Genomic DNA, 57,671 nt, shown 5'->3' with positions numbered 1-57,671 from the left:
GGACCCGGGAGAGCTTGGTGATGATGGCCGTGTCCAAACTGACCGGACCACCCGCGCTACCAGCCGCAACGGCGTGCGCGATTTCGTGGAGTGAGCCCCCGGTCATGACACCGAACTGGACTGCCGTTAAATGCAAGAGGGGTTTCAGGCCAATTTCAATCAGGGTGAAGACCGTCCCTAAGATGGCAACGATGGCAACGGCCAATACTTCATTTTCCCGTTGACGTTCGGCCTTTTCCGGGCTGACCTTGATCTGTGGTGAGACGCCCATCACGGCAGCGGCACCACAGATGCTGGTCCCGGTAGCCGTCAAGATGGCGAGATCACGTTCGACCCCTAATTTACGGCTCAGGTTGTAGGTCAGAAGAATCATCCCGGTAACCACGACGGCGGCTAGGGTAATCGTTTTGACCCCAGCTTGGGCCAATTGAATCAGGTTTAACTTGAATCCTAAAAGAATAATCCCTAATCGCAAAAATTTATTACTAATAAAACCAATACCTGCGCGGTTGGCGTTGATTGCCCGCGGCGCCAACTGAAATGCCATGCCGAGTAGTAAGGCGATGACTAAGGCACCCACCAAGTTTAAATAAGGCAGTTGAGCTAGTTCGCTCCCGGCGACCGCACAAATCAAGGTCAGGACGGCTGCGCCCCAGAAACTCCGAGTGACCACCGTTGTCCGAATATCCAAATCAATCTCCTCCTCAAAGTAAAAGGTGTCGTTATGCAGTGCGGCACCAAAAATCAATAGCCTTAGTTTACCTGAAATGGATTATAAGTTAAAATTGGTATATTTAATAACGTCATAAATTTTTCTTATTAAGGAGACCATACAGATGTTAGATGCCCGTTACCACACGTTTTATGTCCTTTCGCAGACCAAGTCCTACACGCAAACGGCGCAACAATTATTCATCACGCAACCCGCCGTTTCACAGCAGATCAAAGGGTTAGAGGCCGAACTGGGCGTGCAATTAGTCCGTTACCAGCGGCCACAACTGGCGATTACTCCGGCCGGTGTGGAGCTGGCGGCGTTTATTCAGCGGATTCAGGTCCAGTCGGATAAGCTGGTGGGGGAGCTCCGCCATCCGCAAGCACCGCAGCAGGTCACGTTTAGCACGACCCTGTCGCTGAGCGAATTTTTAGCGCCCCAATTGATTCAGCGGTTACAGGCGACCTATCGGCAAATCAGGTGCCAGGTGACCAATACCCAGGCGGCGTTGACGGCCATCGACGAAGGCACCAGCGACTTTGCGTTGATCGAGGGCAATTTCGATAAATCGCGCTACGACTATGAAATTGTGCGGCAGGAGCCATTTGTGGCGGTGGTCGCTGCCGACCAACCGTTGGCGCAACAGGAGACGGTGGATTGGGCGGACCTCACGACGTTGCCGCTGATTGTCAGGGAAGAGGGGTCGGGCAGCCGTGAAATTCTGGTGAACCTAGCCCAGGCGGCCAACGTGACGTTAGCGGAGTTTCCACAACTCCTGACGGTCAACAATCCGGCGGCCATTCGCCAACTCTTACTGCGCGGCGTGGGGGTCAGCTTCCTCTACCGGTCGGTGGTCGCCGATGAATTGGCGGCGGGCACGCTGAAGGTCCTCCACTTGCCAGCAGGTCACCTCCGCCACGACTTGGATTTAGTTTATGCCCGGGATAGCTTTTATGCGGATGATTATCGGCAGTGGGCAAAGGAACTGCGTGGAATGTAACCTGACTGACTGGAATTTAATGAACGACAAGTAAGGAAAGGGACAATTGGGCTGATGAACCATCTCTATTTGTCGTCCATTTTTTTATTCATTTTATGTTCTCCACAACGCGGACATTTTAGAACTCCTATAAATTATTGAGCATAGAATTAGACAAATACCATTAAATATTGTTAGAATGGTAACATTGCTGTTAAAAATCTATGAGAAGGGGTGAGCCATCGTGACGAAAAAAACGAAACGGGCCATTTTTATCTTAATCTTTAGTGAATTTTTAGTGTGTTTGGGAATTAGTTTGATCATTCCCGTCATGCCATTCTTGAAAACCGAGCTGCATCTGTCAGCGACCGATATGGGGATTATGAACGCCCTGTTTGCCTTCGCTCAATTCGTGGCGTCACCCCTCATCGGGCGACTGTCCGATAAGATTGGCCGGAAGCCGGTTCTGACCGCTGGGTTGATCCTGTACATGGTCTCCGAAGTCCTCTTCGCGCTGACCAACTACCTGTGGGTCTTCGACATTTCCCGGTTGATCGGTGGGCTGTCCGCCGCCATGGTCGTGCCAACCGCCATGGCCTTGGCCTCCGACATTACCACTAAGCGGCAACGAGCCAGAGTCATCGGCTGGTTGTCCGCCGCATTTAGTGGGGGCTTAATCTTAGGCCCTGGTATCGGGGGTATCTTAGCCGGTATCAGCTACAAGACGCCGTTCTGGGTTGCTGGGGCACTGGGCTTGATCAGTGCCGTGGTCCTCATCGTGCTCTTGCCAAATGATGCCGAAGAGAACCGCATTGTGGAGGGTGAATCGGCCGAAGACGCCAAGCCAGCCGCGCATCCAATGACGCGGGCATTCTGGACGGTGCCGATTATCATTCTGTTTACCATGATTCTGGTCTCCTCATTTGGCCTGCAAGGGTTCGAAAGTATCTACAGTATCTACGTCAACGAGGTCTTCCACTTTAGTCTAAGTAACATTGCCTTGGTGCTGACCTTAAACGGATTGATTTCGCTGTTCCTGCAGGTCGCCATGTTCGACACCTTAGTCAGCAAGTTCGGGGAACGACGCGTCATTCGCATCTGTTTCTTCCTGGCCGCCATCTGTACGATTTGGATTACGCAGGCGCACACCAAGCTAGAAGTCATGATTGCCACGTTGGTTATCTTCTCCGCGTTTGACCTCTTGCGGCCAGCAATTACAACGTTGCTGACGAAGGCTAGTGAGGCCAACCAAGGCCTGATCAACGGGTTGAACATGTCATTGACCAGTGTCGGGAACATCATCGGGCCCATCATGTCCGGGATGCTGTTGGACTGGAATACGCACTACCCTTACATGGTCGTGGCTGTGTTCCTCATCGTGTCCTACCTGATGGCGTTTATGTTGAAACGACCGGATACGATGCAAAAACAATCAGTAGAATAGAAAATTTGAAAATGTGTGTAAAGAAAAGGGCCTGTGGCGGTTGTTGTCACGGGTCCTTTTGTACGTTTACTTTCACTTATAATGTGCAACAACATCGGGACTGGCTTCAAGCTTCCCGAAAACGGTGATTGCCTTAAGCGTGGCGAATAAACTAGCCGTGTTTTTCACGCCGAGAAGGTTGAGCTTGCCCACAACGAGTAGTCGACTGCGTTCGCCGTCCTTCAGTCGTTTAAGAATATCGGCATCCGTGAAGGCGTAGCTCCCAATCAGCGTTTCAAGCGAATTACTGTGGGCCGCTGGTTGCATGGTGTCCTGAATGACGGCTTGATTTTCCTCGAGCTCTCTGCGAATGGCTTCGTGCAGGAAGTCCGTGCGGGAGGTAAACGCGCCTTGTTTGACGAGCAAATCAATGTAGCCGACGTCGACCGGCGAAAGATTAGCGGAGATTTTTGACTGCGACTCATTCATACAATCAGACCCCTTTGAAATGGAATACCCCGAGCATACGACCGGCGTCTGGAAAAGTAAATGGATAATTAGGTCGCCTAGCAAACAAAAAACAGCCAGACACGAAGTCTAGCTGCTCCCCCCAAAAGCCCTCGATGGCCATGTGATGCAGTGATAACCGGGTACGGATTCAAGCTGACCTTCTTCCCCCAAAGAAGACAGGAACCCAGGCACGGCGGCAATCAGATTAGTTGGAAGTGATCGGTCATTCAGTCGATCCCCCAATCGGCTAAACCGTTGCGGGTCAAATAAATCAAGTTAGGTGGCGGGTTACGGCCCCGCCAGCCTAAGGTTGTTGGACACACCGATAACTTCCCCAAGTTGCGGTATGCCAACGAGGACGGTCAATAGTGGATTGATGAGTAACGCGTTAAGGGTTGAATCCTTTCGCACCCATCCGGATGTTACAAGTACATTATATCGGGGATGACGTAATTCAATAATCCCTTAATCTAATGATTGGATTACTAAATTTAACCATGTTGGGGCCAGACGTGGTATGCTATTAACAAATAAGTAAATGAATTGGTCTAGCTGATTTTTTGTAAGTGGTTAGTCGGAAAGTGGGGAGTTACTTGAAAACGCTATCTGACGGGCGTTGGTTATGGGGAAGACGTGCTCAGTGACGGGACTCAGGGACACTATTTTGTTTGGTTGTGACGTAGCCAGATGACTAGGAAAATGGTGGCTGAATCGGCGGCACGGGAGCTTTAAATGTATATGTGGGTGATTTTGGTAAGCGAGTTACTTTTTTTAACTATTTTTCGACCAGATTGTGAGCCGTTATCAAAGGGTAGATTGGAATTGTCCGTTATACTTGGATAATTCGTACTCATAGGATTAACACATTGATGGGTTAAGCAATTGCCGTATAAAGGACGCTATCTGAGCCGGAGAATGGCAGGGATGTAGCTAGCCTTGGAAATAGTAGCGAGCGAGAAGACTGGTGATCTTCCAGGCTGAAGCGTCCCCACAGCAGGCGGAATCCCTGCCAGCCGCAGTGCGGCAAAATTTAATCCATTTATCATAGTAAGAAAATGTATGCGTTAACAACCGTTTAGCGTAGACAAATTTACGAGGGGGAACTGATATGCCACGGCCGTATCATGAACGATTGAATTTTATGACGGAACTACCATTACGTGTGATCTCGCACGGCACGGTGGGACCGAAGATGGTCTTGCCACATTGGCATCAAGCCGTCGAGCTGGCGTACGCCTTTAAGGGCCGCCCGGGTACTGTCCACATTGGGGGCTCGACCTATGAAATGGCCGAGCAGCATCTGTACGTGGTCAACTCGGAAGTGGTCCATAGCTACGAGACCTTTTTGGATGAAGAGAATCAAGTGGTGACGTTACTTCTGCCGGCGGCCTGGGTCCGCAACGTGGTGGCCAGCGAGCAACTGCCTGTCTGGGGGCCATTAGACTTGGACCTGCGCGCTGAGCCTTATCACGAGTTGGGCGAGTTTGTCCGGACCTTGGCGACCAACGCCGTTACCGAACCCACTGAACAGGCGGACTATCTGGCAAGCCTGGGGGCCGAGTATCAGTTGGTCGGCCAACTCCTGAAACATTTGACCGTCAATGGCCGCGTCACTAGCGACCAGTTGCCATTGCCACATTCACTGCGCCAGGCCGTCACGATGATTCAGGAAAACTACAGTCAGCCGGTCTCCATTGCGGATATGGCTGCCGAATTGAACTATTCTAGCGTGTACTTTTCCCGCTACTTCAAGGAATACATGGGGGTCTCGCCCAAGGCTTATTTGGGGCAGATCCGGCTCGAACGGGCGACCCAGCTGTTGATGACGTCGCAGGATTCTATCCAGAAGATTGCGCTGCGGACCGGGTTTCGTACGGAAAAAAACTTCTTTGTGACCTTTAAGCAGCATTTTCAGATGACACCGAAGACGTATCGCGAACGTTATGCGGCCCAACAGACCTGGTCGTAGCGTAAACGTTGCTTGTTCTGTTTTTTTATGGTACACTACCCTAACATGTCAACTAACGAATATAAGTAGAAACCAACGTTGCCGTGACTTGACACGTTGGTTTTTTACGCGAAAAACAGGAGGGTATCGTTCATGTTAACCGTCAATAATGTCAGTATGCAGTTCTCCGACCGGAAGCTCTACGACGAAGTTAATCTCAAGTTCACCCCAGGAAACTGCTACGGGGTCATTGGCGCTAACGGCGCTGGGAAGTCAACGTTCCTTAAGATCATTGAAGGCAAATTAAAGCCAACATCTGGGAACGTCTCCATGGGTCCTAACGAGCGGATGTCCAGCTTGAATCAAGATCACTTTGCCTTTGAAGACAACTTGGTCATGGATACGGTCATCCAGGGACACAAGAAGTTATACGATATCATGACCGAAAAGAACGCCATTTACATGAAGGCCGACTTTAGCGACGCAGATGGGATTCGGGCCGCTGAACTGGAAGGCGAATTTGGTGAAATGGGCGGTTGGGAAGCCGAAGCCGAAGCGAGCCAAATGTTACAAGCCTTAGGCATCGACGAATCACTCCATCAAGTACCCATGAGTGAATTGACCGAACCACAAAAGGTGAAGGTACTGTTGGGCCAAGCCTTGTTTGGTCACCCCGATGTCCTGCTCTTGGACGAACCGACCAACGGGTTGGACGTCCAATCCATTAGCTGGCTGGAAAACTTTTTGGCCGACTACGAAAACACCGTCATCGTGGTTTCCCATGACCGGCATTTCTTGAACCAGGTCTGCACGCACATGTGTGATGTCGACTTTGGTAAGATTACGCTGTTCGTTGGGAACTATGACTTCTGGATGGAATCTAGCGAATTGGCTGCCCAATTGAAGGCTAACGCCAATGCCAAGAAGGCCGACCAGATCAAGCAACTCCAAGAATTCGTGGCGCGATTCAGTGCCAACGCGTCGAAGTCCAAGCAGGCCACGTCGCGGAAGAAGCAACTAGAAAAAATCACGTTGGACGACATCAAGCCATCTTCCCGGAAGTACCCCTTCATCAAGTTCAATCCAGAACGCGAATTGGGGAACGACTTGGTGCGCCTGGAGCACGTCTCCAAGGCCATCGATGGCGTGACGATTTTAGACGACGTCAGCATGACGTTACGGCCAGGCGAAAAGGTTGCCTTTATCAGCCGCAATGACGTGACGACCACGACTTTGATGCGGGTCATTTCCGGTGAACTCGAACCAGATAGTGGGAACGTGGTCTGGGGGCAAACGACCAGCACGACCTACCTGCCAAAGAACGTCAACGACTACTTTGCCGAAAACCAGATGACGGTGATCGACTGGTTACGTCAATTTGCATCCAAGGAAGAAAGCGACAACACCTTCCTGCGAGGCTTCTTAGGGAAGATGCTCTTCTCTGGTGACGACGTGAACCGTGAAGTCGACGTGATGTCCGGGGGCGAAAAGGTCCGCGCGATGCTTTCCAAGATGATGTTGAGTAAGGCCAACGTGCTGTTACTCGATGACCCAACCAATCACTTGGACTTGGAATCTATCACGGCGTTGAACGACAGTCTTGTCGGGTTTAGCGGTAGCATTCTCTTCACCTCACATGACCACGAATTCATTCAAACGATTGCCAACCGGATCATCGAAGTGACGCCTAAGGGCATCGTCGATCGAGCTGACACGACTTATGACGAATTCTTGGGCCACAAAGAGGTTCAAGAACAAGTTGCGGCGCTGTACGACGCTGAATAATCAATTGTACGATTAGTAACGACATTGTTTTTCTTTGCCAATTGAGGTGAGGGAGAGCGATGTCGTTTTTTGGTAGCTGACGGGGTTTGCTATGAATTTCAGCACTGCGGCTCCCATGGATTTCGCCTGCTGTGGGGACGCTTCAGCCTGGGAAAAACACCAGTCTTCTCGCTCGATTTGAAGCCTCGAAGTACACGAGTCTTCAAAGTCGCCCATGGTGTAGGCTAGCAAAGACGCCAGCCTACACCATGGGCGACTGCATTCCTGGCCTCCTCCGGCTTCTGATTGTGTTCGATTATAACAGTCGTTAAAGACCGCGTGCCCCCCTTAAATTTTCTGGCCCGACTGATAACGAGTTTTACGCACATCTTCCTAGTCGCCAAGAGATGCCAGTGTAAGCCGAGAGGTCGCCAGATATGGGCTCAGGCGCGTCGTTCTGCTTAGTTAGTGGGTGGTTTTCTCACTGGCTTAGCAGAAGACCAACCTTGTAGACTCGGATCTTTCGAGGCTTCAAGTTGCGTCCGCACCGTTCCAGCCCATATCTGGCGGTCGGTAAGGCGAAGACAACACTGGGTTGCCACTTGGTATACCGCAATCAAACAAGCCTCCGAATTTTACCCCTGGTTGCCATTTGGACGGGAAAAGATTCAACATCTTAATTGCCAGAATGCCTAAAACGATAAGGGTTGTCTTGCCCTATGAGGCCATGCTATGGTTGGGTTGCAGGTGAAGGATAGGGTTTGATGAAGGAGACTAATCATGAAAAATGCGAATGATTCAGCTAATCAATCGGAGCACCTAGACATTACCATTGACGCGGACCTCAAACGGGATGTGACCGCGGTTTACCAACAGTACGGGATGAGTCTGACCACGGCGATCCATTTATTTCTCCAGCAGTCGGTGACCGACCACGACTTGCCGTTTGACCTCGAACTCAGTAAGGAACAACTACAGGCCGAACTCGCGCGCGAGAAGGCGACCGGCGATACCAAGTCATTGGCAGCGGTCGAGGCGTTGTGGCAGGACTGGAAGGAACTTTAAGTTTAGACAAAATGAAAGGCAATCCGCGAACCGAGGGAAGTTGGTTTGCGGGTTGCCTTTTTTACATAGTTGTGAAGCCTTATCTAGCTAACTTAGAAGCGAAGATAAGGACCCAAATAAATGTGGTGAAGGTGGTCAAAATTAAGGTGAGTCCAAACACGGTGCTACCGAAAGGGGTAGTCAACAGGCAACCGATGCCAACAATGAGTGTGAGTCTAGCGGCCAACAGGTTGACCCTTTTTTGACTTTTCCGGTTCAATTGAATGATTGAGCTGAGTCGAACACCAACAATAGGGTTTTTAGGAACGTAAGCAGTTAGTAAAGCCAGTCCAATAAAAATAAGACCAACATACACTTGATGGGTGATTAGAATTTTGGGTGTGAACAGCTGTGGATAAGCAATCAGGATCATCGTAAGGATGGAAAAGAAGCTAAACAGGTCTTGGGGAAGACGGTCCCTTAACTGAGGGAAAAGGTGGTCAATAATCGTCGAAATTCCTAAAATCATAGCAAATAAGATTGTGAAGATGATAAGGACCGAATCTTTAGTATAACTGAAATTTTCAGTCAGTAATCGGGTTTGTTTCAGCCAAGCAATCACTAATAGGATGCCACTAAGCAGTTGAATGATCCGTAGATTGATGGGTTTAGGTAGTGGGATAATCATAGTCAGCGCTTCTTTTCGTCATTCGAGATTTAGCTCAGTATAGAAGCGAGACAGCTACTTTTCAATCACGACACATTTGAACGGTAAGCCCGATTTACTTACCTGAGCATAATTCAATCAGAACAAACGAATCAGAACAACGCCACCAACCAATAAGAATAGTCCTAAAAACTGTACGGCGACAACCGGTTTACGGTTAGCTCCCAGCAGGCCAAATTGATCGACCAACAGGCCCCCAGCAATTTGACCTAGCAGCGCAAAGACCACGGTTTGACCGGTTCCTAGAATTGGGGCGAGATAGGCGGTTCCCAGAACAAAAATACCACCTAAGGCACCACCGATCCAAATCCACCAGGGTTTGCCGTGGCCGGTAGCGAGACGAATGGCACTGAAGCTTCGATGGACGAGGATGACAATCACGAATAGGCAAAGTGTACCGACTAAAAATGAAATGAAGGCGGCGTGGACCGCGGAATTTAACGCGAGTCCCAGACGACCGTTAATCGTTGTTTGAATCGCACCAAGTGCACCTGTGATGACCCCCAGTAACCGCCAGGGCCAGGGATTACCATGAGTAAGTGTGGGATTGCTAGTGGGTGCCGCGCGGCGTTGAATAATTTCGGGGAGAGCAACGGTCACAGTGATCCCAATCAGGGCAATCAATAGGCCTAGCAGTCGAATGGGCGTCAATGCCTGTTGTGGTGAGTGAAACCAGCCGAAATTGTCAATAATTAGGCCCATGATGACCTGGCCCAGGATCGGCATAATGGCCGTCTGAATTGCGCCGATGTGGGGAAAGAGGAGAATGTTGGTGGTCAAAAAGATGACACCCAGCAGACCACCGATCCAGATCCACCACGGCTGGGTGGCAAGTAGATGCTGAGAAACGCCCAGCGGCTGGCGGCTGAGCAAGAGAATAGCCGCTAAAAAGAGGGTACCCACGGTAAATGAAACAAATGATGCCTGGTACGGGGACCCGATGAAGCCCCGTAGCCGTGAGTTGATAGCGGTTTGAAAGGATATAATAATTCCGATAATGAGGGCAAAGGCGATAGGTGCCACAGATGAGACCTCCTTGGTTGATAGATATTGTGGTGTGTGAATAAGACTATCATAACGATACAAGGGCGACTAAATCAAGTTGATGCGCCAGAGTTCTATTTTGGAGTTTAGGGTGAAGAAAAGGAGTGGCGGTTAGCCACTCCTTTTCTATGTCATTTAGTTATCCGCTAAAATAGCGAGTTCATCGATTCGTTTGAAGAAGGCATCATGGTCAACCGTGGTGACCAGCGTTACGGGGCGACCATCGGGAATTTCAAAAGTTCGGCCGCGACCGGGACCAGTGGTTAAGACGTCACTGGTGACTTCTTTGGTCGTGACGACCTCTGGGGAGTCGCTGGCGACGGTTGCCAGAACGTCCCACAGGAAGTAGGTCGAGTTGGTTTCGAAATGTTGGAGAGCAGGGACTAACGCATAGCCTTGGCCAATGAAGTCAATGGCTGGATGTTGCCGCTGTAAGGCCCAATGTTGACGAATTGCGGGCGTCAATGGCACTTGGCGGGTACTTTCCAAGCCCACCATTTGAATGGCAATGTCGCTGTCCCAGACCGTCTTAACGGCTTGGGGATCCCAGAAGGCATTCCATTCGGTCGTGCCGTCCTGTTCGGGTTCGGCGACGTTGCCGCGACCGTCGAAGGTGCCACCCATCCAATAGAGCTTGTCGATTTTTTTCGTGATGGTTGGGTCGACTTCCAGTGCCCGGGCCAAGTCCGTCAAAGGCCCCGTCATGACCAGTGTCGTCTTGCCCGCAGTTTCTTGAACCTTGTCGATCAGGTCAAGATGGGCGGGCTTGGAAGCGACCGGCGTGTTGACGGTGCCAGCCTCATTTAAAATGGGAAGGGCGTCAAGACTAAAGGCATCTAACCGCCACTCCTTAGGGAACGGATGGACCCCACGGGAATTAGACGCCGCAACGTTCAATTGCACGCCGTGACCGAACCGGTCGATAATCTTACGGCTCGCGGCTAGAGCAGGTTCCAGGTAGGAATCGGCGCCGACCACGCCGACCCCGGTCAGGGTGACATCTGGCATTTGTAGTAATAACAGTAAGGAAACTAAATCGTCGACGCTACCGTCGTGGTTAAAATAGACATTTCGCATGGCTTTAATCTCTCCTCTTATTACGAACATTATAAAATGAATCCGTTCGATAGTTCTTATATTAACGAAGTGACTAACGGAATGCAAGGGGTCAATTGAACGATTTTAGCCGGGGTTAAGAAAACTTTCGTATACTGGTTAACAGATTAATGAGCCATTCATTAATGGAGAGGATGACTAAACGATGAAATCAGTAAAGCAAGGATCTAAAAAGTGGCTAGGTGTTTTAGCCGCAGGCGTTATTCTATTTGCCGGGGGTGGCGGAACGGGCTACATGCTCGGTCAACAGCAAGCCAAGTCGGCCCAGACCACGCAGATGAAAAAGGGACCGGCTGGTATGAGTGGCCGCCCATCTGGTAAGCCAAGTGGAACGCCGGGTCAAAGTAGCAGTAGTAGCAATTAGCGAACATTGAATAGTTTTACCTAAACTCACTCCTGTCAGGCACCATCGGGTTGACCCCCACGTCAGTTAGCCGTAAACTAAGTGACAATTTGAAAAAGGGGAGTCGACGGATGGAGTTTAAAACAAATGATGGTGTGACCATAAGCTATGACGATGAGGGGACGGGCACGCCCATTGTCATTCTGACTGGGATCGGCGGCAGTCGCGTCATCTGGGCGGCCCAGGTATCCTGCCTAGTTGCGGCTGGCTACCGGGTCATCAACATTGACGCCCGTAACCAGGGGGCTTCCGCACACACGATTTACGGTCGGCGAATCACGCGGCACGCCATGGATGTGGCGGAGTTAATGGATCAGCTCGACTTGAGCCAGGTCATTCTATTGGGTAATTCACTGGGCGCCGCCACCTTCTTCGCCTATCTTTCCCTATTTGGCGAGCAACGGGTCAAGGCCGTCATCGACGTTGATCAGAGTCCGAAGATGGTAGCGGAGGACGGCTGGTCATATGGGTTTAAGGACCTGACGTGGGCGACCTTCCCGGACCTGCTGACGGCGCCACTGGGGAAATCCACCGCGGGGCCCATCGACGATGCCGTTTACGCGCAAGTCAAGGCAGCTAACGCGGCGCACCCGTACGATGCGGCGTTGAATGTGCCGTTATTGATCGACCACGCTGCTCAGGATTGGCGTGATGTCTTGCTACATTTGCATGCGCCATTCCTCATCGTGGCCGGTCAAGAATCGCCGTACTTTAACAGTGACTTCGCGGCAGTCAGCGCGGGGATGGCCCACAACGGCACGGCAAAGGTAGTGCCACATGCTGGTCACGTGGTCATGGCGGAACAACCAGCGGCATTTAACCAAATTTTATTGGACTTTTTACAGACGATTTAAGTGGATTTAAAAAGGCATCAGATGAGTTTCCCAAACTAAGGGGAAGTCAGCTGATGCCTTTTCGTATGTGTTTAAACTTCTTTAGCAGCTGTCAAAATGCGTTGGGCGATGCCTTCATCGATGACGAGGTCCGTCAACAATTTTCCTCGCAAGGCGCCGAGTGCGGCGTAAGTCTTAAACTTGCTCTTGATGACGGCAAAGCGGCGGGGCGTTGCCAATACTTCGTCGAGCGAGATGCCGACGACGGTGTCCTTCTCCGGAGTCAGGAAGTTTCCCTGAATGTCGTAGGGCCGGCCAAACAGCATCCCAGCAATCTGGCTAGTGTCGACGCCAGGGAAAATCTGCGCCTTGGCCGCCTTCCAGACGGGAATCGAGTCAATCGAGGCAATTGTTCCGATACCGCAGAATAGCATGTCCATTCGCGAGGCAATTGCCATGGTCCGTTGCAGGGCGGGCTCTTGTGGCAGTAAATCGTGGACCGTTTGGTTGGTCACGTATAGGGGTGCCGGTAGTGTCACGTAGTCGGCCTCAAAGCGTGAGGCGGCGTGTTCAACCATTCGGGTGGAGCCAGCGCGTGAGTTGTATTTCATATTCTCACCGACGAACTGCGTGAAGGTCAGGTCCTCTTGGAGCTCTGATTTGAAATGATCGATGATGGTGTGGACCGTGCTGCCCCAAGCGAGGCCGACCACGTGACTCTCGGTGATCAGCTGTTCGATGCGTTCTGCAGCGTAAACGACGATGTTGCCCGCGTTCGTATCGGAATTGCCGTCGCCACGCAGAATGGCAACGTGCGGGATGTCGAATGCTTTTTTAAATTCCGTTTCTAATTGGAAATTTCGCGCAACGGGTGCATTGATCTGAATGGAAACAATGCCGGCTTTGAGCGCCTCATCGAGGTCCTTGGTGATGAGGTAGCGGCTCAGATTGTATTTTTTCGCAATATCCGAGATGGGCAGGCTACCATAGTAGTAATCCTGGGCAATCAAAACGAGCAGTTCCTCGTGGGTCAAGTTCTTTTCCATACTGCAGTCCTCCGCTGGGTTTAGGTTTTGAATTAAAAGTTTAGTTGTAAAAATTTGTGAGCTGGTCCGCGCTGCGGTGGTCAGGGATTCCGCCTGCTGTGGGGAACGCTTCAGCCTGGAAAACCACCAGTCTTCTCGCTCGCTTTGAAGCCATGAAGATCACATGTCTTCAAAGTCGCCCATCGTGGGAGCTTGCAGCTCCCGCGATTACCACGGCTGGCTACATCCCTGACCGCCTCCGGCTCTGATTAGTGTCTGTTATGACATAAGGTGTAAATCATAGCAATCTTTACCTGCAACTGGCTGATAAAAATTCTGCCAATCATTATCTGTGCTGCCATGGCGCACTAGCGTCAGCCGAGAGGTCGGCAAATATGGGCTCAGGCGCGTCGTTCTGCTTAGTCAGTGGGTGGTTTTCCCGCTGGCTTAGTAGAAGGCCAACCTTTAAGACTCGGTTTTTTCGAGGCTTAAAGTTGTGCCCGCACCGTTCCAGCCCATATCTGCCGGCCGGTAAGGCGAAAGTAACACGAGGTTGCCAATTGGCAATGTCATATCAAAATCAAGTATACCATTTTAGCAATTAACCTGGCGTGTGAGTTCTACCGGCTCAAATGCCCTGGTTGGGGAGGTAAAGGAACTAAAGCGGGTGTTTCGGGCGCCGCGAATCAGGCAGACAAGCATAATTTAGCTGGACAGCTTATGGGCTGGCCGGCTGATTGACGTCAAAGCCGGTGAAAAGGTGGCTAATATAGAAATAATCTGTAAAATAGGCAATTACATTTAAAATGGGTTGATACTATTTTAACATTTAAAACAGTTCTTTTTAAATATATCAAAAAATAAAATAAAAATTTGCAAAATTTAAAATCTGCGAGTAAGATAGGACTTGTTAAAAGTTACACGAACTATTTAGCAAGTTGAATTTAGATATTAGAAACGGAAAGGAATGAACTTAATGGACAAGGATGAAATTGTTGAGCTCCATGAGGAAAATACGGGGGTGCTTGAGATTGGCGCCGAAATGGACGTTAAGAACAAGTCCGATCTGGGGAAGGCCTATACGCCGGGGGTTGCTCAAATCTCTAAGGCCATTGAACATGATCCCGAATTAAAGGACAAGTTGACGATGAGCGGTAAGTTAGTCGCTGTCGTCACCGATGGGTCAGCCGTCTTGGGCTTAGGCAACATTGGCCCCGCTGGTGGGTTACCCGTTGTTGAAGGCAAAGCACTTCTATATAAGGACTTAGCTGGAGTCAACGCGTTACCACTCGCCGTAAACCAAGTTCCAGTGGACGACTTCGTCAAATCCATCAAGAACATCTCCCTCTCATTTGCTGGGATTCACTTGGAAGACATCGCCGCACCCCGTTGCTTTGAAATTGAAGAAAAGCTGGCCGCCCAGTTAGACATTCCGGTCTACCATGACGACCAAGAGGGGACGGCCATCGTCGTTCTCGCCGGGTTGATCAACGCTGCCAAGGTCGTTAACAAGCCATTACAAGACTTGAAGATCGTGATGAACGGTGTCGGTGCTTCTGGCGTGGCTACTGCGAAATTGCTCAACGGTGTTGGCATCAAGCACATCACCTTGGTCGATATCGACGGGGTCGTTAAGCCCGATTCAGCTAACTACAATGCCTACCAAACCGGTTTGGCTAAGGAAATTGGCTTAAACGTGACTGGTGACACCTTAGATGATGTCATTGATGGTCAGGATGTCTTCATCGGCTTGTCCGACGCTGACGTGCTCTCCGCTGACCAAGTGAAGCGCATGGCCGCTGACCCAATCATCTTTGCCTTGGCTAACCCGAAGCCGGAAATCAATCCGCAAGTCGCTGCCGAAGCCGGTGCTAAGGTCATTGCCACGGGTTCTAGCCAATATGCCAACCAAGTCAACAACATCTTGGTCTTCCCTGGATTGTTCAAGGGATTGCTCAGAAGCGGCTTGAAACGCGTGGACCTCGACATCGAAGCCACCGCTGCTAAAGCCCTTGCCAGTCTCGTTGATCAACCAACGGCCGACCGAATTGTGCCGGGCGTCTTCGATGAGGGTGTTGTCGCAACTGTTACAAAAGCCATCATGGCTGCCGCAAAATAATTTGTTGATAAAGGAAGTTTTAGTCTTATGAATGTTTTCTTGACGTCAATTCAGAGTGTCCTGGCAATCGTCCTCATGATTGCTGTGGGTTACTACGGCCAACAAAAGGGTTGGTTCGATGAAAAATTCTCCGGCTCACTGTCAAAATTAATTATGAAGATTTCACTGCCAGCTTCAATCTTTATGGCAATGATGAAGTTCTTCAACCCTACGAAATTAGCAACGTTGTCAACTGGGGTCATCTACACGATCATTTCCATTCTGGTCGGTTACCTGGTTGCCTGGGCCTTCGTGCGGGTCGTTAAAGTTCCTCGCGGTCGTCGTGGGTTAATGATGACGGCGATCAACGGGGCCAACACCGTGTTCATTGGGATGCCTTTGAACGTTGCCTTGTTTGGCCAAATCTCCGTTCCTTACCTGCTGACGTATTACATCGTCAACACGGTTATTATTTGGACGTTGGGTGTTTGGGTAATTGCTGGGGATGACCCGACAATTGACCGCGACGGTGGCAACAAGGCCAGCTTTGACTGGCATCACTTGATTCCAACGCCACTCTGGGGTTTCATTATCTCTTTGCCATTCATTTACATTCCAGGTTGGGAAAACGGCCTGATGAAATTGACCTTCGCTACCACGGCCTTGACCGACATTGGTGCGCTGGTAACGCCGCTATCATTGATCTACATTGGGATTATGCTGAAGCGCTTTGGGATTCTCAACATGCGCTTTGACGGTAACGTCATCTGCACCTTACTTGGTCGTTTCGTGGTTTCTCCAATCATCATGGCCATCATCATCTTTGCTGGGATGCACGTCGGTGTCCACATGGGCAGCGTGTTCCAACAAACGTTGATCATCCAAGCTGCAACGCCATCCTTGGCCGTGCTGCCAATCTTGGCTAACACGTACCATAGCGATGTGAAGTTTGCGACGAACATCGTGGTTTCTACGTCCGTTCTCTTCATCGTCGTTGTGCCTATTATCATGGTGCTACAGAACCTCTAATTTCCGTCCCCGCCAGCCTTCGACTACTGTTGTGATTGGTGTTGACATAACGAATGTGACTCTTCTCGTTGTGTCTGATGTGACGGGCGTTGTGAGTAGTCGGTGTGAATCGACATATCACGATGAGTATGTTTCAACGATTGTAGCGTGGAGCGACTATGTTGCAAAAGATAGCCACCACTGCTCTGCAATCACCGTCGCCCTCCAGCGCAATCTTTAGCCGGAGGCGGCCAGGATGTAGTCAGCTGTGTCGATGGCGTTAGTCGGGGTTGTTTCCCGACTTACGGCATAGGACGACCTTTGAGCCGCATGCTTCTCGCGGATTAAAGGCGAGCCGGAAGCCCGCTCCATAGGCTGCAGGCGGTCCCCACAGCAGACGGAATCCTGGCCGCCGCAGTGCGGTAAAGTTTAATCAATATCACAGCAATTTAAAAAGAAAAAAGAGGAAGAGGGGTGATTGCCCATCGAACAGGCAGTCCAAACGTTGAACCTAAACGATCCAGCCGTCTTCAAGGAGTGGCAGGAATTTCTCGAGTCGCTAGGTATTTCTAATTTTCAAGCCAACGAGCTCCAACAGATCGACACCACCTTGGGAATCTACAACGAACGTGGGAGCTTGATTGCGACCGGGTCCGTGGCCGGAAACGTCCTGAAGTACGTCGGCGTGTGCAACAAGTTTTCCACGCAGGGCAGTCACTTCAATTCAATCGTGTCGGCGCTGATGAACCTGTTGGCGCAGCGCGGAATCTTTCACCTCTTCGTATTCACCAAGGTCAAGTACGCGACCAGCTTTCAACACGTGGGTTTCCACGAACTGGCGCGCACTGACCTAGGCGTCATCCTGGAAACGGGGGACACCGGCGTCGATGATTACGTTCGCCGCGTCGCTCAGGCTGCGGCCGACCGGCACCTGACGCCAGCCAGCAAGGTCGGCGCCATCGTGATGAACGCCAATCCATTTACGCTTGGTCATCGCTACCTGGTCGAACAGGCCGCCCGTGAAAATGATCTGGTCTACGTCTTCGTGGTCAACGACGATGTGTCGCTGTTCACCACGGCCGAGCGCTTGGCGTTAGTCAAGGCCGGCACCGCGGACCTCACCAACGTGGTCGTCGTCAGTGGTGACCAGTACATGGTCAGCTACGTGACGTTCCCCGCGTACTTCTTGCCTACGCAAGACGATGCGATTCGTTACCAGACCACGTTAGACGCCCGGTTGTTCAGAGACCAGATTGCTTCGGCGCTGCACATCGCCACGCGTTACTTGGGGAGCGAGCCGTTCTCCCGGACCACGGGCATCTACAATCAAGTCTTACAAACGGAGCTCCCACCGGCTGTGGCTGTTAAAGTCATCGACCGGCAGACCAGTGGCGACAACGTTATCACCGCTACCCAGGTCCGCCGCGCACTTGCGGCTGATGAGTTAGCCACAGTTCGCGACTGGGTCCCCGCGACCACCTATCAATTTATGCAGGAAAACTTAACTCAGTTACAGGCTAGAATTCAGGAAGGAATGAACATTAATGGAAATTAAAAAGACTGCGATTGCCGGAACATTGGAATCCTCCGACATTCAGTTAATGATTTCTCAGGCCGACAGCGGTATCGCTATCGACTTGCAATCAGACGTTAAAAAGGTTTTTGGCGATCAAATCGAGGCGGTCATCACGACCACGTTAAACGACATGGGCGTAACTGCTGCTAAGGTCAAGGCCGTCGACAAGGGTGCCTTGGACTGTGTCATCAAGGCACGGACCATCGCCGCTGTTCAACGCGCTGCTGAAACGACCGACAAACCAGCATGGGAGGTGCTCTAATGGCTGAGAATGAAGAACGTTTACGCCGGACAATGATGTTCGTTCCTGGGAACAACCCGGCAATGGTCAAGGACGCCGGTATTTACGGTGCCGACTCCATCATGTTTGACTTGGAAGATTCAGTTTCCTTGCCTGAAAAGGATGCCGCTCGTTTATTGGTCTACGAAGCCTTACAGACGCAAGACTACGGCGACGCTGAAATGGTCGTCCGGGTCAACGGTCAGGACACGCCATTTTACGATAACGACGTGAAGGCCATGGTTAAGGCCGGCATCGATGTTATTCGTTTGCCAAAAGCCGAATCCGCTGAAATGGTACAAAAGTTGGATGCCGACATCGCCGCTGCCGAAAAAGAATTCGGCCGTGAAGCCGGGTCAACGCACCTGATGGCCGCCATCGAAAGTGCCAGAGGTGTCTTGCAGGCAGCTAACATTGCCGCTGCTTCCGACCGGATGATCGGGATCGCCTTATCCGCCGAAGATTACACGACGGACATGAAGACCCACCGTTACCCCGATGGCCGTGAACTTGAATTTGCCCGTAACATGGTCCTCCATGCCGCGCGGGCCGCTGGTGTGGCTGCCTTCGATACGGTCTTCACCAACATGGATGACACGGAAGGCTTCTACCGCGAAACAGAATACATTCACCAACTCGGTTTTGATGGCAAGTCCTTAGTTAACCCACGCCAGATTCCAATGGTCAACAAGATCTACGAACCAACGGAAGCCGAAATCAAGAACGCCCGTAACGTGATCAACGCTATTCAGGAAGCCAAATTAAAGGGTTCCGGTGTAATCTCCATGAACGGCCAAATGGTCGATCGCCCAGTTGTTCTGCGGGCACAACGGGTCATGAAGTTAGCTAAAGCGTCCAACTTAGTTGATGAGGAGGGTAATTACCTTGAAAAGTAAAGTAAATCGCGAGTTACCAGATGATTTAATGAAAGAGCTTGACTACAAGCCATTTGAAACGACCGAAATCGGCCATCCCGAAATTCAACGGGTTGCGCCTAAGGTCCACGTCTCGACGGGGGACGACAAGATCGTCGACTCCATCAAGCAAGTCGTTGCTGACACCGTTAAAGACGGTATGACCATTTCCTTTCACCACCACTTCCGTAATGGGGACTTTGTCTTCAATCAAGTGATGCGGGTCATCATCGACGCCGGCATTAAGAACTTGACGTTAGCCCCATCCTCATTGACTGGTGTCATGAACGACATGGTCATCGAAGCCATCAAGGCTGGGACCATCACCAACATCACCAGTTCTGGGATGCGTGGTTCTCTCGGAGACTTCGTTTCACATGGTGGCTTAAAGAACCCCGTTATCTTCCGGTCACACGGAAACCGGGCCCGGGCCATCGAACACGGCGACATCAAGATCGACGTGGCCTTCTTGGGTGTACCAAGTGCTGACCGTTTAGGAAACGCTAACGGGATGGAAGGTAACGCGGTCTTCGGTTCATTGGGTTACGCCCTGATGGACGCCCAATACGCCGACCAAGTTGTCTTACTGACCGATAACATCGTCGACTACCCGAACACGCCAGCTTCTATCAAGCAAACGCAAGTTGACTACGTGGTCAAGGTCGACAAGGTTGGGGACCCCGACAAGATCGGTTCCGGTGCTACTCGTTTCACCAAGGACCCTAAGGAATTGAAGATTGCGTCCATGGTTAACGATGTCATCACCCACTCCCCATACTTCAAGGATGGCTTCTCATTCCAAACTGGTTCCGGTGGTGCTGCATTGGCCGTTACCCGTTACCTGCGTCAATCCATGATCGACAACCAGATCAAGGCGTCATTTGCCTTAGGTGGGATCACTAAGCCGACGACCGACCTGTTAAATGAAGGTCTGGTCAAGAAGGTGATGGACGTCCAAGACTTCGACAAGGGTGCCGCAGATTCTATGCACACCAACGGTAACCAACAAGAAATCGATGCGTCCTGGTATGCCGATCCCGACAACAAGGGTGCCATGGTCGACCAGTTGGACGTTGTTATCTTGAGTGCCCTGGAAATCGACACCAAGTTTAACGTCAACGTCATGACCGGTTCCGATGGTGTCATCCGTGGGGCCATTGGGGGTCACCAAGATGCCGCTACTGGTAAATTGACCATCATCTCCGCGCCATTAGTTCGGGGCCGAATCGCAACCGTTGTGCCAGACGTGACGACCGTTGTTACTCCTGGGGACTCCGTTGATGTCTTGGTCACTGAATTTGGGATTGCAATCAACCCTAAGCGGATCGACTTGATCGCCGTTTTGAGCAGCATTCCTGGTCTGCCAGTCTACAAGATCGAAGACCTCCAGAAGATGGCCGAAAAGCGCGTTGGTACGCCAAAGCCATTGGAATTCACCGACCGTACCGTTGCCCTGATCGAATACCGCGACGGTACTGTGATCGACACGGTTAAGGAAGTTAAGGACTAGGATTAGATCTGACTGGTCGCGCTGCGGCTGCCAGGGATTCCGCCTGCTGTGGGGAACGCCTCCAGCCTGAGAAGCGGGCTTCCGGCTCGCCTCAAAGCCACGAAGACCGCGTGTCTCCGAGGTCGTCCCACGATGTAAGTCGGGAAAATACCCCGACTTACATCGTCGACACGGCCGGCTACATCCCTGGCCGCCTCCGGCTTAGATTGATTTCTAATGCGATAGGCGTTAAAATTCAATTTGCTAGTAAAGGTGTACCACGCGGATAACCAGTGCAATAGCTAGTCTCGTCCGTGTTGCCATGGATTGACTGTGTAAGCCGAGAGGTCGGCAGATATGGGCTCAGGCGCGTCGTTCTGCTTAGCTGACGGTGGTTTTCCGTCGGCTTAGCAGAAGACCAGCCTTGAAGACTCGGCACTTTCGAGGCTTCAAGCTGTGTCCGCACCGTTCCAGCCCATATCTGCCGGCCGGTAAGGCGAAAAGAACCACTGTGTATAGTAAATAAATGAGAATAGCCATTGCGGCTGGCGACTTGGCTAGCTACAATGGCTATTGTTGTAAAGAATAACGAGGAGGAGTTTGTGATGACGACATCTATTTTTGAAACGGGAACGCCGTTGGACATTGCCGGGGTACTGGCGAACAAGGATCGGCGGGCGGCCTTTCAACGAGAAGCGCTGCGGGCCGATTCCCACCAGACATTGCTGGCCATCAAACTGAACATTCCTGGACCAATTAAAAATAATGCGGCCATCACGCAACTCTTCAACCGCGGGGTGCATGAGTTTCGGGCGGCTTTAACGGCCAACGGAATAGCCGTGGAACAGTTGGCTAGCTGGGGCACCGTTGCCGGCAACGAGCTGTTCTTACGGACGATGACTGCCGCCGCGACCGTGAAACAACTCGCCGCAACGTTTGAGGATACGACCGACCTGGGCCGGATCTTTGATGTCGACGTGCTGGACGGGACGGGTCATTCTTGGTCCCGAACCGAATTGGGTGCGGAGGCTCGGCGGTGTTTTATTTGCAATCGGCCGGCCAAGGAATGTGCACGGTCTCGCCGTCACAGCGTTGCCGACCTGCAGGCTTATATTGATGACATGTATCACAAGACGTTTGACCCAGAGGAGGACATGACTCGTGACGACCACTAAACCAACTGAAACGTTAGCGATGGATGCGTTGCGGGCATTGCTCTATGAAGTGTCAGTCACGCCTAAACCCGGTCTGGTGGACCCCACGTCACAGGGACCCCATCCGGACATGACGGTGTTTACCTTTATCGACAGTGCGCTGAGCCTCCAACCCTACTTCACGCAGTGTGTGGCGGCGGGAATGGCGTTTACTGGAAGTGACCTGACCGACTTGTTTGGTCAGATTCGACCATTCGGGGTGGCTGCTGAACGTGCGATGCGCGCGGCGACAAATTCCGTCAACACGCATAAAGGCGCCATTTTCTCTTTGGGAATCCTGGTCACGGCCAGTGCATACGCGGCGAAGGCCGGCTTGGAGCTACGAACAACGGTCAAGGAAATGCTGCATGGGCTGACGACACACGACTTTGACGGTCTCGCCGATAAGCCCAGCAATCAGCTGACTGCTGGGGAAAAACTCTACCTGCGCGACGGGATTACCGGGATTCGTGGCGAGGCTGAGGCGGGGTATCCGACCGTCTTTAACATGGCGCTACCGGTGTTACGCCAGAGCACGGGGACGCTCAATCAGCGGCTGCTAGACACGCTGTTGACCATCGTGGCCAACTCCACGGATACCAACCTGGTCAAACGGGCGGGGAGCGCGGACATCGTGCCATGGGCGCACCAGCAGGCCCAGGAGTATCTGGCAGCTGGCGGTAGTAAGACTACAGCGGGTTGGGCAAAATTGGTTGAACTGAACCGGGTGTTCGAGCGTGACAACTTAAGCCTTGGCGGGTCGGCTGACCTGTTGATCCTAACCGCTTTTCTCGGCCTCCGCGAAGGCGTTATCGAAAACGACAGCTTTAACCTGTAGGGTCACTGCAGGTTGCCATTGATAATAGAAAGTCAATATTTTCGATTGTAAAGTAAAGCCCCTAAGATTGGACGTAAAATCCAACCTTTGGGGCTTTTAATATATCAATTTTGGACTGCTGCATTAAGCTTACGCCGATTAAATAAATAGAGGATTGCGGTTAAAGGAATGATAAGTAACATCACGGGATAGAAGAATTTGAGTGGAAGAATCGTTGGCAGAATGCCGCCAATGATGGGCCCGAGTGACATCCCAATATCGCTTCCCAAGTAATAGGTAGCGTTAGCCAAGCCCTGTTCTTCGATGGGCGCTAACAAGAGGGGAGTCGATTCGGACACGGAAACCATGACCCCAAAACCGACTGCCATCAATCCAGCCGCCAAGATCATCTCAAAGTTATTTCGCATAATTGTTAGTAGGATGATATAACCGATTGTTGCAATGATACAGATGGAAAACCAGATGCCATATGAAATGGTATCGAAATAATTCTTTAATAGAACTCGAATAACAATCAAATCCTTCTTCCTTTTGGTTTCGATTAATTTAGTATTTGTTCATGTTAAGCTGTACCGTAACGTTACAGTCAAGTGGAATGTTTGTTACGACGAAAAAACGGGTCTGGGACAAAAATCCCAGACCCGTTTTTGCGCTCCGAACGTATATGGCGGAAGTGTGCGCGACAAAAGGCAGTCAACTCCGCTTAATCAGCAATAAATTCGGTGGCCAACTGGAGCACCGTTTTCCGAGCAGTACCGTCTAACCGGTGACTGGCGCCGGGGATGAGGTGAAAGGTGCTGTTTTGATAAACATTATCGTACCGTTGCGAGGCCTGGTTGGAGACAATCTGGTCGGCATCGCCGTGAATCAGGCAGACCGGACCGGTAAAGTTTTGAGCAGTCTCGTAGATGGGGAGGAGCTGGGCCGTGCGGAGGTAAAAGCCGCCGAGGGTCTTGCCGTTATCCATGGACAGTTGTGCCGGGATATGGTGAGGGTCATAGACCAGGCCGCGGGTGTGGCCGGCGATGGCATCGTCCTTGAGCGTTGCGGCGGGGGCCATGAGGACTAACTTATGAATCAAATCGGGATAGTAACCAGCCAACATGCTGGCCACAACGCCACCCTGAGAATGGCCGAGGAGGTCGATCTGTTGCGGGGCGAGGCGAGTCTGAACGGCCGCCAAGACGGCTTGGGCGTCAGCAATCTCGCTGAGCACGGTCATGTTGGCGAAGTCGCCGTCACTGTGGCCGAGACCATCGAAGTCGAAGCGCACGGTGCCCACACCAATTTTTCGTAAACGCTGGGCAAGTTGGACCAGTAAAGCCGTGTCCGCATACCCGCGGTCACTCATAAATCCATGCATGAGAATGGCGATGGTGCCGTTCGGTTGGGGAGCGGGTTCGTAAATCCCGGCTAAGGTTAACCCATCACGTGTCACATTAAATTCCATCTTAAAGACCTCCATTTTTCGTTGTACTTACTTCTCTAGGATAGTCGGAAATGACTAACTTTGCTGAACTTTTTTATTAAGTTCTAAAGGTTGAAAGATGAAATACCTGTCTCGTCCCAGTATTGGTAAGCATTCGCACCCTTAAATTAGTGTAAATTTGCCGCACTACGGCTGACAGGGATTCCGCCTGCTGTGGGGACGCTTCAGACTGGAAGAACACCAGTCTTCTCGCTCGCTTTGAAGCCACGAAAAACACGTGTCTCCAAAGTCGCCCATATTGTGAGCTAGCCTCTGGCCAGCTCACAATATTACCACGGCTGGCTGCATCCCTGTCCTCCTCCGGCTCCGATTGTGTTTTATCACGACAACGGTCGGTAAGGCGAAAAAATCACCAGGTTGCCCAGTTTTAGCCCCACTGTCGTTGCTAGAACGGGCATGACTGGTATTTTAGAGCTTTCAACTTTTAGTTAAGTTAATTTGCTTAACGCCACATGTCATGAAAAACGACCTCACCAGTAAATTTAACCGGTGAGGTCGTTTAGATAGGTGCTTTGTATGGTGAGTGGTGGGTGCCCGTGTGCCTAAAATCTGGAGAGGCACAACTGAACTTGAGACTTGTGGGCTGTAAGGCTCAAGCTCAGTCTTTACGAGCACGGAGAGACCAGACTTTTACTGACCAACTAATTACGGTCAAGTACACTTGAGAGGCCATGCGTTTCTACGGTTCAAGCATGGCAGCCGGAGTGCGACCACTTTACGCAAAGCCTAACAGCTAATTATTTTTTAGCAGTCAAAGTAACATCCGTAACTGGTTGACCGTGCTTGATTTGGCCGCTGGTAAAGGCAGTCATGTTCTGAACACGAGCGGGTTGCGTGAAGAAGACGACCACGGTGTCATCCAAGTTGGCTTGGTGAATGCGTTCAGGGTCAAAGGTCATCAATAGGTCGTTGGCCTTGATCTTCTGACCGTCTTCGTAATGGGTCACAAACCCTTCGCCACGCAGGTTAACGGTATCAATCCCCACGTGAATGATCATTTCCACACCGGAGTCGGAGATGATGCCCAAGGCGTGACGAGTGGAGAAGGTAAATTTAACCGTCCCATCAAATGGCGCAAACAGTTGATTGCCGGATGGTTTGATGGCAAATCCTTTGCCAGGGAAGCCGTTCAATTCGTCTGGAATGGCGGTCAAGGCTTCAAGTTCACCATCGGCAGGCGCTAAGATAGTAGTGGCTTCGTCAGTGGCAACGGGGGTAGCGTCTTCTGGCGCAACGGCGATGTCACCCTTGGCTAATTTAGCTTGGAGTTCGTCGACGATTTCGGCGTGCATCTTTTCCGTGATCTTAACCTTAAAGGTGAAGATCAACAGGGCCAAGACGGCGCAGGCCAGTGGGGCGTAGAAGGCAAACAGCTCAAACGTATGAATGTTGGTCGAGGTCATGTCCTTCGCGGTGGCGCTACCGGTCATGCCGGCAACTAAGGCGATGGAACCAACGATCCCGTTTGAGAGGGCCCCAGAAATTTTATCGATCATTGGCCGAATCGTTAAGGTAACGGCTTCGTTCCGGTTCCCATTTTTCAATTGACCATATTCGATGGAGTCGGTCAGGGTCAAGACGGTGACCAATTGGGCAAACGTAAAGTTGAAGAGAATCAGGCCAATGACGACCATGATGAGGTTTGTCCGGGCGGTGATCAACAGGATGTAAGACAGAATCATGCTGACTTGGCCAATCGTGAACAACATTTTACGAGGAATAAACTTGTTGAAGATTGGGTAGAGAGGCGCCGTGCAGAAACCGATGATGGTGGCGACTAATCCGGCGATCCAGAATTCATTTGGTTTCCCAATGACAAATTTGAAGAGGTAGTAGAGTACTCCGTTGGTTGAGACGTAAGCAATCGAGTACATCAGGTAGGCCAAACTGGTCCAGAGAATCTGATCGTTGTGGATGATTCCTAAGAAGACGTCCTTGATGCTGGTCTTTTCCTTAGCGGCGTCCCGAATGACGTTTTGCTTTTCGGTCGTCCCAAAGGCAACGGCTAACGCGGACAGGATGGCGACGATGGCAATAATAATGGCAAAAGCGAGCCAACCTTGAGGACCCTGTTCGTGCTTACCGGTAGCGATAAAAGTGAAGAAAGTCGTGACGGGAACCACGATCATGGTCAGACCGTTCCACCCAATTGACCCGGTAAAGGAGCCAAGGGCGGTAAAGATTCCCCGTTCCTTACTGTCTTCACTGATAGCGGGCACCATGCCCCAGTAAGAAACGTCACAGAGTGAGTAGAAGATGTCGAGGGCGACGAAAAGAATCACGAAGACCACGGCGAAGAGGACCCAGTTAACCTTTGCGAGACCAAAGATCCCGGTAAACAGGATGACTAGCAAGATGGAGCTGGTGACCCCACCAATGACTTGCCAGGGCTTGAATTTCCCCCAGCGGGTATTGGTGTTGTCGACGACGTTCCCTAAGATGGGGTCGATGACGACTTCGGCCAGTCGAATGATAACAACTAATCCGGTAATGAGCCCAATGAGCTTGCTGGCAATGGCTTTTGGTAGACCAGCGAACATCCCGCTGGTCACGTAGATGATGAAGTAAGTACTCAACGCACCATAGAAAGCAGAGTGCCCTAAGTTCCCAAATGAAAATGAAATCCGTTCGATCCATTGGCGACCCGTTAAATGTTGTTTAGCGGCGGCCGGTTGATTTGTATTTTCCATGTTTATGCCTCATTTTTTAGTAAAATTCAGTAGCGGTCGATTTGTTGTGACAATCAATAAGTGTTGAAGCTAAAAGCAGTGGTGACTTCGTCTTACCGGCCGGCAGCTATGGGCTGGAACGGTGCGAACGCAACTTGAAGCCTCGAAGAACCCGAGTCTTCAAGATTGGTTTTCTACTAAGCCGGCAAGGAACGCCAACTAAGTAGAACGACGCGCCTGAGCCCATAGCTGCTGGCCTCTCGGCTTACGTGGTGGCACTGTGGCAACTTGGAAAGTGGTTGCCAACCGGTGTTGAGTGACTTGATTTTGACGGTCAACGTTGTTGCGTCTAAAATCAGTCTGAGCCGGAGGAGGCCAGGGATGTAGCCAGCCGCGAGAAGACTGGTGCTCTCCCAGGCTGAAGCGTCCCCACAGCAGGCGGAATCCCTGGCAGCCGCAGTGCGACCAAGTTTAGACAGTGTAGACCTTCACATCGAAAGGCTTGAGTGCTTGGGCACCGGCGGCCACGTTTTGGCCCGACAAGACTTCGGTCAGGGACTTGGTCGTCGTGACGGTGGCAGGCTTTTCGCTAAAGTTAATGACGAAGAAGAACTGTTGGCCAGCCTTTTCGCGGACCTGAATGGACACGGTCGGGCCCTGCTTTTCAATTGGCAACTCTGGTTTTAACCCAAACTCGTCAGCCAATTGGTCGTAGAAGTCTTCGAGGAAGGCTTCCTCCGTCCGGGCGGCGACATAGTAGGCCGTCCCTTTACCACAAGTGTTCTTGGTCAGTGCAGAACTGCCGGCGAAGAAGTCATCTTGATACGTTGCCAGTGACTGCGCCGTGTCGACGGTGACCGTGTCCGCGTAGTCGTTTACTGTGTAGGTCTTGTCGAAGGCGGCCACGTGGTTGTGTTGCTTAGGATAAAGGGTGGTCGTTTCTTGGAATTCGACGCCGTAAACGTCATGCAGGGCTTTCGGCCAGCCACCGAGGTAGGCTAAGAAGTTCTTGTCGACTAGGCCGGTCATGTAGGTACCGACCAAATGGCCACCTTGCTGCACGTAATCGCGGAGCTTTTCGGTGAAGGCCTCACTCATCATGAAGTGCATCGGGTCGATGACCAGTGTGTAGGGGGTCAGGTCGTCCTGTGTTGAAATCAGTTCAACGGGGATGTCATGTTCCCAGAAATATTGGTAGTGTTCCTGAATGGTCCGCCAATACTTTTTGGTTTCGTTTGAATAATTGCGTGAATCGTCGAGGGCCCACATGTTGTCGTAATCGTAAACAATGGCGACCTTGGCTGCCTGATGATGCGTGACCTTAGCTGGCTTTAAGTTGACCAAATCTTGGCCGACCTGAGCAACTTCCTTGAAGACGCGGGTCTTGTCGCTGAGCTGATGAGTGATAACGGCGCCGTGGAACATTTCGGATGAGCCGCGGGACTGGTGAAGCTGAAAGTAGTTGACGGCATCCGCGCCGTGAGCGACCTGTTGGAGCGACCCCATTTGATGCATACCGGGCAACTTAGCGCGGTTGTAGGGGTGCCAGTTGACTTGGGAAGGCGTGCTTTCCATGATCAAATAGTTCTGGTGCTTGAGGCTCCGCATCACATCGTTCATGAGTGCGGTCTTCATCGCGAGGTGCGCGGTACTTTCGTAGTCGTTGGCCCAGTTAGGATAGGAGTCCCAGCTAACAATGTCGACGTGTTGCGCGAACTTTTGGTAGTCCAGGTCGTAGTGAACGTGGGATTCGGGTGGGTTGCCGCCCATGAAGTTCGTGGTGATGGGGATGTTGGGCGTTAGTTCGCGTAGCGGTTTAATTTCGGCTTCATAGAAGTCAATCGTGCGGTCGGTGACAAACCGTTTCCAGTCGAGGTTCAGGCCCAGTAAGGTCTGGTCGCCCAGTGGGGATGGGGAGTGGACCTGATCCCAGCTGGTGTAGGTGTGACTCCAGAACTTAGCCCAGTAGGCCCGGTTCAGGTTGTCTAGCGTGTGGTACTTGGCTTTGAGCCAGTCACGGAAGGCGCCTTGGCAAAGGTCACAGTAGCAGGACCCGCCGAACTCGTTAGAAATATGCCAGAGAATCAGGCTCTTGCGGTGGCCGTATCGTTCGGCCAGCTTGCGGTTGATCTCTTGGACCTTCTGACGGTAAACGGGGGAGGTGTAACAGTGGTTGTGGCGTTCACCGAAGATGTTCTTGGAGCCGTCTTCGTTGGTCCGCAACACTTCGGGATACTTGTCGGCCAGCCAACGGGGTTTGGCACCACTAGGGGTCGCCAGGATAACGTGGCCGTTCTGTGCCTCAGCACGGTCGAAGATGTCGTCCAACCAGGAGAAGTCGAATTTGCCTTCTTCTGGTTCTAGTTGGGCCCAGGAGAAGATGCCCACGGTCACATCGTTAATGTTGGCTTCTTTAAAGAAGTTAAAGTCTTGATCGATAATTTCGGGGTGGTCCAACCACTGTTCGGGGTTGTAATCGCCACCGTGTAGGAAATCGCTTACATTTAATTTTGCTGTCATTTGTTTGATTGCGCTCCTTTTAGAGGATTTGCTTAAGTCCAAGGTAAATATTAGACTAAAAATTTAGTTAATGAAAGCGCTTAAAAATGGTAAACTAGTAAATATTAGTAAACGTCTTTTAAACGGTATTTAGTGATTTAGTTCGCAACTTAATTGCTGTTTAGAGTATGATTAAAGGGAAACATAGGTGAATTCGCTGTTGAATTTACATAAAATGCAAGCGCTTACGCCACTACTTTTAGTAAATAGTTAACGTGTCTTGATTAATTGAGGGCACGACTAAAGTCACTGCGAATCATCTTAAAGGTTTAGCACAAAATAAGGGAGTGAGAAAATTGGCGACAATTAAAGAAATTGCTCAGAAGTCGGGGTATTCTTCAGCGACGGTATCCCGTTTTCTCAACGATGACCCGACCTTTTCCATTTCGGAGAAGGCGCAGCAACGCATCACGCGGGTGGCAAATGAATTGAATTATCATCACGAGGACAGCGCGAAAAGCAGTCAGTATCAGATTGCGGTGCTCCTCTCAGTGGACCCGCAAAAGGAGCTGGAGGATTCCTACTTTAGCAGTATCCGCAAGAACATCATCGCGGCGGGGCAGGCTGCGGATATGGACGTACAGTTCTATCGGCACGTGCAGGATGTTCCGCAGAAAATCGATGGACTGATTGCACTGGGACTATTTACGCGTGACGACATTGAGTTAATGAAGAAGCTAACGGCTAATACGGTCTTTGCGGATGTCAATCCGGACCCGCACACGTTCAATTCGGTCCAGCCAAACTACGAGTCGATGGTCCACGTGGCGATCGATTCCTTTAGGCGGTCCGGAATTACGTCGATCGGATTGATTGGCGGTAAGTTCTGGCACGCGGACTTTCCAGACGATCCGCGGACGACGTATTTTGAAAGTTACATGCGGGAGTTGGGGCTATTTGACGAACGCTTTGTCTTGATTGGTGAAGAGTTTTCGGTGCACTGCGGCTATCAAATGGGCCTGAAACTGGTCGGTATGATGGACCAACACCCATTGCCCAAGGGCTTTATCGTCGCTTCGGACCCGTTAGCCGTTGGGGTACTACAGGCGTTTAACGAAAATAAGGTGACGGTGCCCGTGGATACGGCGATTATCAGTGTCAATGACATTGATATTGCCAAGTACGTCTCACCGCCATTGACGACATTTAGAATCGACACGGCTGAAATTGGCCGGTCAATCATCAGCACGTTGCGTGACGGCATCCTGTTCCCAACACAGTCTAAGCGCGAGATTCGGCTGGATTGCGAACTGATTCAGCGGAAGAGTTTTGTGGCGAAGCAATAGATTGTGGTTGATTGGCGCACTGCGGCTGAATCCCTGGTTTCCTCCGGCTAATTACTATCTGACGGGCAGCAAGGCGAAGGTCCAAAACCAGTATCGAAGCTACTGTCTATTAGCGAGTCTAACCCGTGATTGACAGTTTCCCCGTCTAGCGACATACTAGGCATATTGGTTAACCGTGTAACCGGGTTAATCGGAGACTGTTTTACGGGGGAGAACGTTAAAATGCGGTGGAGAAATTGGTTAAAGGTTAGTATTGTTGCAATTATTTTAGGTGTCAGTGGGATTTTTGGCGGGATCACGGCGTCAGCTAAGGTCAAACGAACGGCCGATCTTTCCGACAGTGCCCGGCTCACAAAGCAGGCGGCCCATTATGGCTATACCTTTCATGGCTTGAAGGCCCAGGTGAACGGTCAGGTTGGCCTGCAGCTGAGTCAGAGTCGTTCGGGAATCAAATTCATTTATTTTCTGGTCAAAGAGGGGAATACTGGCGGTGTGGCCTCAGAACTGACGGTCAAGAAGGGGAAGAAGCAACTGTATCAAAAAATCCTCCTCTGGCAACCAGCGACTGATTCGTACGATGAAGCGGGCACGTTGAAGACGCCGCAACATACTAAACAGGGCATTGTTTGGACGGAGCTGAGTCCCAGCAGCATGGGTTACTATCGTCATGCCAGCGCTAGTCGATTACGGCAGGACTACTGGGCAACGGCGGGTAACGCAGCCTTAGTGGGCCAAGCCATTTTCAAAGATCCGCAATTGACCCAAAATATTAAGCAAGCGAAACAGGCACACCGGCAATTATTCGTTTTCGATAAGGCAACTACGAAATCAGTTGCGCAGATGGCGAAGAGCTTCAACTACTTGAAGAAGCATCGATTCGACTCGGTGTACGCGATGAACGTTTACTTGAAGAACAAGAAACGGTTGAGCGGACTTCAATTTGTTATGTAATGGACACATAAAAGGTGGTAAATGAAATAGGCATTCCAGATAATCCTTTGAGAAAAGGAGAGTCTGAAATGCCTATTTTTGTGGTTGGAACAGGTTGCTGCGGATATATTGGGGAGAACGTTGGAATTTATACTGACTGCTAGCGTTTGTGATGACTGATTTCAACGTCTGTCATGGTAAAAATCAATCAGAGCCGGAGGAGGACAGGGATGCAGCCGGCCGTGGAAATAGTGGTCGCTGTTAGCGACCACTATGGGCGACTTTGGAGACACGCGTTCTTCGTGGCTTCAAAGCGAGCGAGAAGACTGGTGTTCTTCCAGGCTGAAGCGTCCCCACAGCAGGCGAAATCCCTGGCAGCCGCAGTGCGACAATTTAACGCAATCCGATTTACTTAATCGAGTTCAACCCAATGCTAGCAGAGCCGGGGTACAAGGACATGCGCTGTGCCCGGTAACTCCAGTCGCCGTGAGCAAACTTGGTCCGGTCAACGTCGAAGACGATTTTGCCAGTCTTGCGGTTGACCTCGACGAACTCACTGCGCTTGCCACTGTCGGCGTAACCGAAGCCAATCAGCGTGTTGCCCTTGCCAACGGCGTAACTGCTACCGACAATGTTGGTGAAATTGCGTTTGCCAAGCGTCTTGCCGAAGCTCCAGGTCTTTTCAACCGTCCCTTTCAGCTGGTTGATCTTGACGATTTCACCGGCGGACCACTGCTTCGACTGCTTGGTCTTGCCCCGCGTGACCGGAACGTTGTTGTCGTAGTACTGCAGGTCAATCGTGTCGCCGGTCGTTTGGTTGGGATGCAAGAGCATGACGGCGTGTTGGCCACCGCTGTACCGGAAGTTCTTGGTCGTCGGCGTTAACAGATATTTCTGGTAACTTTGCGGCAATTTTTCCGGTGAGGACAAGATCCATTTGAGCTTGGTGGTCTTATAGTTGATGGCAAACATCATATCCTGATTCCGGCCAGACACAATCAGCTCGTCACGTTGCTTGTCGTAGTACATCGAGTTTTGATGGAACCAGTCGATCTTGCCGTCTGGTCGCTGGGTGCCGTCATATTGTGTGTAGGCTGACTTGGGCAAGATCCGTTTCAGGTCGATGATCTTGACGATTTTGGCCGTCTTGTAGTCGATCTCGATCATGGTATCTTCAACGTACTTGCTGGAGCCATCGTCTACCGTTAACAGGAGATTGTGGTTCGGCAGTTCGATGGCGTCGTGGTGAATGACCGTGTTGGTTTCCAGTTTACTGTGGTCCTGGCGCGTGGGGAAGAGGCCGCTGAAGTTATATTGGCGGTAAACGCGACCGTAAAAGTCGGTCTCCCGTAGCGCGTTGTATTTATGCTCACTAGGAGAAATCTTGGTGAGAATCAGCAGGTGGTTATTGGCAAGTTGTTTGAAAATGTGTGAGATTTTTTCGGTACTGTACCAGCGAATCTTTCCGGCGGCGTCTAGGCCATAGGTGATGCCCTGACTGCTGATGGCAAATGTAAGCTTGGTGTGACCGGTTCCCAGCGCCATTTGCTTAGGTTTGCTGGTCTTGAGCACGTTGTGGCCGATTTCTTTCGGCGATGCACCAGTCTTCATGGTGTAGGTCGCGTAGGAAGTCTGACCGTTTTGCTTGGTGAAGGCCAGGGTGACGCGGTTGGTGCGGTCGGCATAGAGGCCTAGCACGCCAACGCGGTGGGTCGTTTTGTAGCCGGATAATTTTTTAGTGATCGTGGTGGCTGGCGTATCGCCATGAACCGTCAGCGTCACCCGAGTTGCGGCCTGGGTTTTGACTAGGATGAGACCAGACAGCGGAGAAGTCTTATAGGGATTCACGATGACCTTGGCGTTGGCGGACCCGGGTTTTAACGCTTTGAGCTGTTGCTGGTAATCCGTCGTCAAGGTGTTGGTTGCCGTGGTGTTTTTGGTGGACAGGGCGGGCCGCAGATTCAACTTGATCTGGGAGGTCGCCAGCACATTTTTGCGATGATAGGTCTGGTGGACCAACAGGAAACGACGCAGATTGTGACGCTCGTGATAGGCCGTTGCGCCGCCCACGATGATCACGGCTAGAAGAACGCTGAGGCTGATCTTCCAAAATTTCTTCATAGTATGTAAAAACTCCTTCTAGGGGCTCCAACTGGTTACTGACCGTTAGATACCTTACCTGATAATTAGTTAGGGTGACAACTTTGTCATTTTAGCAATTATATTGGGTGAAAACAACCTAATGGGTCGGCGGTCTGGTCGGGTAAATGAAGCGTGACTTTAGCTATTTACTGGGAAAATAAGGTTAACCCCTAGTCAAACCGCGTCAGATTGTATACTATAAGAACAAAGTGGCGGCTGGACTGACTCAGCGCAATTAGAGGAGGAAAATATGGATTCACAAGATCGTGTTAACTTAAAAATGGGGGCCAAACGACAGGTCCTCGATCATTATAAATTCTATGTCCTGCTATCGATTCTCTGGCTAGCACTCTGGTGGATCGGGGATACCATGTACACCCGAGACGTCAGCTTGATTTCTCGCATCAACGAGGCCAGTGCCGGTTGGTCGTTCAACAGTTTCTTCTCGTTCGCCGGCATCTTCTTCATTGTGGCGTCCATGCTCCATGCGGGGACCCAACTGACCATGATCGACCTCGACCGGGCAACGGCGGAGATGGACAATCCCATTCAACGGAGTTTTGCTTTGTTCGACAAGGGCCAATACTTCCTGGGTTGGCTGTTCATCTGCATCTTTATCGGAATCTTTACGTTCCTATGGTCACTGCTGCTGTTCTTCCCCGGCATCATCAAGGCGTATTCCTATTCCCAAGCCTTCTACATCTACCGGGATGCTTATGACCGCGGCGAAAACATTACGGCACTTGAGGCCATTACCCGGTCGCGAGAAATGATGAACGGCTACAAGTCCTTCCTGTTCATCATGGATCTGAGTTTCATTCTCTGGTTCATTCTGGGGGGCATCACCTTTGGCTTGGCCTTCCTGTTCGTCATGCCGTACTACGATTTGGCGCGCGCCAAGTTCTACAACCAACTGGTCTGGCGGCAAACGGAAAGTCGACCACATATGACGGCCGATGCCGATGTGCGTGATGACAGCGGTAGCAACGAGTCTGACGGCGACCTTTAAACGGGTCAGACTGTGACGGTCGGGGGATTTCTCGACTAATATCTTTCAAATATAGGTCTAAACAAAAGTGGCACGTTGAAATTTCGACGTGCCACTTTTGTTTAGACTAATTTAATTTCATGCCGCGAATGCAGTTGTCATACAACCACATTTTTAATTTTTGACCATTGCCCGTTTCGTAAAAGGGTGCGAGTAAATTGTTGAAGGTTTCTAGTTGTTCTTCGTTAACGGTAATGATCCCGATACCAGCTGGAATGGCGATATAATTGACGGTCAAAAATGCTGTACGCTTGTTGCCATCCCAATAGAGTTGGTCGCGCATCATGACGAGTAATAAATCCAATAGACGTTCCGTTAGGCTCTTGTCTTGGGTTAAAACGCCTGAAATGAGCTCAGGAACCTTATCAATATCTGGAATCGATGGCACGTAACTTGTGTCATCGAACATGACGTTTCCTGTCCGGATATTTCCTGGATCTAGCGAATCATCTTGCGCGGCAATGGCGTTGATGCGATTGCTAATTGCTAGTGAGTAGGGTGCTTCATTAGCAATCACGAGTTGCCAGGCCCGTTTCAAATTAACGATGGTGATGATTTCGCCAGTTGGGATTCCCGACACGCTTAGGCCATCAACAATGGTTTGCGTTTGCGCTAAGGTTGCCTGAACATTTTCTAGTTTTGAAGTCGCGTAGACCAAGTTAACTAAGTTCTTCTTGGCGAAAAATCGGGCGGACTTTTCGGTCATTTGAAACTTATTTTCATATGACATTTGGTTCCTCCTGAGAGACTTAGTTATCGCCCTTATTCCGTTCCTTTAAGAACTTTTCGAAGCGCTCATCAACATCATTTTTAGCATCAGCTTGATTCTTTTGATTAAGCTCAAGAATCTTGATGCGTTGTTCCAGTGTCGTCTTAACGTAACTAGCAATCAGCTCTTCAAACACACTCAAATCACCAGTTTCGCGAGATTGTTCGAGGGCTTCCATGTAGCTATTGTGGGCCGTTTTAGTGGGTCGCACATTGATAACGGGGTAGCCCGCTTGAGTCAGCGCCATATTCATCAGTAATCGAGCAGTGCGCCCATTGCCATCAGCAAAGGGATGAATTGCCACGAACTTTTGGTGGAGATCCGCTGCGAATTGCACAGGATGTAGATCTTTTTGCGCGGTTTGTACCCAGATAATCAAATCGTCCATCTCTGAGGCAATGTCACACGGCGCCACGTACGGCTTATCTTCGCTACCAAAAGGCCAAGCGGCAAAGATACGGTAGGCACCAGCGTTAGCTTTGTCCGTCGTTGTCTGTAGTGTCACGATGCGATTCAGCGTTCGAATCAATGTCGAACTTAATAGCGTCTTTTCACTGGTCAATGCCAGCATGTATTCGTAGGCTTCGTTTAAGTCTAAGGCCTCTAGGATATCTTTGACGGAAACGCCGCGGGTCGTCATACCCATATTTAAGATAGAACCCGTTTCATAAAGCGACAACGTATTGCCTTCGATGGCGTTAGACGACCAAACGTGTTCGATTCGGACTTGCTGGTCGAGTGTTTTAACTTGTGCGCTGGATAATGGCCGAAGAGTAGCCATCTTGGCTTTTAGGTCACTGATTTCCTGTAGCTGTGCTTTAAGTGGCATCGTATCTCTTGCCCCCTTTAGGTAGTCTGACTAGTGCGATTGTCGTCATTATAGCAAATTGGCCTAAAGATATCAGTTGTAGCTGGTTGCGACCGTCATTTTTGGTTGCGGAATACTCATGATTGTTGCCACGTCAGTAATATCAGTTAAAAATTACTCCCAATCCCCGGTCCGAATCACTCGGCACAGGTAATAGATGCCGACAATCAGGAAAATATAGATGGGAAGTATGCGCAGTAAGACAAACGGCGTCTCAAAGAGCAGGGCCTTCCAGAACCACTCTCCCTGCATTTGCCACAGTCCTGGTGTGAGGTACCAAGTTCTGACATCGACGATATTTATATTCTCCATTCCCTTGATGAAGATGAAAAAGTATGAGAGAAAGACCGCACCGTAGATGGCACTGAAACGACTGAACCGCTGGCGACATCTGACCTTGGAGCGCTCATCCGAAAAAATGTCATGGTCCGATGTAGCGTTTTTCTGTTGAAAGTACTGAATCCCCCCGTGCCGACTGCCAGCAATGAGCCGCCAACCGCTGTCACTGAAAAGCTGGCGATAGTTCTGGTAGTTGCGCCGATTCATGCCCTTATCGCGAAAGTCCAAGCGTGTATACGGGTTGAACTGGTCGGTGGTTGTCAGGGCTGCAAAAGTATAGCGGTGCAAGAACGGATTCACCGCGGTTAAGCAGTAGCCAGCCTCCTGAACCGCATTGATCCAGTCTTCTTCCTCGTTAAGATCCAAAAATACGTGAAATCTTTTCATGTCTCGTTCCTCCTAATAGCCGAATTTCTCGGCAAGCTTCCCCAAGCTCCGTAGTCGTTGTGTTTCTAATTTTAAAATTGACTTCCCAGCATCAGTGATCAAATACACGCGGCGCCGCTTATCACTGCTAGGAACCTCCTTGATCCATTTCAGTTTCAACAAGTTCTCCGTTGCGCCGTACATGGTGCCCGCGGCAATCTTGACGGTACCTTCACTGAGTTGTTCGATCTCCTGAATGGCGCCGTAGCCATGGAGCGGTTGCGTGAGCGCCAGCAGGATGTAGTACGTTGTTTCGGTTAGTGGCAAATTCTTATTTCGCGCCATGATCCTTCTCCTAACTTGGTCTGCAAGATACACAGTCGAACTATATACAGTTTGACTATACATAGCATAACTGTACAGTCTGATTTTTTCAAGTCATAATTCTCGGAAGATTGTTACCGCCAAGTTTTGCTAGAACTAAATTACGCTGGTGAGGTGGCTTTAGGAAGGCGGCAGGGTTTATATTATGTGGTAATCCATAATCGCCGAGGCTGGTTATGTCTAGATGAGTAATTTATACAGCGGACCAGTGTCCTAACAGAAAAACAAATCGTAGCTGGAGGCAGCTAGGGATGTAGCCAGCCGTGTCGATGATGTTAGCCGGGGTTGTTTCCCGGGTTACATCGTGGGACGACTTTGGAGACGTGTGTTTTTCACGGCTTCAAAGCGAGCTGGAAGCCCGCTTCTCAGGCTGGAGGCGTTCCCCATGGCAGGCGGAATCCCTGGCAGCCGCAGGCGAAATTTAAAACTAGGGGTTGCCAAATCAAGTGTACTAGGTATAATAGTACACACAGGACACGTAGCCAAACACCAAGGGGTGAGGAACAATGCAAGCAAATGATTCTAGTCTGCCATATTACGAGCAGCTAGTCTTGCAGGTCAAACAACAAATCGTGCAGGGCATCTTGCAGCCGGGGGACCGGTTACCGTCCGTCAGAGACATGGCGCGGCAGGAACAGTTGAACCCGAACACGGTCAGTAAGGCCTACAAGCAATTGGAGACACAGCACGTCATCACCACGGTTCACGGCAAGGGCACGTATGTCCGTGAAACGGCCGAGTATGGTGACAGTGCCCAGGTCGTTGCCAGTAAAAAACAACTTTTGACATTATTGACGGAGATTCGGTATCTCGGCGTACCGTTAGAAGAGGTCGTCGGGTGGATCAAAGCGGCATATAAGGGGGCAGAGTAGTGACATTACAAGTAACGCAATTAAGCAAGCAAATTAGTGGCCGGTCCATTATTGATGACATCAGTTTTCAGTGGGCACCGGGCGAAATTATTGGGTTAGTCGGTCGTAACGGTGTCGGAAAGACGACCCTGTTTCGGACCATGATGAATCAGTACGTTGCGGACGCCGGCAAGGTTACTGTGGATGACCACGATATCGTGACTACGCCAGAAGAGCAACGACGGATTTTCTTCTTGGATGTGCAATATAATTTCTTAGATAACTACCGGTTGTGGGAAATCCCCGATTTCTACGGGACGGTTTACCCGCAATTTGATCATCAGCGCTACCTGGCGCTACTGACGCAGTTTAAATTAGACAAGAACAGTCAGTACCGGCGGTTGTCCAAGGGGATGCGGGCGTTGACCAATATGATTCTGGCCTTAACGTCTAATGCCACGTACATTATCTTGGACGAACCATTCGATGGCTTAGATGTCATCGTCCGAGAAAACATTGCGACCATGATCATCGATGAAATTGCCGACCAAGAGAAGGGGTTCTTGATTTCATCCCATGATTTAAACGAACTCGATGGGCTCAGTGACCGGGTACTCCTGTTAAAGGATAGCCACCTAGTCCACGACTACAACTTGGAAGATATTCGGGCCAAGGCTAAGAAGCTCCAGTTGGTTTTCAAGGATAAGCAAATTCCGGCGGTGCTTAAAGACCACAGCCAGTTGATTCGGGTGTCTGGTCGGGTCTTGGTCGTTGTGATCACGGACTACACGCCAGAAATTGATCAACAGTTGAAGGCATTACAGCCCGTGTTGTTTGAAGAATTACCGTTAACGTTGGAAGACCTGTTCCGTGCCAATTTGGCTCACGACACGGGTTACCAACTGATGAAGTAGGGGGAATTATGATGCATAATCAATTAGATCGACTCATTTGGCGGCGTCATCGACGGTTATTCTTAGCCACTGGCGGATTAGCGCTACTGGGATGCTTCATGAACACGATGCTTTCGCTGCACAGCCTGCCAAATGGTCCGGTGCAACTGGTAGATGGCAACATTCAAAAGTGGGATGTGTATTCGAGCACTTATTTCTCCGCTTTCCCTTATTGGATCGTCGCGGCCTACTGGATGGTTGGCCTGTTGATGATGAACCAGGATCTGAAGGATAATTTTAATCAATTCCTGTTCACCAGTGGGTTTTCTCGGCAGCGCGTTTATTGGTCCAAAATTAAGGTCGCAATGCTGGGGCTACTGGTCATCGCCGCTTTGACGCTGGCGCTGGATTATGGTCTCACGTATGGGATAGCGTTGACGATGAAGTCAGCCGGTGTTGGCTTTCATTTAGCATGGCCCGGTGTGCTGACCTCGGTCATTGTGGGGCTACTCTCGTCGATCGGCATGTTTTCGCTGACCTGGTTCGCAGCGTTGATTGTCGGTCAGACCGGGGCGTTGGTCGTCACCATTGTCGGCTTTACCTTTTCTTTAGTTGGTTCTTCCACAATTAGTGTTAATATCTTAAGAGAGAGTGGCGTGACCCTGAACGCAGAACAGCAGACTTGGCTCATGGGCGCAGGTTGGCTCGTGGCCGCAATCATCCTGTTCGTGTGGGGTGCCGCCCTCTATAACAAACTGTCGCTGGAACATAACGGGGAGTACTTACTCTTCCCGAAATTAAAAGTGCCAGTATACATCGTTTTCGTCGTTTACGTGACCTCACTCAGTGTGTGGGGCACGGACGGCTGGTCATTGGTATTTTGGTTCCTAGCGTCCGCCATCTTCGGTTATTGCTGGTTATGGCGACCACGACTGGGCGAAATGTTTCACCAATGGCGTTCACGTAGAGGCTAGAGAGTAGGTTTCAGAATTGATTTATTTGGCGGCCAAACGGCTTGGGAAAGTGCAGTCGTTGCCAAGGGGAGCAAGCTAGCGTTGGGGAACGCTGGTTTGAAACAAAAGCACCCACCACGGATTTTGTCTGTGGTGGGTGCTTTTGTTTGCGGCGACATGGCAGTTTAGTCGCCTTGCCGGCCGGCAGATATGGGCTGGAACGGTGCGAACACAACTTGAAGCCTCGAAAAAGCCGAGTCTACAAGCTTGGTTTTCTACTAAGCCGGCAAAATTCGCCAACTAAGTAGAACGACGCGCCTGAGCCCATATTTGCCGACCTCTCGGCTTACATGGAATATTCTCGGTAACGTTTGGACTATGCCAACTAATTTGTCAAAGTGTTGATATGAAAATTCGTAGTGTGGGATTCAATGTCTGGCATGATTGGTAATCAATCTAAGCCGGAGGAGGACAGGGATGCAGCCAGCCGTGGAAATCGTGGTAGCTCACAGCTACTACGATGGGCGACTTTTAAGACGCGTATTTTGCGGCTTAAAAGCGAGCGAGAAGACTGGTGGTTCTCCAGGCTGAAGCATCCCCACAGCAGGTGGAATCCCTGTCCTCCGTAGCGCGGCTAGTTCCACTTACCGTAAGACTTGGTCCATCGACTTTCCCTTGGCCAGTTCGTCGACGAGTTTGTCGAGGTAGCGAATCTGTTGCATCAGTGGATCGGTGATGTCTTCGACGCGGACACCGCAGATGACACCAGTGATGCGGTGGGCGTTGGGGTTGAGGTGGGGCGCGGCCGCGAAGAACTCTTGAATTGTGACCTGTTGCGTAAGCTGTTTTTGAAGGGCGGGATCATCGTAGCCCGTTAGCCAGGTGATGATCTGGTCGAGTTCGGCGGTAGTCCGGCCCTTCTTCGCCAACTTTTGTTGATAGAGCGGATAGACTTTAGCAAACGGCATCTTGAAAATTCGCGGTTCGGTCATGGGGCAGTCTCCCTTCTAAGTACGATGCAGATACCAATCGTACAGGTCTTGTGCGGCGGTCACCGGGACGTAGCGCAGTTCAATGGCTTGGTTGTGATTGCCATGCCGCACGTTGACGGTCAAATGCGCGAGTTGGGTCTTCTTCATCCAAATGGATTGCTGAAAGCCCATGGATTGAATTTTGTCAGCCGGAACGTAGTAGACCTCCCGTGTCCAAAAGTGGCCGGTCTGTAAGGCCAGTAGGTTGGGTGAAATCAGCGCACCCGCCGTGTTGTGACCGGCAAAGCGGCCTTGGAGGATAGCAATGATGACCAACAGGATGCTGATCCAGCTCAAATGGGGCCAGAACCAGGCGATAATGATGGCGGGGAATGCGACGAACAGAACGGCATTACGCATCAAGTACCAGTTACGGGGAACGCGCAAGGCTGTTAGGTCCGGCGCTGTCTGCGGTAACCAGTCGACAAATGGCGTCATGGTCCGATAGACGGCCTGATTAGCGATGACTGGCATGATGACTAAATCATTGTCATCGTCGTCGCTAGCGGCTTTCGATGCAATCAGGACCTGAACCGTTTGTAAATGAAGCCATTGCCGTAAGATGTTTTGTTTGATGCGGACGGCCTGAATCCGGGCGATTGGGGCCGTGATGGTGTTGCGTTGAAAGAGTCCCTTGGCGGCCTTGAGTTGGTCGGGTTCCCGGTCGAGCTCGAAGTGATAATAGCGGGTCAACGTCCAGAAGAAGGCGCCCAGCCAGGCGATGACAATGATCAAGATGGCACCGCCAATTAGGAGAGCCAGCGCCATGTGACTGGCATCATTGATCAGCGAATTGGTAAAGGACTCAGGAATCTTATTGTACAGTCCCAGCAGCACCAACAGAAACGGAATGAAGATGAGGGATGTCAGGCCAAATTTGACCAAGTCCGCCGAGTTGATGCGGTAGTGGGCTAGGACTGGCGCGTCGGTTTGGTCGGCTGTGTCGGTCGCGGTTAGTGCGGTTGTGTCGTCCGCCACAGCTGTTGCAGCGGGTGCAGTGTGCCGGTAGTGTTCAATGGTATCGGCCACATCGGTGGGAACCGCGGCCAGCCGGGCTTCCGGCGCGCTATCATCGTGGCTGGCCGTTTCAATCAGGACTTCCTCCAGCTTGAACGGCCGCAGATAAAACCATTGTTTCCGCTGAACCGTTTGGATGCGGGAGTAAGGAATGTGTTCGTGGTGCCGGACGAAGATGCCGGAGTGAACAATGACGGCATCGGGTGTCACGGCATAGGATAGCATGAGCCATTTTAGCGTCGGCCAGATCAGAAAGGCCACTAACATTAAGACTAACGTTCCCCAGAACCAGACGGAATTAATGTGTTGCCATTGGGATAATAACAGAATAAATAAAAACCAGTAGTCCTTGATACTCTTCGCGATGTGTTGGAGGAGGCCCAGGGGATGTGTGCGTTTAGGCGTTGTCATGACGTGCCTCCCGAGCTAACCGCATGATCTGTTCACGGAATTGCTCGGCCTCGGGCAGCTCAAGGCCTTCAATGCTGTGGCTAGTAGCGGCGGTCGCCACGGTGACCTTCGTCAATTTTTGCCACTGTAACAGGGGACCGGCGTTGAGCGTGACGTTTTGGACCCGGGCAATCGGAATGGCGACCCGCTTTTGAAAAATGAAGCCGGCCTGCATTTCAACGGCCAAATCAGAAATTTGATAGCGGGTAAATTGGTAACGATAAGGAATAAAAGCGACTTCAACGATGGGTTCCACGATGGTCAAAACGAGGCCAGCGACGGGAATCCAGGCGGCCCAATCCCAGTAACGGTAGGCGAGCCAAAGTAGCCCGGTGATGACAAGTAGCGCCAGAAGACTCCCCATGGCGCTGTACCCCCAGATACGCTTGATGCGGGGCGGTAGGTGATGCGTGGTTGGTTGCATAGTGTGAAAACTCCTCTCCTTGGTAATCTAAGTGTAGCAATCACCTCACGTATTGACAACCAATAGGGGTAAACGAATTGATGGCTACCGCCAGCGGTTGGCAGGGAGTTCACCCGGTGGGGCCCGCCTGAAGCCTGGGGGGCGGTCTTCAGGCTCAGCTTTGAGCCGATGGGTCGCGTCTCAAAACTGGCCCGGGTTCTAAGGCCGAGAGAGTTGCTCGGTCTAAGAACACCGACACGGGGTTACGTCCCCGCCAATCGCTGGCTCCGGCGACATTGGTGTACGCCTGTAGTTGGTGAAAAATCGGTGCTGAATTTTCAGTTTGTCGTTATCGGATGCTCTGGCGACTTAGACTGTTTTTGTCCACGACAAGTGTTAATTTGAATGTCCAGTTTTAAAACGAATTGCTAGTGGTTATGTGGCAGTGGTCATTACAGATTTTAGTCACAGAATAACACTGAGCTAGTCGTTGCCAAAACATCACGATTTCTCGAACAATGACAAATTTTTAGCGGAGTCAGTCAGGTGCGTAGTCCCGTGTCGGTGGCGTTAGACCGGCGATTCATGCCGGACTTACGCCACGGGATGAACGGGTTGGGTGGGGCTTGAAACCAAGGTCAAAGACCGCTTCTTAGGCTTTGACCGGTCCTCACCGGACGAAGCACCTGACTGACGGAGTGGTTAATTTATAACTATACTTATCTTCAATTATTTTCAGAAAAATTTTAGGTCACGCGAGGCGGGGCGTCAAACGGTTAACTCACCTTTCAAATTGCCAATGGGCGATTGACGGATTTTGACGCACCCCGTATAATACCTAACAACAACCAAATAGTCCTTTTAACTTAGTCCCGTGAGGCTAGGAAGGGTCCGGTAGAATTCGCTGTCTTTAAATGTGAGCTAGCGGCCTGACTCCTTGCGGGATCGGCCGCTTTTTTCATGGCCGGACGGTTGAAATCGATACTCATGGAGGAGTTTATACATGGCACAAATTTACGTTGCAAGTCCGTTCTTTAGTCCCGAACAGGTCGACCGGGTGAAACGCCTGGAGGCTGCCTTAGAAGCTAATCCTACGGTGAAAGATTTCTACTCACCACGGCTGCACCAAGACGCTGCCAACGAGCAGTTCACTAAGCCATGGGCGACGGAGATCTTCCATCGCGACATGGACCAAATCGCAGCCGCTGACGTCATCGTCACGGTCATCGATTTCGAAGCAAAGAACCTAGATTCCGGGACAGCGTACGAACTGGGCGTTGCCACGATGAGCAACAAACCGATCCTGGCCCTGCAGGAGAAGGATGAAGCCGTCAACTTGATGATTACCGAGAGCATGCACTGGTACACCAAGAACGCTGACGATTTCAAGACGTACGATTTCAACACGCTAACTGCTGGTGAATTTGTTGGGGAAATTCTGTAAGTCGTAGGTGAACTAAAGGGAAAGGTGAGAATCGATGGCACAAGAAGTGAAGGTTAGCAAGTCTGAGGCGCCACAACCGGCACCGCGGGAATTTGGCCGCGTCGAATCGATTCCGCACAAGCACCGGCGAATGTCCAAGTGGGATCTCTTTGCCACCTGGGTCGGCGCGAACGCGAACAACGGCACGTGGTACATTGGTGGGGTGATTGCGGCCTGTGGTTTTCTGACCGCATCGACCACGTTGGTGATTGTCGGGTTGGTCTCATACGCGTTACTAGCGGTAGCCAGCTACATGGGTTACCAAACGGGGTTGCCAGCAATGGCGTTGACACGAGCTTCATTTGGATTGCGCGGGAGCTTCATTCCGTCGGTCATTAACGTGGTCCAATTCATCGGTTGGGCGGCCGTCAACACATTTATTGCCGCCACATCGATCAGCTATATTTTTGGGGAATTATTTGGCTGGCCGCTGTATGGCAAACCAGGTGGCACGTTTGGCCTGATCGTTGGAATTTTGATTATGAGTGTCCTGCATTTATTGAGTATTTCCGTGGGAGAAAAGTCGGTTCAGATGATTGAACGGGTCGGTATCGTTCTCGTTGTGATCTTCGTGATGTGGGAATCCGTTGTGGTCTTCAAGACGGTCTCCTTCCACGACATTGTGACTTGGCAGCCGCCACACAATATGCGGATGTCCTCCGGGGTTGCGGCCGATACGTTAGCGGCATTCAACCTAGCCTGGGTCACGGCGGCGTCAGACTTCAGTCGTTTCACGGCGAAAAAGTCGGCAGCCACGACCTCGGCATTTCTGGGTGCCAACTTCGGCTTGTTCTGGTTTGCCTTCATCGGGCTGTTCGCTACGATTGGGACGGCCGTTTCATTGAACCACTTTGACCCGAACAACTCCGACCCAAGTACGGTCGCTGCTAAATTGGGGCTGGGCGTGATTGCGCTGTTGGTCATCGTCTTGACCAGTACCACGGCCAATGCGGTCAACCTGATGTCGGCCGGCTCGGCGCTGACCAACATGACGCACCGATTGTCCTTGCGCGTCAGTCTGTGGATCGTCACGATCGCCGCGACGTTAGTGACCTTTATTCCAGTTTATCTGGCAAGCTTCCTGGACGTTTTCGAAACGTTCTTGGATGGTATCGGCATGTTCCTGGGCCCAGAAATCGCCATCTTCTTGGTGGACTACTTCTTCTTAAAGGGGAAGCAGTACCGCCTGAGCGAATTCACTAAGGTCCGCGGTGCTTACTGGTATACGCACGGCATCAACTGGGTTGCCGTTGCTAGCTGGGTACTGGGTGTGGTTGCTTACTGGGCCCTCAAGCAGGTGCCAGCGATTGCTTCGACGATTGGGGCCACCTTTATCGCCATGGCAATTGCCGCGATCATCTACTGGATTGGCATGCGACTGGTCCAACCTAAAGCGGAAAAAGCTTAAGGTAACCACCGCTGAATCAGCTAGAGCTGTTTGCGACAGAGGATGGAGCCGGTCTGGTGAAACTTGCTTCGTCTCGTGATCGTGATGGTTACCAATCAAACTAAAATTCAAAACGTTTCATTAAGATAATATCAAATAAAGAAAGCAGGTACCGGGACCTTTGCCCAGCACCTGCTTTTTGCGTTGCGGATTACATTAAAACTGAAATGACTTATTCACATGCGATGATAGGTACGCCGTTGTGTCGGGGATACTGACCATTTGAGATTAGCGAATGGTAAAAGCCAGTCAGAGCCGGAGGAGGTCAGGGACGAAGCCAGCCGTGGAAATCGTGGTAGCTCACAGCTATCACGATGGGCGACTTTTAAGACACGTGGTTTTCGTGGCTTAAAAGCGAGCGAGAAGACTGGTGTTTTTCCAGTCTGAAGCGTCCCCACAGCAGGCGCAGTCTCTGACAGCCGTAGTGCGGGCCAGCTAAGCACATTTGAACTATACGGTTACTTCAACCAATCCCGAATAGAAGGCCAGCTTTCCTGATTGACGACAAGGCGGGGCGTGTCGTTGAGGTCGGTGTCGTCCGTGACGATTCCTGAATTCAACGTTGCGACCCAGCTGAGGTCCTGTTGGGACAGAAAGTGACTGATGGCGGGTGTTCCGCCGCCGTAGGGATACGCAAATGAGGTCGCCGTGACCCCAGTGTGGGTGCGCAGTTCGTTGCGTGATCGTGCGAAGTCCCGTTCAAACTTGCCCGTGTAGTGGGGCTGGGTGAAGATAGGCTGGAAGTTGGCGTTTAGATGGTGCAGGTCGTGGGTATGGAGCCCGAGGATCAGCCGGTCACCAGCGATATCCTGCGCTTGGCGGATCTCTTGCCACGTGGCCATTTGACTGCCCTCACGGTATTTACCGGTATTGCCAGTGATCACAAACGCGGTAAAGGGCAAGTCATACTTTTTCATGACGGGGAGGGCGTTGTCGCTGACACTTCGGTCGATGTCATCGAAGGTCAGGACCACGTATTTACCCCGAATTGGTCGGTGGGACCGCACCAGTTGTGTCATTTCGTGACTGGAGATCACCTTGATGTGGTGGTCGTGGAGGTACTTCATTTGAGCGGCGAATTCGCTGGCAGGAACATTGAACTCATGAAGCTGAGAGTTCGTGGACAGGCCTTGGGCGATTCGCGTGGGTAATGAATCTGCCAGAATTCGGTGGTAACAGAAGATCATAATCCCATCTTTCAGTTGCTGGTAGCGGGCCGGTAGCGCGTAACTCTCTTGGGTGCGGGATTGTTGGCTGGCCTGGTGGTGATAGGTCCAGCCAAGGCTGAAGATGACCGTGAACAAAAGGCCAATTAGGAGCCACTGACGGAAACAACGCGGGTTCATTTAGCCCCCTCCTTTCGTAAACGGAGCCATCGCCACCCACAGAAGAGGGGAACGATGACTAGCAACCAGCCGATTAAGACTAAGATGTGGTGGGCGGCGTGTGGCTGGAGGTTGAGTAATAGGTAGAGACTGACCAGGTCGTCGCTATAGAGACCCAACGAAAAGCTGATGTTAGCCACGATGATGAGACCAACAAATAACCAGAGGGTGGTCAAAATGAGGACGCGAAGCCAATGACTCAGGCGACTGGTCTGGTGGCGAATAACAGGATCGAATGGTGTGTTTTTCATTTATATCCCCCGGTCTGGACTGTGCCAAGTGCCTTTGCGCTGCGGACTGATAAAGTAAGAAGCAATGGCGGACAGGCAGCTGATCAGGTTGACCATCCAGTAGTACAGCACGTAGATGGGCACGAGCAGGAGTTCCGGTCCGGCCAGTTTGGCGGTCAGTTGTGAGGCTAAGAAGCCAACGGTAAATTGAATGCCGCTTAAGGCTAAAAGAATCAAGAGCAGGTTACCGTCGAGTGAAAGTCCGTGCAAAAAGAGCAGCTTCAACGTGTAGGCCAGCAGGCTAAAGGCGGTGACCACGGCCCAGAGATTGCTAACGACGGTTTCCAAGAGTAAGAAGCGTTGTCCCCAAGGATTTCGGTAAAACCCACGCCAATTGGTCACCAATACTTCTAAGCCACCGCGGGACCAGCGTTGGCGTTGGGTGATCAGTCCCCGTAATCGTTCGGGTACCAGAATCCAGCAGACGGCCCGTGGTTCGTAGGCCACCCGCCAATGATGACGGTACAGACGCCAAGTGATATCGATGTCCTCGGTCATGACGGCGGGGTTCCACCCACCAACGTCCTGCAACGCTTCCCGGCGAAAGGCAACGATGACGCCGGAGACCGTGGTAATGCTGCCAGTCAAATAGGCCTGGGCCTTCTTGATCAGGTCGATCACGCCAATGTATTCTAAAAGTTGCAGGCGACCGAGCAGCGTGGAGCGGTTCCGCACGACTGGCTTGCCGGTAACGGCCCCATAGTCTGGTCGATCGAGCAGGGTGGTCATCAGTTGGGTGACGGCATCCGGTGCCAGTAGACTGTCGGCATCGATGGCAATGAGGTAGTCGCCCTTGGCCACCTGCAACCCTTGATTGAGCGCACTTGCCTTACCCTGATTCACCGGAAGAGCGACCACAGTGATGGCAAGGGTGTCGGCCCAGTGCTGTTTAAGCCGGGCCATGATGGCTGGTGTGTCATCGTCACTACAATCGTCGATCAGGACCACCTCATAGTGTTCATAATTTAGTCCGGCTAAAGATTGGACAGCCGAATCAAGTGTCTCTGCCTCATTATGTGCAGGGACTAAAATAGAAATAAATGGCTCAGTTGCGGTATTTAATAGTGTCCGGGGTTGCCATTTTCGCAATAAACCCGAGAATAAACAGCCAACGATCCAGATAATGGACACGAAGATGGGATATCCCACCACGAAGGCCGTGCTTAGATTGTTAAACCACATAACTTATCGTTCTCCCCCAAAATAAAAACGTCAATAGCATAAACTAGCGTGGCCTTGAGCATAGCATGCCTGGTATGGCGAAGAAACTGCCTAAGAGAAACGTGGTAAATTCCTAAGCTTTAATAATTATATTTATAACAACTCGCAATTCCCTGAGTGGGTTCGCGCGAGTATTTACGGGCACCGTGGTAGAATATAGGGGAAAAGTGAAGTGAGTCTGGCTTAGTTTGCGATGGTACTGGAGACAAAGAGTAGTGCCAATTAGGAGCTTCACTTTGGATGCGGTAATTGCGTTTCAGTTTTTCTACGAGCAAGAATAATTTAGATTAATTATCAGCGACAAACTAAGTTCAAACCAATTTAACTGTAGTCGTATGCTGGCGGGGATGGAGCCCCGTGAATGTCGTCTTAGGCCGGATGAACTTCCCGGTCTTAGTCGACAGGCCAACTTTGAAACTCGAATTGTGAGGTTCGAAGTTGCCCTGAAGACCGCTTCCCAGGCTTCAGGTCTGCCTCACCGGGCGGAATCTCCGCCAGCCTACGACGGACAAACATTAAACAAGGAACATAGGAGGGTGAGCGAAATGATGCAACAGATGCCAATTTTACCGTTGATCGATCGGTTGACTGAGGGGCAGAGTGTGACCCTCTCAACGGAGGACGGCCAGGACGTTCGCATTTCACCAGAAGTAGTTGCGGGCAAGTTAACTGGCAACTTCATCAGTACAATTTTACCGGGAATTCGCTATGATGATCCCCGGATTATCCTAAAGGAAACGTTGGCGGAATTCGATGCGCAGGGTGTGACCATCACTAGTATCGACTAAGCGTGCCGTTACAGCAGCGACCCCCTGGGTTATTGGCGAGAAACCAAGGCTCAGGGGTTTTCGCTATTTAAAAAGGGGAGTGAGGGATCGTGAAAATTGATTTTGCCATGTTAACGCCTAAGGATGTCCTGAAGGTGCGGCTGATGACGTTTATTAACGACCACGGTGGCCAGTTTAATTTGGCCGAATTTGCAGCAGAAGCAGCCGTTAGCTATTCGCGCGCCTATCACGTTTTATTGGGCCTGCGCGCAGACTTACAACAATTGGGGACAACGAGTCTGACGAAGGATAAATTGGTGACGACCGTGACCATCGACCAGTATCGGCACTGGTTATACGTGGACAGTATTCCCTATCAGGTGATGGTGGCGACGTTGAAACAGACCTACCAGCAGACCAGCGAGTTTTGCGCGGAGCATGAGATCAGTTTGTCGACGTTCAATCGGCGCTTGCGGGCGATGAAAACACAGCTGGGACAGTACAATCTTCAATTGGTGGCCAATCCGCTACGAGTGACGGGCAACGAGACGCTGATTCAACTGCTCTATTTCATGTTGTTCAGCACAACGTTAACGACGCCGGAAGAGTTACCCGAGTTACCCCAACGCTTGCGGGGTCTGCACCAAGCGCTGCTCAAGACGTATGCAAATGACAAATTGTATCAGGATTCGGTCAGCCTGCAGGAGCGGAAGGATTTATTGATCAGGTTAGCTCTCTTGCGGTTGGACCAGGGTTACCGGTACACACCACTGCGCTTTCCGTTGGCCCATTTGACGGATCTACGGGCGTTGGCTGGTCAAATGGCGGCGCTGGGAGATACACCACAACAAGCGCTGAATGAGTTGGCAACGTTGGATTACTTGCTGACGAGCTCGCCGTATTTCGTACGGGCGCTGCAGCCAGCGGGGATGCAACGGTTGTACGTGGGCTTGAAGCAGCGTGTTGGCGAGTACACGCTGGCACCCGGTGTGGCGGAGTTGCAGGACTACGCGACCGGGAAAAATTGGTTCGCTAACTGGCTATTTGCGCTGTGCCAATTCATGTTGCTGTTCCGTGTCGATCCGCTGCTTCGGCCGGAAATCACGTCGCTCTATCAGCCCACGGCCGCATCAACGGCCCCCGCACTGGCGATTGCTCAGAGTATGAGCCGCTTATATCCTGGAAAAATTGGTGCGGCGGATCTGCGGCTTGTGCAGAAATATTTGAGCAAATACACAAACGGGTTGACACTGACGGCAGCCAGGGTTGAAATCCTTGTGACCTACGACATGATAGGGGTCACGACGGATATCTTTAACCGCCTGCTCAGTGGCATCGTGCACTTAAGTTTGCTGACGGATCAAACGGTCATTGATGCCCAGCATCGGTCAAACTATTTAGTCTTATATGGAACAGATGCGCTGGCCCTACAGTTTGCCAAAGACAATCAATTGGAGGTTTTTCACTGGATCAAGGAAATCGACTACGGCGAAAACATCGACCGCTTGATCAAGACGCTACGGCACCACGAACTGTCGCTGTTTGCGCTGGACTTTAATAATAAGCTGCAGCAGACGGAAGAGTGAGGAAACAGACGGATTATTGCGTGGGTGTCAGTGGCACTATTGTTGATATTAATTCTGAGTCTCATTGTTTTTTACAATAATAGAGATGCCACTACCAGCTTTGCTAACACGTGATGTAAAAAGTCTCGCGTGGTCTCTCGGTTTCAACAAACCTAATGGTAGATATCTAACCAGAGCCGAAGGAGGCCAGGGATGGAGCCAGCCGTGTTAACGATGTTAGTCGGGGTTCTTTCCCGGCTTATCATCGTGGGACGACCTCGGAGACACGTGCTTTTCGTGGCTTTGAGGCGAGCTGGAAGCCCGATTCTCAGGCTGGAGGCGTTCCCCATGGCAGGCGTAATCCTTGGCAGCCGCAGGCGGTACCTCCGAACAAGTCTCGTCAGCAATATAACCTCAAAGAAACCGAAGCTGGAGGCCAGCAGGCGTTTGCGGTAGAATAGGAGCAAAACGTAGCGGGAGGTGGCGCCCATGACGCCAGCAGCATTTAGTACGGGCCGAGTTCAGGTCAACAAGACCATTGCGGAGCTTCGACAATTAGGTAAGCAGGCCCGGGAGCAGGTTCCCTACGAGGTCTTGGGAACGTATCAGCCAGTCAAACGCAATAGTAATCATATGATGGATAAGATTCGTAAATTATTGATTCCAGAACTTTTGCCGGAGCGCACGCAGCGAATGGGAGCTTCGGCTTTTTCGTTTTTCCGGGGAACCGCAGAATTAATGGAAGCCGACTTGAGTAAGCAACCTAGCTCGACCATCAGTACCTTTATCTGTGGTGACGCGCACATTGGGAACTTCGGTTTTTATGCGTCGGCTGAACGGCGACTGTTATTTGATTTGAACGACTTCGATGAGGCCGGCATCAACCCTTGGGAATGGGACCTGAAACGCTTATTGGTCAGTGTCTTACTGGCAGGACAAGCGAATGGGTTTAAGGAAAAGAAGCTTAAGCAACTGTTACCCAAGGTCGCCGAGAGTTATCGCAAGAGCATCAAGCAGATGTTTGACCAGACGACCCTCGCACGATTCTACCCCTTAAATGAAGTGGAGAAGCTGGTGACGGCGAGTGCACTGGATGAGGATAGCTCGAACCTGTTGACGGCCATCGTCAATCGCGCCAATAAACGGGATTCTGAACAGGTCGTGCGGAAATTTACGACGCTCGATGTGCGGGGAAACCTGTGCTTCCGGGAGAATGCGCCGCGGACCACGCACGTAGATGATGACGTGACCAGTAACGTGGATGCTTACTTTGCGGCTTACCGGCAGACGGTGCGACCGGACGTCAACCTACTCCTATCGCAGTATCACATCACGGATGTTGTCCGCCACAGTGTCGGCGTCGGTAGTTTTGGCTCTCGGTGCTATCTGATTTTGCTGACTAGTATCGACGGGTCTCACTTGGTCTTGCAGGTGAAAGAGGCTCTGCCAACCAGACGGCAAGGAAGTCAGCTGGCAACGGATATCACGGTGGCCTTGGAACAGACGGAAGGACAACGAATCGTCGATTGCCAGAAGATTCTCCAGTCCTCGTCAGATCCATTTCTTGGGTACTTTGCGGGCCGCAAACAGAGTTTTTACGTGCGACAGTTCCGGGATATGAAGGAATCGATCGACTTGACACAGCTCGACTGGGAGCAATTTAAGACGTACGCGCAGACTTGTGCGTGGACGCTGGGAATCGCTCACTGTCAAAGTCCAACGGCGGCGATGATTCGCGGCTATATTGGGAGCAACAAGGAATTCGATACGGCCATTGCGGACTTCGCCTGGGCGTACGCGGAACAGGTTCAAAAAGATTATGACGCTTTCGTAGCCTACCGTTTGGCCTAAGGTGTCACCCCTCAGCAGTGAGGGCTCGTGGTATAATGTAAGCGGATACATTATTGGCAAATGGGTAGTCAGGGACATTTTAGCGGCTAGCCAGCGGCCAATTTTTGTAGCCAACGTTGATTTTGTCACTAAGGGAACGTTTGTTGATTGGAGTGAGGATGGATGGTCGAGCAGAAGCAATTACAGAAGTTAACCCAGATCTATACGATGGTGACGCGGTGCTACAATCAGCCGGTTGCGGGCCTCGCGCTGAATCTACCCCAGTGTCAATTGATGAGCGATGTTGCGGTTGAGCGGTTGTCGGTCGCCCAGGTTGCGAATCGATTGGGGTTCTCGGCGACTCGGACATCGAATCTAGTCGTCGATCTGTGTAAACGGGGGTACTTAAAGCAACACGTTGCGCCCAATGACCGTCGCCGTCGTTATTTGGCGCTGACGGCAATGGGCCAGGCAAAACTGTTGTTGATTCAGCAGCAGTTGCCAGATGTTTTACATACGACGTTGGCAGAATTGGAGTCGGCGGCAGAATAGAGAAGACGGTAAGCCCGGTCAAATTTCGTAGCTTACCGTTTTTTATTTGCGTCGGCTAATTTTTTTGTAAATCGGGATGGCCGCTTTCAAATGGAACATGAATCGTGAAACGACGCCGAAAATAAATGTTGCGGTCAATAACGAGTTGCTGGGTGATATAAAATTTAAGTTAGGTTAGTCGAAAATAGAGCTTTACAGGCCCGCTCCTATCCGTATAATGGTGAGAAGCATAGAGAGAAAAGGAGTGGAAATTATGACCGACAACGTTTCAACGAAGACCAGCAAATTGACTGGCTACGCCAACGGCCCGTCATTAGAAGAAGTCAATGGTACCGTAGCTGTGCCGAAGGAAAAGGGGTTCCTTAAGAACTTAATTGCCTTTTCGGGACCGGGTGCCTTGGTCGCCGTGGGGTACATGGATCCGGGTAACTGGGTAACATCGATCGGTGGGGGGGCCAAGTACGGTTACCTACTGATGTCTGTTATCTTGATTTCGAGTTTAATCGCGATGTTGCTCCAATATATGGCGGCTAAACTGGGCATTGTGACGCAGATGGATTTGGCCCAAGCAACGCGGGCCCATACCACGAAACGCATCGGGGCGGTCCTCTGGGTCGTGACTGAATTGGCGATCATGGCGACCGATATTGCCGAAGTTATTGGGGGCGCAATCGCCCTGCAACTGTTATTCGGGGTGCCGCTGATTTTAGGTGTTTCGCTGACAGTTTTTGACGTGTTATTACTATTATTATTAACGAAGCTGGGTTTCCGGAAAATCGAAGCCATTGTGCTGTGTCTGATTACGGTGATCTTAGTGGTCTTTGCTTATGAAGTGATCATCGCGCAACCTAACATGGGCGCCGCAGTTGCGAACTTCATTCCCCGGACGGAGATCATGCATCCAGGTCAACTGACTATGGCATTAGGAATCGTTGGGGCGACCGTGATGCCGCACAACCTGTACCTTCATTCGTCCATTTCACAAACGCGGAAGTTTGACCGCAGCGACCCAAAGGAAATGGCGCGGGCCGTTAAATTTACGACGTGGGATTCTAACATTCAGTTATTTGGCGCGTTTATCATCAACTGTCTCTTACTCCTGTTGGGGGCAGCGATGTTCTTTGGTAAGGATGCGAGCCAATTGGGAACGTTTGGTAACTTATACGCAGCACTGCAAGATAACCATTTAGCTGGTGCGGTGGCATCACCGGTCTTATCGACGTTGTTTGCGGTGGCCTTGCTGGCTTCCGGTCAGAACTCGACGATTACGGGAACGCTGACGGGGCAAGTTATCATGGAAGGTTTTGTTAACTTAAAGATGCCGCTATGGGTTCGTCGGTTAGTGACGCGACTGATTTCGGTCGTGCCGGTCATTGTCTGCACCGTCCTGTATGGCGGAAGCGAGGCAGCGCTGGACAACTTGCTGGTCAATTCGCAGGTCTTCCTGTCGATTGCGTTGCCATTTTCCATGATTCCACTGACCATCTTCACTTCATCTAAGAAAATCATGGGTGAGCGCTGGGTCAACAAACGCTGGATCACGGTCCTGGCCTGGGCATGTACGATTGTCTTGACGATCTTGAACATTCAGATTATTTGGGGCAGTGTGACGGGACTGTTCTAGGTTCTATCTGAGAGTTGAAGACCGGCAAGGCGCAGGAAGTACTGTGTTGCCAGTGAGAATATTTTTTCGCGCCAGTACCCGCCAGGTGACGGAACACGTATTGACATTTGTCCGCTATCTGCGTATTATCGTTTCATAAGCGATGAATCAGTTGAGTAGTGGAAACGGCTCCGGTCAAGAGACCTGACGGCGCTGAGAGTCAGGACGCCCGTAACCACGAATTACGCTGAGGAGCGGCCGGTTTTCCGGCGGGTCATTCCGTTAACGATGACGAGAGGTTGTCTAAATGACAACAACTTGGGTGGTAACGCGGATTTTAATTCGTCCCTGATGGCAGTAGCCATTGGGGACTTTTTTATTTGGTAATAAGTATAGGAGGAAAAGAAATGTCAATTATTGATGAGTTAAAGTGGCGCGGTGCCGTCAATCAGCAAACCGATGAAGAGGGTCTAGGCAAGTTAGTTAACGAAAAGGCGGTCGGCCTGTACGCGGGAATCGATCCAACCGGAGACTCCATGCACATTGGTCATTTGATTCCATTTATGATTCTCAAACGGTTCCAGTTGGCTGGGCACAAGCCAGTCATTGTCATCGGTGGGGCAACGGGTTCCATCGGTGATCCATCGGGTAAAAAGGCAGAACGGGTCCTCCAATCCATGGACCAAGTCCGTCATAACCAAGACTGCTTGACGGCGCAGATGGAAAACCTATTTGGCCAAGATGGCTCATTCCGAATCGTCAACAACTACGACTGGTTGTCTAAACTATCCTTATTGGACTTTCTGCGTGATTACGGGAAGCTGTTTAACATCAATAACATGTTGAACAAGGAAGTCGTCGCTTCACGGTTGGAAGTCGGTATTTCATTCACCGAATTCACGTACCAAATTCTCCAATCGATTGATTTCCTCCATTTATTCAAGGCGGAAGACGTGCAATTACAAATTGGTGGGGCTGACCAATGGGGCAACATCACAGCCGGAATTGATTTGATTCACAAGCAAGAGGGCGCCGATGCTCGTGCTTATGGATTGACGATTCCTCTTCTATTGAAGGCTGACGGCACGAAGTTTGGGAAATCCGAAGGTGGTAACATCTGGTTGGACCCTGAAAAGACGTCACCATACGAGTTCTACCAATTCTGGATCAATACGGATGACCGCGATGTCGTGAAGTTCTTGAAGTACTTTACGTTCTTGAGCCAAGACGAAATCCAGAAATTAGCCGATGCTGTAGCAGCCCATCCAGAAAAGCGGGAAGCACAGACACGTTTAGCAGAAGAAGTCACAGAATTTGTTCACGGTCACGAGGCCGTTGTGGAAGCTCAACACATTACGAAGGCGCTGTTCTCCGGGGATGTTGCTGAGCTGACGGCTAGTGAAATCGAACAAGGCTTCAAGAAGATGCCGGCTGTGACGGTTAGTGCAGCTAAGAAGAACATTGTTGAATGGCTAGTAGATGACACTAAGATTGAATCTTCACGGCGTCAAGCTCGCGAAGACTTAACGAACGGTGCCATTCGGGTCAATGGTGAAAAGGTCACGGACACGGATACTGAAATTGATCCAGCCAGTGCCTTTGAAGGTAAGTTTGTCATCATTCGCCGGGGGAAGAAGCGTTACTTCTTAGCCCGTGTTGAAGGTTAAACTTTAAATTTGGGAAGCCCGAACGATCATAACGATGGTTCGGGCTTTTTGTTGGTTAAAATAAAGACGAACGGTTATAATTAAAAAATCAGGAAACACACGGCCGTCAGGTAACTATTTTAATGTTTTCAACTATAAGATATGCCTTTGAAAAAAGATTCGTTTATTTTCATATTTTTAGTTGACGGTAGGGCTAGTGCTTGGTATAGTTATTTATGTTGTCACGGCGATTAACCAGCTAGACCAATTCGAAAGATTGAAATTAGTTGTTGACAGTTGTGATGATAAAATGTTATATTAATTGAGCTGTCGCATTTGAACAGCACATCAACGAGAAACGTTGTTAAATCAAACTTCTTGTTGACATCATATTGATTAAATGATATGATGATTAAGTTGTTTGCAAGAGTAATAACTTGGTAGACCTTTGAAAACTGAACATTGTTTCGACAAACCAAATATGTGTAGGGCGGTTTGATACTTGGTATCA

General features: G+C 50.8%; 50 protein-coding genes and 1 other annotated feature (1 of these 51 running past the window's edge). Of the genes, 29 read left to right on the top strand and 21 right to left on the bottom strand.

The window, feature by feature from the left end; translation table 11 throughout:
* Positions 1 to 691, bottom strand: partial view of a YeiH family protein gene (locus JUF10_RS11950; protein WP_203642657.1) — the 5' portion only. The gene continues 341 nt to the left of window position 1, outside the view; 691 of the gene's 1,032 nt are visible here — the first part of the coding sequence; its start codon is at positions 689 to 691; its stop codon lies beyond the left edge, outside the window.
* A 145-nt stretch (positions 692 to 836) separates the two neighbouring features.
* On the opposite strand from JUF10_RS11950, the gene JUF10_RS11945 reads away from it, so the two are divergent.
* Positions 837 to 1,712 carry a LysR family transcriptional regulator gene (locus JUF10_RS11945; protein ID WP_203642656.1) on the top strand — a complete coding sequence of 292 codons (876 nt, stop codon included), beginning with the start codon at positions 837 to 839 and terminating at the stop codon, positions 1,710 to 1,712.
* 223 nt (positions 1,713 to 1,935) lie between these two features.
* A complete protein-coding gene (locus JUF10_RS11940; protein ID WP_203642655.1) occupies positions 1,936 to 3,135 on the top strand; it encodes an MFS transporter in 1,200 nt (399 codons plus the stop codon).
* Between the two features lie 72 nt (positions 3,136 to 3,207).
* Here the strand turns inward: JUF10_RS11940 and JUF10_RS11935 are convergent, their stop codons facing one another.
* A complete protein-coding gene (locus tag JUF10_RS11935; RefSeq protein WP_203642654.1) occupies positions 3,208 to 3,603 on the bottom strand; it encodes a ribbon-helix-helix domain-containing protein in 396 nt (131 codons plus the stop codon).
* 1,129 nt (positions 3,604 to 4,732) lie between these two features.
* Between JUF10_RS11935 and JUF10_RS11930 the strand changes: the two genes are divergently transcribed.
* From JUF10_RS11930 to JUF10_RS11920, 3 genes are all read left to right on the top strand, one after another.
* Positions 4,733 to 5,593, top strand: a complete 861-nt coding sequence (locus JUF10_RS11930) for an AraC family transcriptional regulator (protein WP_203642653.1) — start codon at positions 4,733 to 4,735, stop codon at positions 5,591 to 5,593.
* A 132-nt stretch (positions 5,594 to 5,725) separates the two neighbouring features.
* A complete protein-coding gene (locus JUF10_RS11925) occupies positions 5,726 to 7,357 on the top strand; it encodes an ABC-F family ATP-binding cassette domain-containing protein (protein WP_203642652.1) in 1,632 nt (543 codons plus the stop codon).
* A 759-nt stretch (positions 7,358 to 8,116) separates the two neighbouring features.
* The gene (locus JUF10_RS11920; protein WP_203642644.1) at positions 8,117 to 8,401 is read left to right on the top strand and encodes a type II toxin-antitoxin system RelB/DinJ family antitoxin; all 285 of its coding nucleotides are present in this window, start codon (positions 8,117 to 8,119) and stop codon (positions 8,399 to 8,401) included.
* 79 nt (positions 8,402 to 8,480) lie between these two features.
* On the opposite strand, the gene JUF10_RS11915 is transcribed toward JUF10_RS11920, so the two are convergent.
* The 3 genes from JUF10_RS11915 to JUF10_RS11905 all read right to left on the bottom strand — a co-directional run bounded on the left by JUF10_RS11915 (position 8,481) and on the right by JUF10_RS11905 (position 11,228).
* On the bottom strand, positions 8,481 to 9,068 hold the full coding sequence (locus JUF10_RS11915; RefSeq protein ID WP_203642642.1) for a hypothetical protein: 588 nt from the start codon (positions 9,066 to 9,068) through the stop codon (positions 8,481 to 8,483).
* A gap of 117 nt (positions 9,069 to 9,185) precedes the next feature.
* A complete protein-coding gene (locus JUF10_RS11910; protein ID WP_203642640.1) occupies positions 9,186 to 10,130 on the bottom strand; it encodes a DMT family transporter in 945 nt (314 codons plus the stop codon).
* 156 nt (positions 10,131 to 10,286) lie between these two features.
* Positions 10,287 to 11,228 carry a nucleoside hydrolase gene (locus tag JUF10_RS11905; RefSeq protein WP_203642638.1) on the bottom strand — a complete coding sequence of 314 codons (942 nt, stop codon included), beginning with the start codon at positions 11,226 to 11,228 and terminating at the stop codon, positions 10,287 to 10,289.
* 184 nt (positions 11,229 to 11,412) lie between these two features.
* Between JUF10_RS11905 and JUF10_RS11900 the strand changes: the two genes are divergently transcribed.
* Positions 11,413 to 11,631 (top strand): hypothetical protein, encoded by a 219-nt coding sequence (locus JUF10_RS11900; RefSeq protein WP_203642636.1) that lies wholly within the window; start codon positions 11,413 to 11,415, stop codon positions 11,629 to 11,631.
* A 110-nt stretch (positions 11,632 to 11,741) separates the two neighbouring features.
* Positions 11,742 to 12,524, top strand: a complete 783-nt coding sequence (locus JUF10_RS11895) for an alpha/beta fold hydrolase (RefSeq protein WP_203642634.1) — start codon at positions 11,742 to 11,744, stop codon at positions 12,522 to 12,524.
* Between the two features lie 71 nt (positions 12,525 to 12,595).
* Here JUF10_RS11895 and JUF10_RS11890 read toward each other — a convergent pair whose 3' ends face one another.
* The gene (locus tag JUF10_RS11890) at positions 12,596 to 13,549 is read right to left on the bottom strand and encodes a sugar-binding transcriptional regulator (RefSeq protein WP_203642632.1); all 954 of its coding nucleotides are present in this window, start codon (positions 13,547 to 13,549) and stop codon (positions 12,596 to 12,598) included.
* 955 nt (positions 13,550 to 14,504) lie between these two features.
* Between JUF10_RS11890 and JUF10_RS11885 the strand changes: the two genes are divergently transcribed.
* From JUF10_RS11885 to citG, 8 genes are all read left to right on the top strand, one after another.
* A complete protein-coding gene (locus JUF10_RS11885; RefSeq protein WP_203642629.1) occupies positions 14,505 to 15,647 on the top strand; it encodes an NAD(P)-dependent malic enzyme in 1,143 nt (380 codons plus the stop codon).
* A 27-nt stretch (positions 15,648 to 15,674) separates the two neighbouring features.
* On the top strand, positions 15,675 to 16,655 hold the full coding sequence (locus JUF10_RS11880) for an AEC family transporter (protein WP_203642627.1): 981 nt from the start codon (positions 15,675 to 15,677) through the stop codon (positions 16,653 to 16,655).
* A gap of 463 nt (positions 16,656 to 17,118) precedes the next feature.
* Entirely contained in the window at positions 17,119 to 18,189 is a 1,071-nt protein-coding gene (citC, locus tag JUF10_RS11875; RefSeq protein ID WP_203642681.1) for a [citrate (pro-3S)-lyase] ligase, read from the top strand.
* On the top strand, positions 18,179 to 18,472 hold the full coding sequence (gene citD, locus JUF10_RS11870; protein ID WP_203642625.1) for a citrate lyase acyl carrier protein: 294 nt from the start codon (positions 18,179 to 18,181) through the stop codon (positions 18,470 to 18,472). Before citC ends, citD begins: the two co-directional genes overlap by 11 nt.
* Positions 18,472 to 19,386: a citrate (pro-3S)-lyase subunit beta gene (gene citE, locus JUF10_RS11865; protein WP_203642623.1), complete on the top strand. Its 915-nt coding sequence runs from the start codon at positions 18,472 to 18,474 to the stop codon at positions 19,384 to 19,386. Before citD ends, citE begins: the two co-directional genes overlap by 1 nt.
* On the top strand, positions 19,376 to 20,914 hold the full coding sequence (gene citF / locus JUF10_RS11860; protein WP_203642615.1) for a citrate lyase subunit alpha: 1,539 nt from the start codon (positions 19,376 to 19,378) through the stop codon (positions 20,912 to 20,914). Before citE ends, citF begins: the two co-directional genes overlap by 11 nt.
* A 584-nt stretch (positions 20,915 to 21,498) precedes the next feature.
* Positions 21,499 to 22,068, top strand: coding sequence for a citrate lyase holo-[acyl-carrier protein] synthase (gene citX, locus JUF10_RS11855; protein ID WP_203642613.1), 570 nt, complete (start codon positions 21,499 to 21,501; stop codon positions 22,066 to 22,068).
* A gap of 19 nt (positions 22,069 to 22,087) precedes the next feature.
* Positions 22,088 to 22,924 (top strand): triphosphoribosyl-dephospho-CoA synthase CitG, encoded by an 837-nt coding sequence (citG, locus tag JUF10_RS11850; protein WP_203642679.1) that lies wholly within the window; start codon positions 22,088 to 22,090, stop codon positions 22,922 to 22,924.
* 104 nt (positions 22,925 to 23,028) lie between these two features.
* Here citG and JUF10_RS11845 read toward each other — a convergent pair whose 3' ends face one another.
* The 4 genes from JUF10_RS11845 to JUF10_RS11830 form a co-directional block, all read right to left on the bottom strand.
* Positions 23,029 to 23,442 carry an MFS transporter gene (locus tag JUF10_RS11845; protein WP_203642611.1) on the bottom strand — a complete coding sequence of 138 codons (414 nt, stop codon included), beginning with the start codon at positions 23,440 to 23,442 and terminating at the stop codon, positions 23,029 to 23,031.
* A 185-nt stretch (positions 23,443 to 23,627) separates the two neighbouring features.
* Entirely contained in the window at positions 23,628 to 24,374 is a 747-nt protein-coding gene (locus JUF10_RS11840; protein WP_203642609.1) for an alpha/beta hydrolase, read from the bottom strand.
* A gap of 776 nt (positions 24,375 to 25,150) precedes the next feature.
* Complete coding sequence (locus JUF10_RS11835; RefSeq protein WP_203642607.1) at positions 25,151 to 27,103, bottom strand: sugar MFS transporter; 1,953 nt, start codon at positions 27,101 to 27,103, stop codon at positions 25,151 to 25,153.
* 450 nt (positions 27,104 to 27,553) lie between these two features.
* The gene (locus JUF10_RS11830; RefSeq protein WP_203642605.1) at positions 27,554 to 29,602 is read right to left on the bottom strand and encodes a beta-galactosidase; all 2,049 of its coding nucleotides are present in this window, start codon (positions 29,600 to 29,602) and stop codon (positions 27,554 to 27,556) included.
* A gap of 335 nt (positions 29,603 to 29,937) precedes the next feature.
* Here JUF10_RS11830 and JUF10_RS11825 point away from each other — a divergent pair, with 335 nt between their 5' ends.
* A complete protein-coding gene (locus tag JUF10_RS11825; RefSeq protein ID WP_203642603.1) occupies positions 29,938 to 30,927 on the top strand; it encodes a LacI family DNA-binding transcriptional regulator in 990 nt (329 codons plus the stop codon).
* A gap of 222 nt (positions 30,928 to 31,149) precedes the next feature.
* Positions 31,150 to 31,878, top strand: a complete 729-nt coding sequence (locus tag JUF10_RS11820) for a hypothetical protein (protein ID WP_203642601.1) — start codon at positions 31,150 to 31,152, stop codon at positions 31,876 to 31,878.
* Positions 31,879 to 32,265: 387 nt separating this feature from the next.
* Here the strand turns inward: JUF10_RS11820 and JUF10_RS11815 are convergent, their stop codons facing one another.
* On the bottom strand, positions 32,266 to 33,978 hold the full coding sequence (locus JUF10_RS11815; RefSeq protein ID WP_203642599.1) for an aryl-sulfate sulfotransferase: 1,713 nt from the start codon (positions 33,976 to 33,978) through the stop codon (positions 32,266 to 32,268).
* Between the two features lie 271 nt (positions 33,979 to 34,249).
* Here JUF10_RS11815 and JUF10_RS11810 point away from each other — a divergent pair, with 271 nt between their 5' ends.
* Positions 34,250 to 35,008 carry a DUF975 family protein gene (locus JUF10_RS11810; protein ID WP_203642594.1) on the top strand — a complete coding sequence of 253 codons (759 nt, stop codon included), beginning with the start codon at positions 34,250 to 34,252 and terminating at the stop codon, positions 35,006 to 35,008.
* A 106-nt stretch (positions 35,009 to 35,114) separates the two neighbouring features.
* Here the strand turns inward: JUF10_RS11810 and JUF10_RS11805 are convergent, their stop codons facing one another.
* The 4 genes from JUF10_RS11805 to JUF10_RS11790 all read right to left on the bottom strand — a co-directional run bounded on the left by JUF10_RS11805 (position 35,115) and on the right by JUF10_RS11790 (position 37,734).
* Complete coding sequence (locus JUF10_RS11805; RefSeq protein ID WP_203642592.1) at positions 35,115 to 35,777, bottom strand: Fic family protein; 663 nt, start codon at positions 35,775 to 35,777, stop codon at positions 35,115 to 35,117.
* A 19-nt stretch (positions 35,778 to 35,796) separates the two neighbouring features.
* Positions 35,797 to 36,645 (bottom strand): Fic family protein, encoded by an 849-nt coding sequence (locus JUF10_RS11800; protein ID WP_203642590.1) that lies wholly within the window; start codon positions 36,643 to 36,645, stop codon positions 35,797 to 35,799.
* Between the two features lie 153 nt (positions 36,646 to 36,798).
* Positions 36,799 to 37,410, bottom strand: a complete 612-nt coding sequence (locus JUF10_RS11795) for a DUF2812 domain-containing protein (RefSeq protein ID WP_203642588.1) — start codon at positions 37,408 to 37,410, stop codon at positions 36,799 to 36,801.
* Between the two features lie 12 nt (positions 37,411 to 37,422).
* Positions 37,423 to 37,734, bottom strand: coding sequence for a PadR family transcriptional regulator (locus JUF10_RS11790; protein WP_203642586.1), 312 nt, complete (start codon positions 37,732 to 37,734; stop codon positions 37,423 to 37,425).
* Between the two features lie 545 nt (positions 37,735 to 38,279).
* Here JUF10_RS11790 and JUF10_RS11785 point away from each other — a divergent pair.
* Genes JUF10_RS11785 through JUF10_RS11775 form a run of 3 tightly spaced genes read left to right on the top strand, consistent with a single transcriptional unit; the run spans position 38,280 to position 40,491 of the window.
* Positions 38,280 to 38,645, top strand: coding sequence for a GntR family transcriptional regulator (locus tag JUF10_RS11785; RefSeq protein ID WP_203642584.1), 366 nt, complete (start codon positions 38,280 to 38,282; stop codon positions 38,643 to 38,645).
* Entirely contained in the window at positions 38,645 to 39,538 is an 894-nt protein-coding gene (locus JUF10_RS11780; protein WP_203642582.1) for an ATP-binding cassette domain-containing protein, read from the top strand. Before JUF10_RS11785 ends, JUF10_RS11780 begins: the two co-directional genes overlap by 1 nt.
* Before the next feature lie 11 nt (positions 39,539 to 39,549).
* Entirely contained in the window at positions 39,550 to 40,491 is a 942-nt protein-coding gene (locus tag JUF10_RS11775; RefSeq protein WP_203642580.1) for an ABC transporter permease, read from the top strand.
* A gap of 623 nt (positions 40,492 to 41,114) precedes the next feature.
* Here JUF10_RS11775 and JUF10_RS11770 read toward each other — a convergent pair.
* From JUF10_RS11770 to JUF10_RS11760, 3 genes are read right to left on the bottom strand one after another with little or no spacing between them, the layout of a single operon-like run.
* A complete protein-coding gene (locus JUF10_RS11770) occupies positions 41,115 to 41,462 on the bottom strand; it encodes a DUF2200 domain-containing protein (protein WP_203642578.1) in 348 nt (115 codons plus the stop codon).
* Between the two features lie 15 nt (positions 41,463 to 41,477).
* Positions 41,478 to 42,929, bottom strand: a complete 1,452-nt coding sequence (locus tag JUF10_RS11765; RefSeq protein ID WP_203642576.1) for a PH domain-containing protein — start codon at positions 42,927 to 42,929, stop codon at positions 41,478 to 41,480.
* Entirely contained in the window at positions 42,916 to 43,392 is a 477-nt protein-coding gene (locus JUF10_RS11760) for a PH domain-containing protein (protein ID WP_203642567.1), read from the bottom strand. Before JUF10_RS11760 ends, JUF10_RS11765 begins: the two co-directional genes overlap by 14 nt.
* Positions 43,393 to 44,374: 982 nt before the next feature.
* Here JUF10_RS11760 and JUF10_RS11755 point away from each other — a divergent pair.
* Both JUF10_RS11755 and JUF10_RS11750 read left to right on the top strand, forming a co-directional pair.
* The gene (locus JUF10_RS11755) at positions 44,375 to 44,815 is read left to right on the top strand and encodes a nucleoside 2-deoxyribosyltransferase (protein ID WP_203642555.1); all 441 of its coding nucleotides are present in this window, start codon (positions 44,375 to 44,377) and stop codon (positions 44,813 to 44,815) included.
* Between the two features lie 34 nt (positions 44,816 to 44,849).
* A complete protein-coding gene (locus tag JUF10_RS11750) occupies positions 44,850 to 46,262 on the top strand; it encodes a cytosine permease (protein ID WP_203642554.1) in 1,413 nt (470 codons plus the stop codon).
* Between the two features lie 497 nt (positions 46,263 to 46,759).
* On the opposite strand, the gene JUF10_RS11745 is transcribed toward JUF10_RS11750, so the two are convergent.
* Genes JUF10_RS11745 through JUF10_RS11735 form a run of 3 tightly spaced genes read right to left on the bottom strand, consistent with a single transcriptional unit; the run spans position 46,760 to position 49,158 of the window.
* Positions 46,760 to 47,647, bottom strand: coding sequence for a polysaccharide deacetylase family protein (locus tag JUF10_RS11745; RefSeq protein WP_203642553.1), 888 nt, complete (start codon positions 47,645 to 47,647; stop codon positions 46,760 to 46,762).
* Entirely contained in the window at positions 47,644 to 47,937 is a 294-nt protein-coding gene (locus JUF10_RS11740) for a hypothetical protein (protein WP_203642544.1), read from the bottom strand. The genes JUF10_RS11745 and JUF10_RS11740 overlap by 4 nt, the downstream gene beginning before the upstream one ends.
* Positions 47,938 to 49,158: a glycosyltransferase family 2 protein gene (locus JUF10_RS11735; protein WP_203642542.1), complete on the bottom strand. Its 1,221-nt coding sequence runs from the start codon at positions 49,156 to 49,158 to the stop codon at positions 47,938 to 47,940.
* Positions 49,159 to 49,742: 584 nt separating this feature from the next.
* Between JUF10_RS11735 and JUF10_RS11730 the strand changes: the two genes are divergently transcribed.
* From JUF10_RS11730 to tyrS, 6 genes are all read left to right on the top strand, one after another.
* The gene (locus JUF10_RS11730; RefSeq protein WP_203642533.1) at positions 49,743 to 49,985 is read left to right on the top strand and encodes a hypothetical protein; all 243 of its coding nucleotides are present in this window, start codon (positions 49,743 to 49,745) and stop codon (positions 49,983 to 49,985) included.
* Positions 49,986 to 50,074: 89 nt separating this feature from the next.
* Positions 50,075 to 51,550 carry a helix-turn-helix domain-containing protein gene (locus JUF10_RS11725; RefSeq protein ID WP_203642531.1) on the top strand — a complete coding sequence of 492 codons (1,476 nt, stop codon included), beginning with the start codon at positions 50,075 to 50,077 and terminating at the stop codon, positions 51,548 to 51,550.
* A 468-nt stretch (positions 51,551 to 52,018) separates the two neighbouring features.
* Entirely contained in the window at positions 52,019 to 53,380 is a 1,362-nt protein-coding gene (locus tag JUF10_RS11720) for a DUF2252 domain-containing protein (RefSeq protein WP_203642529.1), read from the top strand.
* 162 nt (positions 53,381 to 53,542) lie between these two features.
* Positions 53,543 to 53,911, top strand: a complete 369-nt coding sequence (locus JUF10_RS11715) for a MarR family winged helix-turn-helix transcriptional regulator (RefSeq protein WP_203642527.1) — start codon at positions 53,543 to 53,545, stop codon at positions 53,909 to 53,911.
* 253 nt (positions 53,912 to 54,164) lie between these two features.
* Positions 54,165 to 55,535, top strand: coding sequence for an Nramp family divalent metal transporter (locus JUF10_RS11710; protein WP_203642525.1), 1,371 nt, complete (start codon positions 54,165 to 54,167; stop codon positions 55,533 to 55,535).
* Positions 55,536 to 55,668: 133 nt separating this feature from the next.
* Positions 55,669 to 55,867: a binding site (T-box leader), on the top strand.
* 54 nt (positions 55,868 to 55,921) lie between these two features.
* A complete protein-coding gene (tyrS, locus tag JUF10_RS11705; protein ID WP_203642523.1) occupies positions 55,922 to 57,181 on the top strand; it encodes a tyrosine--tRNA ligase in 1,260 nt (419 codons plus the stop codon).
* The last annotated feature ends 490 nt before the right edge of the window (positions 57,182 to 57,671 follow it).

Source organism: Levilactobacillus andaensis (genome assembly GCF_016861695.1).
Taxonomy (GTDB): domain Bacteria; phylum Bacillota; class Bacilli; order Lactobacillales; family Lactobacillaceae; genus Levilactobacillus; species Levilactobacillus andaensis.
Note: the sequence above shows the minus strand (reverse complement) of the source record. Positions and strands in the feature narration are given on the sequence as shown.

What these genes read in the sequence shown, in the direction of transcription:
- JUF10_RS11935 (WP_203642654.1), bottom strand. Translation starts at nt 3,603, where the DNA reads ATGAATGAGTCGCAGTCAAAAATCTCCGCTAATCTTTCGCCGGTCGAC.
- JUF10_RS11905 (WP_203642638.1), bottom strand. Translation starts at nt 11,228, where the DNA reads ATGCGAAATGTCTATTTTAACCACGACGGTAGCGTCGACGATTTAGTT.
- JUF10_RS11715 (WP_203642527.1), top strand. Translation starts at nt 53,543, where the DNA reads ATGGTCGAGCAGAAGCAATTACAGAAGTTAACCCAGATCTATACGATG.
- JUF10_RS11785 (WP_203642584.1), top strand. Translation starts at nt 38,280, where the DNA reads ATGCAAGCAAATGATTCTAGTCTGCCATATTACGAGCAGCTAGTCTTG.
- JUF10_RS11800 (WP_203642590.1), bottom strand. Translation starts at nt 36,645, where the DNA reads ATGCCACTTAAAGCACAGCTACAGGAAATCAGTGACCTAAAAGCCAAG.
- JUF10_RS11815 (WP_203642599.1), bottom strand. Translation starts at nt 33,978, where the DNA reads ATGAAGAAATTTTGGAAGATCAGCCTCAGCGTTCTTCTAGCCGTGATC.
- JUF10_RS11790 (WP_203642586.1), bottom strand. Translation starts at nt 37,734, where the DNA reads ATGGCGCGAAATAAGAATTTGCCACTAACCGAAACAACGTACTACATC.
- citD (WP_203642625.1), top strand. Translation starts at nt 18,179, where the DNA reads ATGGAAATTAAAAAGACTGCGATTGCCGGAACATTGGAATCCTCCGAC.
- JUF10_RS11765 (WP_203642576.1), bottom strand. Translation starts at nt 42,929, where the DNA reads ATGACAACGCCTAAACGCACACATCCCCTGGGCCTCCTCCAACACATC.
- JUF10_RS11745 (WP_203642553.1), bottom strand. Translation starts at nt 47,647, where the DNA reads ATGAACCCGCGTTGTTTCCGTCAGTGGCTCCTAATTGGCCTTTTGTTC.
- citE (WP_203642623.1), top strand. Translation starts at nt 18,472, where the DNA reads ATGGCTGAGAATGAAGAACGTTTACGCCGGACAATGATGTTCGTTCCT.
- JUF10_RS11890 (WP_203642632.1), bottom strand. Translation starts at nt 13,549, where the DNA reads ATGGAAAAGAACTTGACCCACGAGGAACTGCTCGTTTTGATTGCCCAG.
- JUF10_RS11760 (WP_203642567.1), bottom strand. Translation starts at nt 43,392, where the DNA reads ATGCAACCAACCACGCATCACCTACCGCCCCGCATCAAGCGTATCTGG.
- JUF10_RS11835 (WP_203642607.1), bottom strand. Translation starts at nt 27,103, where the DNA reads ATGGAAAATACAAATCAACCGGCCGCCGCTAAACAACATTTAACGGGT.
- JUF10_RS11755 (WP_203642555.1), top strand. Translation starts at nt 44,375, where the DNA reads ATGGCACAAATTTACGTTGCAAGTCCGTTCTTTAGTCCCGAACAGGTC.
- JUF10_RS11840 (WP_203642609.1), bottom strand. Translation starts at nt 24,374, where the DNA reads ATGGAATTTAATGTGACACGTGATGGGTTAACCTTAGCCGGGATTTAC.
- citG (WP_203642679.1), top strand. Translation starts at nt 22,088, where the DNA reads ATGGATGCGTTGCGGGCATTGCTCTATGAAGTGTCAGTCACGCCTAAA.
- JUF10_RS11920 (WP_203642644.1), top strand. Translation starts at nt 8,117, where the DNA reads ATGAAAAATGCGAATGATTCAGCTAATCAATCGGAGCACCTAGACATT.
- JUF10_RS11735 (WP_203642542.1), bottom strand. Translation starts at nt 49,158, where the DNA reads ATGTGGTTTAACAATCTAAGCACGGCCTTCGTGGTGGGATATCCCATC.
- JUF10_RS11730 (WP_203642533.1), top strand. Translation starts at nt 49,743, where the DNA reads ATGATGCAACAGATGCCAATTTTACCGTTGATCGATCGGTTGACTGAG.
- citX (WP_203642613.1), top strand. Translation starts at nt 21,499, where the DNA reads ATGACGACATCTATTTTTGAAACGGGAACGCCGTTGGACATTGCCGGG.
- JUF10_RS11805 (WP_203642592.1), bottom strand. Translation starts at nt 35,777, where the DNA reads ATGTCATATGAAAATAAGTTTCAAATGACCGAAAAGTCCGCCCGATTT.
- JUF10_RS11795 (WP_203642588.1), bottom strand. Translation starts at nt 37,410, where the DNA reads ATGAAAAGATTTCACGTATTTTTGGATCTTAACGAGGAAGAAGACTGG.
- JUF10_RS11930 (WP_203642653.1), top strand. Translation starts at nt 4,733, where the DNA reads ATGCCACGGCCGTATCATGAACGATTGAATTTTATGACGGAACTACCA.
- JUF10_RS11750 (WP_203642554.1), top strand. Translation starts at nt 44,850, where the DNA reads ATGGCACAAGAAGTGAAGGTTAGCAAGTCTGAGGCGCCACAACCGGCA.
- JUF10_RS11945 (WP_203642656.1), top strand. Translation starts at nt 837, where the DNA reads ATGTTAGATGCCCGTTACCACACGTTTTATGTCCTTTCGCAGACCAAG.
- JUF10_RS11925 (WP_203642652.1), top strand. Translation starts at nt 5,726, where the DNA reads ATGTTAACCGTCAATAATGTCAGTATGCAGTTCTCCGACCGGAAGCTC.
- JUF10_RS11720 (WP_203642529.1), top strand. Translation starts at nt 52,019, where the DNA reads ATGACGCCAGCAGCATTTAGTACGGGCCGAGTTCAGGTCAACAAGACC.
- JUF10_RS11880 (WP_203642627.1), top strand. Translation starts at nt 15,675, where the DNA reads ATGAATGTTTTCTTGACGTCAATTCAGAGTGTCCTGGCAATCGTCCTC.
- JUF10_RS11740 (WP_203642544.1), bottom strand. Translation starts at nt 47,937, where the DNA reads ATGAAAAACACACCATTCGATCCTGTTATTCGCCACCAGACCAGTCGC.
- JUF10_RS11900 (WP_203642636.1), top strand. Translation starts at nt 11,413, where the DNA reads ATGAAATCAGTAAAGCAAGGATCTAAAAAGTGGCTAGGTGTTTTAGCC.
- JUF10_RS11895 (WP_203642634.1), top strand. Translation starts at nt 11,742, where the DNA reads ATGGAGTTTAAAACAAATGATGGTGTGACCATAAGCTATGACGATGAG.
- tyrS (WP_203642523.1), top strand. Translation starts at nt 55,922, where the DNA reads ATGTCAATTATTGATGAGTTAAAGTGGCGCGGTGCCGTCAATCAGCAA.
- JUF10_RS11770 (WP_203642578.1), bottom strand. Translation starts at nt 41,462, where the DNA reads ATGACCGAACCGCGAATTTTCAAGATGCCGTTTGCTAAAGTCTATCCG.
- JUF10_RS11710 (WP_203642525.1), top strand. Translation starts at nt 54,165, where the DNA reads ATGACCGACAACGTTTCAACGAAGACCAGCAAATTGACTGGCTACGCC.
- JUF10_RS11820 (WP_203642601.1), top strand. Translation starts at nt 31,150, where the DNA reads ATGCGGTGGAGAAATTGGTTAAAGGTTAGTATTGTTGCAATTATTTTA.
- JUF10_RS11810 (WP_203642594.1), top strand. Translation starts at nt 34,250, where the DNA reads ATGGATTCACAAGATCGTGTTAACTTAAAAATGGGGGCCAAACGACAG.
- JUF10_RS11885 (WP_203642629.1), top strand. Translation starts at nt 14,505, where the DNA reads ATGGACAAGGATGAAATTGTTGAGCTCCATGAGGAAAATACGGGGGTG.
- JUF10_RS11830 (WP_203642605.1), bottom strand. Translation starts at nt 29,602, where the DNA reads ATGACAGCAAAATTAAATGTAAGCGATTTCCTACACGGTGGCGATTAC.
- JUF10_RS11915 (WP_203642642.1), bottom strand. Translation starts at nt 9,068, where the DNA reads ATGATTATCCCACTACCTAAACCCATCAATCTACGGATCATTCAACTG.
- JUF10_RS11775 (WP_203642580.1), top strand. Translation starts at nt 39,550, where the DNA reads ATGCATAATCAATTAGATCGACTCATTTGGCGGCGTCATCGACGGTTA.